Source organism: Rhizobacter sp., from assembly GCF_032229685.1.
Taxonomy (GTDB): domain Bacteria; phylum Pseudomonadota; class Gammaproteobacteria; order Burkholderiales; family Burkholderiaceae_C; genus LMDS01.
This window is the reverse complement of record NZ_JAVTWP010000036.1, coordinates 1-40607: the sequence shown is the minus strand read 5'-3', so window position 1 is coordinate 40607 and position 40607 is coordinate 1. Positions and strand designations below refer to the sequence as shown.

At 68.2% G+C, this 40607-nt stretch carries 42 protein-coding genes and 1 riboswitch; of the genes, 29 read left to right on the top strand and 13 right to left on the bottom strand.

Translation table 11 applies throughout. From position 1 onward, the window contains the following. Window positions 1–1144: UbiD family decarboxylase domain-containing protein (locus tag AC30PD_RS15900; RefSeq protein WP_489536637.1), on the bottom strand; the 1144-nt coding region annotated here is incomplete at its 3' end. Window positions 1145–1303: 159 nt separating this feature from the next. Here AC30PD_RS15900 and AC30PD_RS15895 point away from each other — a divergent pair. The 21 genes from AC30PD_RS15895 to tolA all read left to right on the top strand — a co-directional run bounded on the left by AC30PD_RS15895 (window position 1304) and on the right by tolA (window position 18479). Then, the gene (locus AC30PD_RS15895) at window positions 1304–1441 is read left to right on the top strand and encodes a hypothetical protein (RefSeq protein WP_489536636.1); all 138 of its coding nucleotides are present in this window, start codon (window positions 1304–1306) and stop codon (window positions 1439–1441) included. A 14-nt stretch (window positions 1442–1455) separates the two neighbouring features. Beyond that, window positions 1456–2346, top strand: a complete 891-nt coding sequence (locus tag AC30PD_RS15890; RefSeq protein ID WP_489536639.1) for a transglycosylase SLT domain-containing protein — start codon at window positions 1456–1458, stop codon at window positions 2344–2346. Window positions 2347–2397: 51 nt separating this feature from the next. Continuing rightward, a riboswitch (ZMP/ZTP riboswitch) is annotated at window positions 2398–2527 on the top strand. A gap of 78 nt (window positions 2528–2605) precedes the next feature. Next, window positions 2606–3856 carry a serine hydroxymethyltransferase gene (glyA, locus tag AC30PD_RS15885; protein ID WP_489536635.1) on the top strand — a complete coding sequence of 417 codons (1251 nt, stop codon included), beginning with the start codon at window positions 2606–2608 and terminating at the stop codon, window positions 3854–3856. A 38-nt stretch (window positions 3857–3894) separates the two neighbouring features. Next, window positions 3895–4338 carry a transcriptional regulator NrdR gene (gene nrdR, locus AC30PD_RS15880; RefSeq protein WP_489536634.1) on the top strand — a complete coding sequence of 148 codons (444 nt, stop codon included), beginning with the start codon at window positions 3895–3897 and terminating at the stop codon, window positions 4336–4338. A 210-nt stretch (window positions 4339–4548) separates the two neighbouring features. Continuing rightward, window positions 4549–5094 carry a GspH/FimT family pseudopilin gene (locus AC30PD_RS15875; protein WP_489536633.1) on the top strand — a complete coding sequence of 182 codons (546 nt, stop codon included), beginning with the start codon at window positions 4549–4551 and terminating at the stop codon, window positions 5092–5094. A gap of 17 nt (window positions 5095–5111) precedes the next feature. Then, window positions 5112–5573 carry a type IV pilin protein gene (locus tag AC30PD_RS15870; RefSeq protein ID WP_489536632.1) on the top strand — a complete coding sequence of 154 codons (462 nt, stop codon included), beginning with the start codon at window positions 5112–5114 and terminating at the stop codon, window positions 5571–5573. Continuing rightward, window positions 5573–6253 (top strand): prepilin-type N-terminal cleavage/methylation domain-containing protein, encoded by a 681-nt coding sequence (locus AC30PD_RS15865; RefSeq protein WP_489536631.1) that lies wholly within the window; start codon window positions 5573–5575, stop codon window positions 6251–6253. The genes AC30PD_RS15870 and AC30PD_RS15865 overlap by 1 nt, the downstream gene beginning before the upstream one ends. A gap of 1 nt (window position 6254) precedes the next feature. Continuing rightward, window positions 6255–7535, top strand: a complete 1281-nt coding sequence (locus AC30PD_RS15860; RefSeq protein ID WP_489536630.1) for a PilX N-terminal domain-containing pilus assembly protein — start codon at window positions 6255–6257, stop codon at window positions 7533–7535. A 9-nt stretch (window positions 7536–7544) separates the two neighbouring features. Further along, window positions 7545–8714 (top strand): type IV pilus modification PilV family protein, encoded by a 1170-nt coding sequence (locus AC30PD_RS15855; RefSeq protein WP_489536629.1) that lies wholly within the window; start codon window positions 7545–7547, stop codon window positions 8712–8714. Between the two features lie 28 nt (window positions 8715–8742). Next, a complete protein-coding gene (ribD, locus tag AC30PD_RS15850) occupies window positions 8743–9852 on the top strand; it encodes a bifunctional diaminohydroxyphosphoribosylaminopyrimidine deaminase/5-amino-6-(5-phosphoribosylamino)uracil reductase RibD (RefSeq protein ID WP_489536628.1) in 1110 nt (369 codons plus the stop codon). Beyond that, window positions 9852–10481, top strand: coding sequence for a riboflavin synthase (locus tag AC30PD_RS15845; protein WP_489536627.1), 630 nt, complete (start codon window positions 9852–9854; stop codon window positions 10479–10481). The genes ribD and AC30PD_RS15845 overlap by 1 nt, the downstream gene beginning before the upstream one ends. A gap of 50 nt (window positions 10482–10531) precedes the next feature. Continuing rightward, window positions 10532–11632, top strand: a complete 1101-nt coding sequence (ribBA, locus tag AC30PD_RS15840) for a bifunctional 3,4-dihydroxy-2-butanone-4-phosphate synthase/GTP cyclohydrolase II (protein WP_489536626.1) — start codon at window positions 10532–10534, stop codon at window positions 11630–11632. A gap of 12 nt (window positions 11633–11644) precedes the next feature. Continuing rightward, complete coding sequence (gene ribH, locus AC30PD_RS15835) at window positions 11645–12127, top strand: 6,7-dimethyl-8-ribityllumazine synthase (RefSeq protein WP_489536625.1); 483 nt, start codon at window positions 11645–11647, stop codon at window positions 12125–12127. Continuing rightward, a complete protein-coding gene (gene nusB, locus AC30PD_RS15830) occupies window positions 12124–12645 on the top strand; it encodes a transcription antitermination factor NusB (RefSeq protein ID WP_489536624.1) in 522 nt (173 codons plus the stop codon). Before ribH ends, nusB begins: the two co-directional genes overlap by 4 nt. Window positions 12646–12656: 11 nt before the next feature. Beyond that, window positions 12657–13835: a pyridoxal phosphate-dependent aminotransferase gene (locus tag AC30PD_RS15825; RefSeq protein WP_489536623.1), complete on the top strand. Its 1179-nt coding sequence runs from the start codon at window positions 12657–12659 to the stop codon at window positions 13833–13835. Window positions 13836–13941: 106 nt separating this feature from the next. Beyond that, a complete protein-coding gene (locus AC30PD_RS15820) occupies window positions 13942–15633 on the top strand; it encodes a serine/threonine-protein kinase (protein WP_489536622.1) in 1692 nt (563 codons plus the stop codon). Further along, the gene (locus AC30PD_RS15815) at window positions 15633–16022 is read left to right on the top strand and encodes a TssQ family T6SS-associated lipoprotein (protein ID WP_489536621.1); all 390 of its coding nucleotides are present in this window, start codon (window positions 15633–15635) and stop codon (window positions 16020–16022) included. The genes AC30PD_RS15820 and AC30PD_RS15815 overlap by 1 nt, the downstream gene beginning before the upstream one ends. A 44-nt stretch (window positions 16023–16066) precedes the next feature. Next, window positions 16067–16504, top strand: a complete 438-nt coding sequence (ybgC, locus tag AC30PD_RS15810) for a tol-pal system-associated acyl-CoA thioesterase (RefSeq protein ID WP_489536620.1) — start codon at window positions 16067–16069, stop codon at window positions 16502–16504. After that, window positions 16501–17187, top strand: a complete 687-nt coding sequence (tolQ, locus tag AC30PD_RS15805; protein WP_489536619.1) for a protein TolQ — start codon at window positions 16501–16503, stop codon at window positions 17185–17187. The genes ybgC and tolQ overlap by 4 nt, the downstream gene beginning before the upstream one ends. 1 nt (window position 17188) lies before the next feature. Continuing rightward, complete coding sequence (locus AC30PD_RS15800) at window positions 17189–17623, top strand: ExbD/TolR family protein (protein WP_489536618.1); 435 nt, start codon at window positions 17189–17191, stop codon at window positions 17621–17623. Window positions 17624–17633: 10 nt separating this feature from the next. Further along, window positions 17634–18479, top strand: a complete 846-nt coding sequence (gene tolA / locus AC30PD_RS15795; protein ID WP_489536617.1) for a cell envelope integrity protein TolA — start codon at window positions 17634–17636, stop codon at window positions 18477–18479. Between the two features lie 36 nt (window positions 18480–18515). On the opposite strand, the gene AC30PD_RS15790 is transcribed toward tolA, so the two are convergent. Continuing rightward, window positions 18516–19070, bottom strand: a complete 555-nt coding sequence (locus AC30PD_RS15790; RefSeq protein WP_489536616.1) for a PAS domain-containing protein — start codon at window positions 19068–19070, stop codon at window positions 18516–18518. A 315-nt stretch (window positions 19071–19385) separates the two neighbouring features. Between AC30PD_RS15790 and AC30PD_RS15785 the strand changes: the two genes are divergently transcribed. Continuing rightward, the gene (locus tag AC30PD_RS15785) at window positions 19386–21221 is read left to right on the top strand and encodes an ATP-binding protein (protein WP_489536615.1); all 1836 of its coding nucleotides are present in this window, start codon (window positions 19386–19388) and stop codon (window positions 21219–21221) included. Window positions 21222–21296: 75 nt separating this feature from the next. On the opposite strand, the gene AC30PD_RS15780 is transcribed toward AC30PD_RS15785, so the two are convergent. The 8 genes from AC30PD_RS15780 to AC30PD_RS15745 all read right to left on the bottom strand — a co-directional run bounded on the left by AC30PD_RS15780 (window position 21297) and on the right by AC30PD_RS15745 (window position 29472). Next, window positions 21297–22007 (bottom strand): DUF3047 domain-containing protein, encoded by a 711-nt coding sequence (locus AC30PD_RS15780; protein WP_489536614.1) that lies wholly within the window; start codon window positions 22005–22007, stop codon window positions 21297–21299. A gap of 56 nt (window positions 22008–22063) precedes the next feature. Beyond that, a complete protein-coding gene (locus tag AC30PD_RS15775; RefSeq protein WP_489536613.1) occupies window positions 22064–22576 on the bottom strand; it encodes a DoxX family protein in 513 nt (170 codons plus the stop codon). A 27-nt stretch (window positions 22577–22603) separates the two neighbouring features. Beyond that, a complete protein-coding gene (locus tag AC30PD_RS15770; RefSeq protein WP_489536612.1) occupies window positions 22604–23389 on the bottom strand; it encodes an HvfC/BufC family peptide modification chaperone in 786 nt (261 codons plus the stop codon). After that, window positions 23386–24249 (bottom strand): MNIO family bufferin maturase, encoded by an 864-nt coding sequence (gene bufB / locus AC30PD_RS15765; protein ID WP_489536611.1) that lies wholly within the window; start codon window positions 24247–24249, stop codon window positions 23386–23388. The genes AC30PD_RS15770 and bufB overlap by 4 nt, the downstream gene beginning before the upstream one ends. A gap of 6 nt (window positions 24250–24255) precedes the next feature. Then, a complete protein-coding gene (locus AC30PD_RS15760) occupies window positions 24256–24531 on the bottom strand; it encodes a BufA1 family periplasmic bufferin-type metallophore (protein WP_489536610.1) in 276 nt (91 codons plus the stop codon). A gap of 106 nt (window positions 24532–24637) precedes the next feature. Further along, entirely contained in the window at window positions 24638–28285 is a 3648-nt protein-coding gene (locus AC30PD_RS15755; RefSeq protein WP_489536609.1) for a hydantoinase B/oxoprolinase family protein, read from the bottom strand. 9 nt (window positions 28286–28294) lie between these two features. Further along, window positions 28295–28945, bottom strand: a complete 651-nt coding sequence (locus tag AC30PD_RS15750; protein WP_489536608.1) for an aspartate/glutamate racemase family protein — start codon at window positions 28943–28945, stop codon at window positions 28295–28297. Beyond that, window positions 28942–29472 (bottom strand): winged helix DNA-binding protein, encoded by a 531-nt coding sequence (locus AC30PD_RS15745; RefSeq protein ID WP_489536607.1) that lies wholly within the window; start codon window positions 29470–29472, stop codon window positions 28942–28944. The genes AC30PD_RS15750 and AC30PD_RS15745 overlap by 4 nt, the downstream gene beginning before the upstream one ends. A 161-nt stretch (window positions 29473–29633) precedes the next feature. On the opposite strand from AC30PD_RS15745, the gene AC30PD_RS15740 reads away from it, so the two are divergent. The 7 genes from AC30PD_RS15740 (at window position 29634) to AC30PD_RS15710 (ending at window position 37820) form a co-directional block, all read left to right on the top strand. Continuing rightward, window positions 29634–30617: a TRAP transporter substrate-binding protein gene (locus AC30PD_RS15740; protein WP_489536606.1), complete on the top strand. Its 984-nt coding sequence runs from the start codon at window positions 29634–29636 to the stop codon at window positions 30615–30617. A gap of 26 nt (window positions 30618–30643) precedes the next feature. Further along, the gene (locus AC30PD_RS15735; RefSeq protein ID WP_489536638.1) at window positions 30644–31153 is read left to right on the top strand and encodes a TRAP transporter small permease; all 510 of its coding nucleotides are present in this window, start codon (window positions 30644–30646) and stop codon (window positions 31151–31153) included. A gap of 6 nt (window positions 31154–31159) precedes the next feature. Beyond that, window positions 31160–32461, top strand: a complete 1302-nt coding sequence (locus tag AC30PD_RS15730) for a TRAP transporter large permease (protein WP_489536605.1) — start codon at window positions 31160–31162, stop codon at window positions 32459–32461. A 146-nt stretch (window positions 32462–32607) separates the two neighbouring features. Continuing rightward, window positions 32608–35160 (top strand): GspE/PulE family protein, encoded by a 2553-nt coding sequence (locus AC30PD_RS15725; protein WP_489536604.1) that lies wholly within the window; start codon window positions 32608–32610, stop codon window positions 35158–35160. A gap of 75 nt (window positions 35161–35235) precedes the next feature. After that, window positions 35236–35565 carry a hypothetical protein gene (locus tag AC30PD_RS15720; protein WP_489536603.1) on the top strand — a complete coding sequence of 110 codons (330 nt, stop codon included), beginning with the start codon at window positions 35236–35238 and terminating at the stop codon, window positions 35563–35565. A 70-nt stretch (window positions 35566–35635) separates the two neighbouring features. Beyond that, entirely contained in the window at window positions 35636–36367 is a 732-nt protein-coding gene (msrA, locus tag AC30PD_RS15715) for a peptide-methionine (S)-S-oxide reductase MsrA (protein ID WP_489536602.1), read from the top strand. A gap of 40 nt (window positions 36368–36407) precedes the next feature. Beyond that, window positions 36408–37820: a phospholipase D-like domain-containing protein gene (locus AC30PD_RS15710; protein WP_489536601.1), complete on the top strand. Its 1413-nt coding sequence runs from the start codon at window positions 36408–36410 to the stop codon at window positions 37818–37820. Here AC30PD_RS15710 and AC30PD_RS15705 read toward each other — a convergent pair. From AC30PD_RS15705 to AC30PD_RS15695, 3 genes are all read right to left on the bottom strand, one after another. Further along, on the bottom strand, window positions 37811–38818 hold the full coding sequence (locus AC30PD_RS15705) for an XdhC family protein (RefSeq protein ID WP_489536600.1): 1008 nt from the start codon (window positions 38816–38818) through the stop codon (window positions 37811–37813). The two genes, AC30PD_RS15710 and AC30PD_RS15705, sit on opposite strands and share 10 nt — an antisense overlap. Window positions 38819–38830: 12 nt before the next feature. After that, window positions 38831–39403, bottom strand: coding sequence for an SRPBCC family protein (locus AC30PD_RS15700; RefSeq protein ID WP_489536599.1), 573 nt, complete (start codon window positions 39401–39403; stop codon window positions 38831–38833). Between the two features lie 7 nt (window positions 39404–39410). Then, the coding region (locus AC30PD_RS15695; protein ID WP_489536598.1) for a vWA domain-containing protein at window positions 39411–40607 on the bottom strand (1197 nt) is incomplete at its 5' end.

Below are 40607 nucleotides of genomic sequence, written 5' to 3'. Positions count from 1 at the left end.
GGTAGAAGTCGACGATCTCCGGAAACTGCTTCTGCAGGATCGGCACGAACACTTCGTTCAATGCCACGCCGAGCACCGCCGGCTCGTCGGGCGGCTTGCCGGTGTAGGTGGAGTGGTAGATCGGCTGCTCGCGGCTCGTCAGGCGGTCGATCTCGAACACGGGGAACCAGTCCTGCTCGTTGTAGTAGCCGGTGTGGTCGCCGAACGGGCCTTCGAGCGCGTGCAGGTAGCCGTTGATCTCTTTGGTCTGCACGCCGTGTTCGCTGACGCCGGTGAAGCCTTTGGCAGCCACCGGAATGTGGCCCTCGAGCACGATCTCGGCGCTCGCAGGCACCTGCAGCATCACGCCGGCATCGCCAACGCCGGAGTCGGCCACCTCGGTGCGGCTGCCGCGCAGCAGCCCCGCGAACTGGTATTCCGACAGCGTGTCGGGCACCGGCGTCACCGCGCCCAGGATGGTCGCCGGGTCGGCACCGAGCGCCACCGCCATCGGGAACGGCTGGCCGGGCTTGGCGAGGGCGAAGTCGCGGAAGTCGAGCGCGCCGCCGCGGTGCGCGAGCCAGCGCATGATGACCTGGCGTTTGCCGATCACTTGCTGGCGGTAGATGCCCAGGTTCTGGCGCTGGCGTGCGTTGGCCCCGCCCTGCGGGCCGCGCGTGATGACCAGGCCCCAGGTGATCAGAGGCCCGGCGTCTTCGGGCCAGCAGGTCTGCACGGGCAGCGTGCCGAGATCGACGTCGGCGCCTTCGGCGACCAATTCCTGGCAAGGCGCCCGGCGCACGCTCGCGGGCTTCATGTCCCAGAGCGCCTTCGCCATATGTAACAGCTTGCCGGCGTCTTTCAGGCCTTTCGGCGGCTCGGGTTCCTTCAGGCTGGCGAGCAGGCGGCCCACGTCGCGCAGCTCGCTCACCTCGGTGGCGCCCATGCCCAACGCAACCCGCCGGGGCGTGCCGAAAAGGTTTGTCAACGCCGAAATTTTGTAACCTAGGGGGTTCTGGAACCACAAGGCTGGCCCGGAACCGCGCAGCACGAAGTCACTGACCGCTGTCATCTCCAACCGCACAGACACTGGCTCTGCGACGCGTTTGAGTTCGCCGGCGTGTTCCAACCCCGCCATAAAGTCACGCAAGTCTCGATACTTCATACTCAATAGTTATTAGAGACTTGTTTTATAGGATTGACCAGTTATGAAGGGCTTTGTTAGATTCCGCCCATCTTTGGCTCAGAGGGATAACCCGCAGCCTTTCGCCCCTCGGCACGCTGGCCCGCCAAGCCGCGCCAGCGCCGAGTGACAACCTGGTCGATGTTCGTCGCGCCCGCACTGCAGGCGTCTCGAATGCCGGCCTTTGATTATCGCCGCCGCTTGCTGCGCGGGCCGTTCGTTCAGGCCCGCAAGCACACCACAAGCGACGTGGCGAACGAAGGAGAGACAACGACATGAAGGCATGGCGCCCCATGATCTCGGCGGCCAACTCGGCACGCCACGCAACGGCCCAGTCCGTTTCGGTGTTCTTGCGCGACGTGGGCCACGGCCTGCTCGAAGTCAGCCACAACACGCTGGCCTTGATCGGCCTGATCCTGGCCGCGGTGGTGCTGTTCGTGGCTGGCCAGGCCGACCTGCGCCACGAAGCCGAAACGCGTGTGCTCGGCTGGCTGCAGGCCCGCCAGGAAGCCCGGGCCGAACCGGCCGATGCCTTGGCCGCCGAGCTGAGCGAACCTGACGCGATCGCCCGCGCCACGGCTTCCGATCCGAAAGACCTGAGCCGCCAGCAGGCTGCCGTGGCGCAATGGCTGTCGCGCCGCTACCGCGTGGCGCCCGAACCGGTCAGCCGCCTGGTGCAGGAAGCCTGGCGCGTCGGCGAGAAGGCCAGCCTCGACCCGACGCTGATCCTCGCCATCATGGCCATCGAGTCCAGCTTCAACCCGTTCGCGCAGAGCGCCGTCGGCGCGCAGGGCCTGATGCAGGTCATGACCAAGGTGCACAACGACAAGTACGAAGCCTTCGGCGGCAACCACGCGGCCTTCGACCCGGTCACGAACCTGCGCGTCGGCGTGCAGGTGCTCAAAGAGTGCATCGCGCGCGCCGGCAGCCTGGAAGCCGGGCTGCGGTTCTACGTGGGCGCGGCCAATCTGGCCGACGACGGCGGTTATGCCGGCAAGGTGCTGAACGAACAGCGTTCGCTGCGCCAGGTGGCGAGCGGCAAGGCCGTGCCGCTGCAGCAGCAACCCACGCTGATCTCGGTGGGCGCGCCCGCTCCCGAAGGCGCCCCCCGCAAACCGGAACCGATCGCGCCGGCCAAACCGGCCGACACCGCGAAGCCGGAGCAACTCGCGCTGCTGCGCTGAGCCGCCGAACCGAAACCGCCCGAACTGTCGGCCGGCCCTGCCCTTACACTGGTGGGGCCGCGCGACTGGCGATGCGGCCCGGCAAAGCTGCTCGGGCCTGAGGTGGGTTACCACCGGGAAGCGTGGTCGGTGCCTGTGCTTTTGCAGGCGTGCCGTTCAGCCGTTCGCCTGGGCAGCCTTGGGGTCGTGTGCGCAACGCACACGTTGCGGAACTGGCGTTCCGAAACCCGGGGACTTCATCTGAAGAGGACTGCCGACCATGTTCGACCGCAACCAATCCACCGTCGCCACGATCGACCCCGATCTCTGGTCTGTCATCCAGCGCGAGAACCAGCGCCAGGAAGAGCACATCGAGCTGATCGCTTCTGAGAACTACGCCTCGCCCGCCGTGATGGCCGCGCAAGGAAGCCAGCTCACCAACAAGTATGCCGAGGGCTACCCGGGCAAGCGCTACTACGGCGGCTGCGAGTACGTCGACATGGTCGAGCAGCTCGCCATCGACCGCCTGAAGCAACTCTTCGGCGCCGCGCACGCCAACGTGCAGCCGAACTCCGGCTCGCAGGCCAACCAGGGCGTGTTCTTCGGCCTGCTGCAACCCGGCGACACCATCATGGGCATGAGCCTGGCCGAAGGCGGCCACCTCACGCACGGCATGCCGCTGAACATGAGCGGCAAGTGGTTCAAGGTGGTGAGCTACGGCCTCACCGCCGCCGAAGAAATCGACTACGACGCCATGGAGCGCCTGGCGCACGAACACAAGCCGAAGCTGATCATCGCCGGCGCGTCGGCCTACAGCCTGCGCATCGACTTCGAGCGCTTCGCCAGGGTCGCCAAGGCGATCGGCGCGTATTTCATGGTCGACATGGCGCACTACGCCGGGCTGATCGCCGCCGGCGTCTACCCCAACCCGGTGCCGCATGCCGACGTGGTGACCTCCACCACCCACAAGAGCTTGCGCGGCCCGCGCGGCGGCATCATCCTGATGAACGACGAGGCCATCGCGAAGAAGATCAACAGCGCGATCTTCCCCGGCATCCAGGGCGGCCCGCTGATGCACGTGATCGCCGCCAAGGCGGTGGCCTTCAAGGAAGCGCTGGCGCCGGAGTTCAAGCTGTACCAGCAGCAAGTGGCGAAGAATGCGGTGGTGCTCGCCGACACGCTGATCGAGCGCGGCCTGCGCATCGTGAGCGGCCGCACCGAATCGCACGTGATGCTGGTCGACCTGCGCCCGAAGGGCATCACCGGCAAGGACGCCGAGAACCTGCTCGGCGCGGCCCACATGACCTGCAACAAGAACGGCATTCCGAACGACCCGCAGAAGCCGATGATCACGAGTGGCATCCGCCTCGGCACGCCGGCCATGACGACCCGTGGTTTCAAGGAAGAGCAGGCGCGCCAGACCGCGCACCTGATCGCCGACGTGCTCGACAAGCCGAACGACGAAGCGAACACCGCCGCGGTGCGCGCCAAGGTGGCGGCGCTGACGCGCGATTTCCCCGTCTATCGCTAGACCACGAGACGGGGCCGCGCGAGCGGCCCCTTCGCCCCATGCGTTGTCCTTTCTGCAGCTTTGAAGACACCCAGGTCGTCGAGACCCGCGACTCCGACGAAGGTGACGTCGTGCGCCGGCGGCGCCGCTGCCAGAGCTGCGACAAACGCTTCACGACCTACGAACGCGCCGAGATCGCGCTGCCCTCGGTCGTCAAGAAAGACGGCACGCGGGCCGAATTCAACCCGGCGAAGATCCACGCCTCGATGACGCTCGCGCTGCGCAAGCGGCCGGTCAGCGTCGAGCAGATCGACGCCGCGATGGAGCGCATCCAGGACAAGCTGCTCAACAGCGGCGCGAAGGAAGTGCCTTCCACCAAGCTCGGCGAGCTGGTGATGCGCGAGCTCAAGCGCATCGACAAGGTGGCCTACGTGCGCTTCGCGTCGGTCTACCGCAGCTTCGAAGACGTGGACGAGTTCCGGCAGCTGATCCGGGATATTTGAGGCGGGACTTGTTCTCAGTGCCTGCGCACTGAGAACCCGCCTCAAAGCCAGTTCGCTTGCAAGCGAACTGGCCGGTTGAGGCCAGTTCCCCCGATCGGGGGTATGCCCCGGGCGCACTCGCGAGAGGGGCGCCTCGTTCCCGCCACGTGGGGGCGCGCCGGGCGGCGTGAATTTCTAAAGTCTGTGCATCGTTTCAACCACGAGGCACCGATGAAAAACCACCCGCCACGAACCCGCTGCCAGCACGGCGTCACGCTGGTCGAAGCCTGCACCGTCGTCGCCGTGCTGGCCATCCTGGCCTCGACCGCCGCACCCCGGCTGCAAGGCCTGATCGACAGCCGCCGGCTCGAAGGCGCGGCCACCCAGCTCGCCACCGACATCCAGTTCGTGCGCAGCGAGGCCGTCGCCCGCAACCTGCCGGTGCGCCTGAGCTTCCACGCGAACGCCGCCGGCAGCTGCTACGTCGCCCACACCGGCAACGCCGACCAGTGCCAGTGCGACGCGCCCGGCCCGGCCATTTGCAGCGGTGACGCGCAGCAGATCAAGACCGTGACGCTCACGGCCGCCGACCGCGTGAGCCTGCAGAGCAACGTGGCCTCGGTGCTGTTCGACCCGCAGCACGGCACCAGCACACCGACCGGAACGCTGCGTCTGGTCGGCCAGCAAGGCCGTGCGGTGCACCACATCGTCAACGTCATGGGGCGCGTGCGCTCCTGCTCGCCACTGGGCGCCATGCCCGGCTACCGCGCCTGCTGAACCGAGGACAACACATCATGCAAACCCGCAACACCCACCCGAACACCCGCCACGCCCACCGTGGCTTCACGATGGTCGAGGTGCTCGTCACCTTGTCGATGGCCGGCGTGCTGTCGAGCGTGGCCCTGCCCACGTTCCAGGGCCACCTGCAGAAGGCGCGCCGCGCCGACGTGGTCGTCTCGATGATGCAGGTGCAGCTGGCGCAGTCACGCTGGCGCGCCAACGGCACGACCTACGGCACGCTGGCGCAGATCGGAGTCAGCAGCGTCTCGGCGGGCGGCCACTACACGCTCACGCTCGGCAACGCCGCAGACGACCGCTACGAGGTGCTCGCCTCGGCCACCGGCGCGCAGGCGGGTGACGCGGCCTGTCGCCACATGCTGCTGCGCATCGTCGGCGCCAACGTGGTGCAGGCCTCGGGGCCCGACAGCAGCGTCGCGAACCCTGCCGCCACCAACCGCAAGTGCTGGAACCAGTGATGGCCACGCCCGCCCGCACCCAGCGCGGCCTGTCGCTGATCGAGCTGATGGTCGGTTTGGCGATCGGCCTGTTCATCACGGCCATCGGCGGCACCCTGCTCGCGAGCCACGTGCGCGAGAACCGCAGCCTGCTGCTCGAAGCGCGCCTGATGCAAGACCTGCGCACCGCCGCCGACGTGATCACGCGCGACCTGCGGCGCGCCGGCTACTGGGCTGGCGCCACCTCGGGCGTGTGGTCGGCCGGCACGACCAGCGTGATCGCCAACCCGTACACCGCGCTCATGCCCGACAACGCGGCGTCCGACGCCGTGAGCTTTCGCTACTCGCGCGACGTGGCCGAAAACAACGTCGTCGACAGCAACGAGCAGTTCGGCTTCCGGCTGCGCAACGGCGCCATCGAGATGCTGCTCGGCGGCAGCGGCTGGCAGGCGCTGACCGACACCGGCACGCTCAGCGTCACCGCCTTCAGCGTGACCCCGAGCGTCGAGCGCATCGACTTGCAGGCCAGCTGCAGCAAAGCCTGCCCGGCCGGCAGCACGAACTGCCCGCCACGCCAGGAAGTGCGCAGCCTCGCACTGTTGATCAGCGGCCGCTCGGCCACCGACGCCGGCGTCACGCGCAGCGTGCGCAGCCAGGTGCGCCTTCGCAACGACTCCTTCACCGGCACGTGCCCTGTCTGACATGAAACACCTCCACGCCCTTTCGACCGGCGCTCGCCAGCAACGTGGCGCCGCGGCGCTCGTCGTCACGACCTTGTTGTTCTTCGTGATGGTGCTGGTCACGCTGTTCGTGAACCGCAACCTCGTGTTCGAACAGCGCGCCTCGGCCAACCAGTACCGAGCCACGCAAGCCTTCGAAGCTGCAGAAGCCGGCGCCGAGTGGGCACTGGCGCAGCTCGAGCAGCCGCAGCGCATCGGCGCGGACTGCCTGCCGTCGGCCGACGGCGCAGCCACGTCGTTCCGCAGCCGGGTGCTGACGCAGAGCGGCACGACCTTCGTGCCACGCACCTGGAACAACGGCGGTGTTGCCACGCCGCTGCAGCCCACGTGTGTGCGCTCCGGCGCGGGCTGGGCTTGCAGTTGCCCGGCGAGCGGCGCGCCGGTGCTGGGCGCGCCCGAAGGTGACGGCCCCCTCCCCGCTTTCAGCGTGCAATTCATCGCCGGCGACCAGCCCGGCACGCTGCGGGTGCTGGCCACCGGTTGCACCAGCCTGGCCGGGGCGTGCCTGCCAGGCTCGGCCTCGAATGCAGACGCCACGGCCCGCGTCGACGTGACCGTCGGCCTGCTCGCTGGCCTGCGCACTCCGCCGGCAGCGGCGCTCACCACGCGAGGCGCTGTCGACGCCGACGGTGCGGCCTTCGGCGCGCACAACGCCGACCCCGCCACCGGGCTCGCCCTGCATGCCGGCGCCGGCATCGCAGCCAGCAGCGCACGCCTGAACGCACCCGCCGGCGCGCCGCTGGCCGGCACATCGGTGAGCCAGGACACGAGCCTGTCGGCTCAGAGCGAAGACCGCTTCTTCGCGTCGTACTTCGGGCTCGACAAGCAGCGCTGGAAGGCGCGGCCTGCGGTCACCCGCATCGCCTGCAGCAGCGACTGCGCCGCGGCGATCAGCGCTGCCACGGCCAGCACCGAAGGCAGCGCCCTGATCTGGGTCGACGGTGACCTGGCGTTCGACGGGCCGGTCACCGTCGGCTCGGAAGAACACCCGGTCGTGCTCGTCGTTGAGGGGGCGGCGCGCCTGCGTGGTGCGGTCAACTTTCACGGCCTGCTCTACGCCAACGCGCTGAGCTGGAACGACACGGCGGCACCGGGTGCCGTGTTGCGCGGCGCAGCGCTGTCTGAAACCCACTACACGGGCAACGGCGCACCCGACTTCGTCTACGACAGCGGCGTGCTCGCCACGCTCAAGAGCCGATCGGGCGGCTTCGCCCGCATCAACGGCGGCTGGCGCGATTTCTGAGGACACACCATGAACAAGCTCACCCCTTCCACCCGCCGCCAACACGGCATCAGCCTGATCGAAGCGCTGATCGCGCTGCTGGTGCTGTCGCTCGGCGTGTTGACCGTGTCGCGGCTGCAAGGCCATTTGCGGCTGGGCTCCGACATCGCGCGCCAACGTGCCGAAGCGGTACGCCTCGGCCAGGAAGACATCGAGGCGCTGCGTGCGTTTTCGATGCTCGCGGCCTCGGGCGCGGCCAGTTCCTGGGCCGGCATCACGAGCGCGTCGCACAGCGTCGACGCCAGCACCGGCTACGCGACCCACACCCGCTACACGGTGGCGCGCGAAGTCGTGGCCACGAACGCGCTCGCCGCCAAGACCGCCGCCGTGACCGTGCACTGGAACGACCGTGACGGCGAAGCGCAGCAGGTCGTGCTGACGACCGTGATCGCCGCCACCGACCCGGCCCACGGCGGCCTGCTCGCGCTGGCGCCAAGCAGCATCGATGCCAAGGGCGTGTCTTCGCGCTCGGCCCGCGTGCCGCTGCTCGCCAAGGACCTGGGCGACGGCCGCAGCGTGATGAAACCCACCAGCACCGGCACGACCGCGCTCATCTTCGACAACACCTCGGGCCAGCTGACGGCGCGGTGCACCGGCATCAACCCCGCCACCGCCACCCGTGACCTGGCCCTCGCCGACCTGAGCGCGTGCGGCGCCATTAACGCGCAGTTGCTCGGCGGCACCGTGCGCTTCTCGCAAGCCGCGCCCCCCGACGCGGCCCGCGGCAGCGACGCACCACCGGCCTTCACCATCGCGCTCGCACTGACCGGCGGCTCCTACGCCACCCCGCCCGAGTGCAGCAGCGAAACGGTGCAGACCGAAGCCGGCGACCGCTACGTGAGTTACCAGTGCGTCGTGACACCGCTCGCCAACGGCCGCTGGTCGGGCCGCAGCACGATCGCACCGATCGGCTGGAACATCGGCACCACCGCCGCCGACCGCCGGGTGTGCCGCTACTCGGCCGACCTCGACGGCAGCGGCGCGGTCGACAGCAACGAAGAACACCCGGCGGCCTACAGCGCCGTCGACCATTCGCTCGCGAACCAGAACTTTCTGGTGATCCAGGGCAACCAGACCTGCCCGGCCGGCGCGCCCGCCGGGGCCGTGGTCAACCTCGCCACGGCCGCGCACCAACCCTGACGCGATAATTCCGCCCACCGTGTCCACGATGAACCCGCACTCCCATTTTTCCTCGCCGATGCACGAAGCGCTCGCGCTGGCGCAGCACGCCATCGGCCTGAGCGAGCCGAACCCGCGTGTCGGCTGTGTGATCACGGCCGCCGACGGCCGGGTGATCGGCCGCGGCCACACGCAGCAGGCCGGCGGCGCGCACGCCGAGGTGATGGCGCTGCGCGACGTGCTCGCGCGCGGCGAAAGCGCGCGCGGCGCCACGGCCCATGTCACGCTCGAACCCTGCTCGCACCACGGCCGCACGCCGCCCTGCTGCGACGCTCTGATCGAAGCCGGCATCGCACGCGTGGTGATGGCGGTGCAAGACCCGAACCCGCTCGTCGCCGGCCAGGGTGCGGCCCGCCTGCGCGCCGCCGGCATCAGCGTCGACGAAGGCTTGCTGGCCGAAGAGTCACGCGAACTCAACATCGGCTTCTTCTCGCGCATGCAGCGCGGCCGGCCCTGGGTGCGCTTGAAGGCCGCGGTCACGCTCGACGGCCGCACCGCGCTCGACAACGGCGTGAGCCAGTGGATCACAGGCGTGGCCGCCCGCACCGATGGCCATGCCTTCCGCAAACGCGCCGGCGCGGTGTTGACCGGTGTGGGCACGGTGCTCGAAGACAACCCGCGCCTCGACGTGCGGCTGGTCGAAACCGCGCTCCAGCCGCTGCGCGTGATCGTCGATTCGCGGCTCGACACACCGCCCACCGCGCGCATCCTCGATGCACCGGGCACGGTGCTGATCTACGCCGCCCAGCCCGCCGACGATCGCCACGCGCCGTTGCTGGCCAGCGGCGCGCAGACCGTGCTGGCCGCCGGCCCGAACGGCAAGGTCGATCTGGCGGCGATGCTGCTCGACCTGGGCCGGCGTGGAGTGAACGAACTGCACGTCGAAGCCGGCCACAAGCTCAACGGCTCTTTCGTGCGTGAAGGGCTGGTCGACGAGTTCCTGATCTACATCGCACCGAAGCTGATCGGCAGCGGGCGCGAGCTGGCCGCCTTCGGCCCGTTGACGCGGCTGGAAGACGGCCTGGCGCTGCGTTTCGTCAGCGTTGCGCCGGTGGGCGACGACCTGCGCGTCATCGCGCGGCCTGCGACAATTCGCTGATGTTCACCGGCATCATCACGGGCCTCGGCCACATCACGAACGTCAAGCCGCTCGGCGCCGACGCCAGCCACGGCAAACAGCTCACGATCGGCACGCCGGCCGGCTACCTCGACGACGTGCAACTCGGCGACAGCGTCGCGTTGAACGGCGCGTGCATGACCGTGACCACGTTCGACATCGCGGCGAACAGCTTCACGATCGACATCTCGGCCGAAAGCCTCGACAAGACCGCCGGCCTGGCCGAACCGGGCCCGGTCAACCTCGAAAAGGCACTGCGCGCGCACGACCGGCTCGGCGGCCACATCGTCAGCGGCCACGTCGACGGGATCGGCCGGGTGAGTCACTTCGAACGCGTCGGCGAATCGTGGGAATTGCGCATCGAAACACCGGCCGAGTTGGCGCGTTTCATCGCCTACAAGGGCTCGATCACCGTCAACGGCGTGAGCCTCACGGTCAATCGGGTGAGCGACCACGCTGCCGGCTGCGAACTCAGCATCAACCTGATCCCGCACACGCTCGAAAACACCACGCTGGGTGGTCTTTCGGCGGGCAGCCGGGTCAACCTCGAAATCGACCTCATCGCACGTTACGTCGAACGCATGCTGAGCGCGACCGCGCTGCGCCCCTGACGCGCCCGGCGTGCCCCGGGTCGTGAGGCCCGGACACCTACAATCCGACGATGTCCATTTCCCCCATTCCCGAGCTCGTGGCCGAACTGGCCGCCGGCCGCATGATCATCCTCGTCGACGAAGAAGACCGCGAGAACGAAGGTGACCTCGTGATCGCCGCCGACCACGTCACGCCCGAGGCCATCAACTTCATGGCGCGCTTCGGCCGAGGCCTGATCTGCCTCACGCTCACGCCCGAGCGCTGCGACCGGCTGCAGCTGCCCTCGATGACGCAGCGCAACGGCACCCGCCACGGCACGGCGTTCACGGTATCGATCGAAGCCGCCACCGGCGTCGAGACCGGCATCTCGGCGGCCGACCGCGCGCGCACCGTGCAGGCCGCCGTGGCGCGCGACGCCAAGGCGAGCGACCTGGTGCAACCCGGCCACATCTTCCCGCTGCGTGCGCAAGAAGGCGGCGTGCTGATGCGCGGCGGCCACACCGAGGCCGGCTGCGATCTGGCCGGCATGGCCGGCCTGTCGCCCGCGTCGGTGATCTGCGAAGTGATGAAAGACGACGGCACGATGGCGCGCCTGCCCGACCTGATCGTCTTCGCCAAAGAACACGGCCTGAAGATCGGCACCATTGCCGACCTGATCGAACACCGCAGCCGCCACGAAAGCCTGATCGAACGGGCCGGCGGCCGCAAGCTCACCACGGCGCAGGGCGAGTTCGACTGCAGCGCCTTCCGCGACCGCAACGGCGGTCTGCATTTGGCCCTCACCCGTGGCACATGGACCGCTGCCGACGAGGTGCTGGTGCGTGTTCACGAGCCGCTCTCGGTGATGGACCTGCTCGACGTGGGCGCCGATTGCGACCACTCGTGGCCGCTGCCCAAGGCGCTGTCGGTGCTGCACGCCCATGGCCGCAGCGCCGCCGTGCTGCTGAACTGCGGCGAAGACGTGGCCGCGCTGGTGCCGCACGTGCTGCCCGCAAGAGCCGGTGCCGCAAAGCAACCGCGCCAGATGGACCTGCGCACCTACGGCATCGGCGCGCAGATCCTGCGCGAGCTCGGCATCACGAAGATGAAGCTGCTCGGCAGCCCGCGCCGCATGCCCAGCCTGACCGGCTACGGCCTCGAAGTCACCGGCTTCATGGCGGCAGAACAGTGAAAGAGGTTCTTCATGCAAGACGCTGATCAGGGCGCGTCGAAAAGCGGCGGCCAACAAGCTCACCTCGACGGCCGTGACCTGCGCATCGGCATCGTGCAGGCGCGCTTCAACGCCGCCATCACCGACAAGCTGGCCGTGTCGTGCCTGGCCGAGTTGCACGCGCTCGGCGTCGACACGAAGCACGTCAAGCACGTCACCGTGCCCGGCGCGCTCGAAGTGGCGCTGGCGTTGTCGGCACTGGCCGAGAGCGACGACTTCGACGCGCTGATCGCGCTCGGCTGCATCATCCGCGGCGAGACCTACCACTTCGAACTGGTCGCCAACGAAAGTGGCGCCGCGGTCACGCGCATCTCGCTCGACCGCGAAGTGCCGATCGCCAACGCGATCCTGACGGTCGAGAACGAAGCGCAGGCCTGGGCCCGGGCCGAAGACAAAGGCCGCGACGCCGCCCGTGTGGCCGTCGAGATGGCGAACCTGATGGAAGACCTTTCGTGACCGACACCCCCGAGCCCGGCGCGGCCGCCGCTGCCAAGCCTGCGCCCAAGACCAAACCCGCGCCCAAACACCCGAAGCCGAAGTCTGCGCGCCGCCGCTCGCGCGAGGTGGCGCTGCAGGGCCTGTACGAGTGGCTCGTCTCGGGCAGCGACGCCGGCCTGATCGACGCCCACATGCGCGAGCAGGAAGACTTTGCCAAGTGCGACGCCGCGCACTTCGACGCGCTGCTGCACGGCTGCATCAGCGAAGCGGTTGACATCGACGCGCTGCTGTCGAAACACGTCGACCGCAAGACCACGCAGCTTTCGCCAATCGAACACGGCGTGTTGATGATCGGCGTGTACGAGCTCAAGCATTGCATCGCGATCCCGTACAAGGTGGCGATCAACGAAGCGGTCGAGCTCGCCAAGGGTTTTGGTGGCACCGACGGGCACAAGTACGTGAACGGCGTGCTCGACAAGGCCGCCGCCGAGTTGCGCAGCGTCGAAGTCGACGCGGCGCGCGCGGCGCGGCGCTGAAGCCCGCTCGCATGAAGCTCGCAGGGCGCCTCGACCACATCGAGCCCTTCTACGTGATGGAGTGCGCCAAGGCCGCGGCCGAGCTGGCGCGCAGCTCCGAGTGCCGCGACTCGCCGATGATCTTTCTGAACATCGGCGAACCCGACTTCACCGCACCGCCGCTCGTGCAGCAAGCCGCCGAGCGTGCGCTGCGTGGCGGCCGCACGCAGTACACCGACGCCACCGGCCTGCCGGCGCTGCGTGAGCGCATCAGCCAGTGGTATGCCGAGCGCTTCGGCCTGAACATCGCACCGCGCCGCATCGTCGTCACCGCCGGTGCCTCGGCGGCCCTGCAGCTCGCCTGCCTGGCCCTGGTCGACCGCGACGACGAAGTGCTGCTGCCCGACCCGAGCTACCCCTGCAACCGGCACTTCGTGGCCGCGGCCGAAGGCAAGGCGGTGCTGCTGCCGGCGTCCGCGCAAGAGCGCTACCAGCTCAGTGCGGCTGGCGTCAGCGCGGCCTGGTCGGAGCGCACCCGCGGCGTGCTGCTGGCTTCGCCGTCGAACCCGACCGGCACCTCGATCGAGCCCGACGAGATGGGCCGCATCGTTGCGGCCGTGCGCGCGCACGGCGGCTTCACCCTGGTCGACGAGATCTACCTCGGCCTGAGCTTCGACGAACGCTTCGGCCACAGCGCGCTGGCCCATGGTGACGACGTGGTTTCGATCAACAGCTTCTCCAAGTACTTCAGCATGACCGGCTGGCGCCTCGGCTGGCTCGTCGTGCCCGACGATCTGGTGGCGCCGGTCGAGAAGCTCGCGCAGAACCTCTACATCTGCCCGTCGACCGTGGCGCAGCACGCAGCGCTGGCGTGTTTCGAGCCCGAGTCGATCGCCGAATACGAACGCCGCCGCACCGAGTTTCGCGCCCGCCGCGACTTTCTGGTGCCGGCCCTGAACCGGCTCGGCCTCACGGTGCCGGTGATGCCCGACGGCGCGTTCTACGCCTGGGCCGATTGTTCGGCGCACAACCCGAGCAGCTGGGACTTCTGCTTCGACATGATGCGCCGCGCGCACGTCGCCATCACGCCGGGGCGCGACTTCGGCCAGCACGGTGCCGAGCGCTTCGTGCGCCTGTCTTACGCCAGCTCGATGGCCCAGTTGCAAGAGGCGGTCGCGCGGCTCGGCAAGGTGTTGCTTCAAGCGGCCTGAAATCGGTGCACCCACCCCCACAGAATGGTGTGCGGATGTGACGAAGGCATCGATCCGGTGCCATTTTGGTGCTTCAACGCAGTGTCACTCGGCTAAGCTGCCGGGCGTGACCGATGCCAACACCCCGCCCGAGCCTGCACCGAAAGACTCGGAACCCGCGCCCTTGCCCAGCATGCCCGCCGAACTGGCCTTGTGGGGCGACTCCGACATCACCGCGATGCAGGGCCCGGCGGCCGCGTTCCAGACCAACGCACCGAACGCACAGGACGAGCAGATTCCCACCATCGGCCACATCGGCCGTTATGCGCTGAAGTACAAGCTCGGCGAAGGTGGCCTGGGCACGGTGTTCGCGGCACACGACCCGCTGCTGTCGCGGCTGATCGCGGTGAAGACGCTCAACGTCGAGCTCGAAGTGAGCGAGCGTGATTCCTTCAACGCGCTGTTCCTGAACGAAGCGCGTGCCGCCGGCGGCCTGAGCCACCCGCACATCGTGACGGTGTTCGACGCCGGCATCAGCGACAACCGCGTGTACATCGCGATGGAGTTGCTGAAGGGGCGCGACCTGCGCCAGCTGCGCCAGGAAGGCTGGCGCGCCACGCCGGCCCAGGCCGCCTTGATCGTGCGCCGTGTGGCCGACGCGCTCGCGTATGCGCACAGCAAGGGCGTGGTGCACCGCGACATCAAGCCCGCCAACATCTTCATGGTCGGCCGCACCCAGCCACGCGTGCTCGACTTCGGCATCGCCCGGGTGGCGCACCAGCACGAGGCCGCCGCGAGTGGCGACATCGCGGCTGGTTCGCCTTACTACATGGCCCCCGAACAGGCGCGCTTCGAAACGGTCGACCGGCGCGCCGACGTGTTCTCGCTCGGCGTCGTGCTCTACGAGTTGCTCACCGACCTCAAGCCTTTCCGCGGTGCCACCCTGAGCGAGATCACCAACGCGGTGCTCAAGCACGACCCGCCGCTGGCGAACAAGATCGACCCGAACATCCCCGAAGCGCTGGCCCAGATCACCGCCCGCGCGATGGAGAAGAACCCCGACGCCCGCTACCGGTCGGCGCGCTCTTTCTCGCGCGAGCTGCGCCACTGGCTCGACGAAAACACCATCACCTCCGAAGGCGAGGTGCCTGCCGAACCGCCGCGCCGTGCACGCCCGCTGTGGCTGCTGGCGGCCGGCGCCGGCGTGCTGGTGGCTGCCGGCCTGGCCTGGATGCGCTGGGCCCCCGGGCACACCGAGACACCGGCACCCGCAGCGGCGGTGGCGCCGGCGCCCGCCCCGCCGGTGGCCGCGACGCCGGCGCCGGTGGCCGCCGCGGCGGCACCGGCGGTAGAGACCCCGGCGACTGCCGCAGACACCGCGGCACAACTGCCCGCGGCGGCGGCCGCGACAGAAGCACCGGCTCCGGCCTTGCAGGCCGCCGCGCCGGCCAGCCCGCCGGCCACGGTGGCTGCAGCGCCCACGGCGGCCGGTCCAGCCACGCCCGCCAAGGCCGTGGCCGCCACACCCAAGGAAACACCCCGCGAGAAGCGCCAGCGCGAAGCCCGCGAGCGTGAAGTGAAACCTGCCACCACCACGGCGGCCGCACCGCTGCCGACCGGCCTCGTGCGCATCGCAGTGAGCCCGTGGGGCGAGGTCGAAGTCGATGGCCGCCCGGTCGGCACCTCACCGCCGATCAACGAGCTGTCGCTGCCCGAAGGCCGGCACCAGATCGTGATCCGCAACACCGACTTCCCCGCGCTGACGACCACCGTGATCGTCACACCCGGCCAACCCTTCTCGCTCAAGCACAAGTTCTGATGGCTACCCTGCGACCTTTCGTACCCCTCGCCCTCGCGCTGGCCCTGGCCGGTTGCGCCGTGCCGCCGCCAGTGCCGACCGGCCTGATGGAAGTGATCGAGCGGCCGGCAGAAAAGGCCCTGCTCGGCGGCTGGCGCGCGTATGAAGACGCCCAGTATCCGCAGGCCGAGAAGCAGCTCGGCCAGGCCTTGCAGATCGGCCTGGTCTCGGCGAGAGACCGGGCAACCGCCCACAAGCTGCTGGCCTTCATCTTCTGCACCAGCGACCGCGCCGCGGCCTGCGAGGTCGAGTTCCGGCGCGCCCGCGCCGCCGACCCCGACTTCGCACTCAGCAAGTCCGAAGCCGGCCACCCGCAGTGGGGGCCGGTGTACAGGCGCGTGCAGCCATAATTCGCGCGCTGCCGCGGCTTGCGGCGCCGCCCTTGTCGCTGCCGATGCCTGAGACCGGACCCAAGCCCTTCAGTTTTTCGCTGCGCGTGTACTGGGAAGACACCGATGCCGGCGGCATCGTCTTCTACGCCAACTACCTGAAGTACTTCGAGCGTGCACGCACCGAGTGGCTGCGTTCGCTCGGCCACGGCCAGGAGCGCTTGCGCGTTGAAACAGGCGTGATGTTCGTCGTGACCGATACTGCGGTCAGTTACCGCAGCCCGGCGCGCCTCGACGACCTGCTCGACGTGACGGTCCAGGTGAAGCACGCCGGGCTGGCGCAGATGACGATCGCGCAGCAGGCCTGGCGCTCGGACGCGCAAGGCAAGAAAACGCTGCTCGCCGAAGGCACGATCCGCATCGCCTGCGTCAACGCCGGAACCTTTCGACCCCAGCGGGTTCCGAATTCCATCATCAGCTCGCTCGACAAGAACAACGAATGACCCAAGACCTCTCGATCATCTCGCTCGTGCTGCATGCGAGCTTCGTCGTGCAGCTCGTGATGGCGGGGCTGCTGATTGGCTCGCTGGCCAGCTGGACCGTGATCTTCGGCAAGCTCTTCGGCCTGAAGCGCACCCGCGCCGCGAACGAAGAATTCGAGCGCGAGTTCTGGGTCGGCAAGAACCTCAACGAGTTGTATGCCGACGCTGCCAAGCGCCCCGACGGCGCGCCGATGGAGCGCATCTTCGCCTCGGGCATGCGCGAATTCATGAAGTTGCGCGAACGCAAGGTCACCGATGCCGGGGCGTTGCTCGACGGCGCACGGCGTGCGATGCGCGCGAGCTTCCAGCGTGAGCTCGACACGATCGAAGCCAACCTGTCGTTCCTGGCGACCGTGGGTTCGGTCTCGCCTTACGTCGGCCTGTTCGGCACCGTGTGGGGCATCATGCATGCGTTCATCGGCCTGTCGAACATGACGCAGGTCACGCTCGCGACCGTGGCGCCCGGCATCGCCGAAGCGCTGGTGGCCACCGCGATCGGCCTGTTCGCTGCGATACCCGCGGTGATCGCCTACAACCGCTTCGCGCGCGACATCGACCGCATCGCGATCCAGCTCGAGACCTTCATCGAGGAGTTCTCCAACATCCTGCAGCGCAACGTCGGCGTGCCGGCGGCAGCGCACTGACATGCCTGCCGTCGTCAGTCACCGAGGCAGCGGCTCGCGCCGCCGCACCATCAACGAGATCAACATGGTGCCCTTCATCGACGTGATGCTGGTGCTGCTGATCATCTTCATGGTGACGGCGCCGCTCATCACCACCGGCGTGGTCGATCTGCCGAGCGTGGGCAAGAGCAAACAGCGGCCCGAGCACGTGGTCGAGGTCGTGGTCGGCACCGACGAGACGGTGCGCCTGCGCGTCGACGGCAAAGACGGCGGTGCGATCCCGTTGCGCAACATCGCTGCCACGGTGCGCGAAAAGCAGGGCGGCGATGCGAACACGCCGGTCGTGATCTCGGCCGACCGCAACGTGAAATACGAAGCCGTCGTGAAGCTGATGGACAGCCTACAGCGCGCCGGTGTGCAGCGTGTCGGCCTGTCGGTGAAGAACGGCGGCAACTGAAGCCGGCACCATGAGCGCCGTCCTGCAACGCGATCCTTTCATGCCACGCCAACCACGTGGCATGGGCGCGGGCCTGGCCCTCGCGCTGCTCGCCCACGCCTTGCTGATCGTGGCCCTGGCTTTCGGCGTGAACTGGCGCAGCAGCGAACCCGAAGGGGTGGAAGCCGAACTCTGGTCGGCCGTGCCGCAGTTCGAGGCACCCCGCGCCGTGACACCACCGCCGGCACCGGCACCGCCCGAGCCGAAACGCCCCGAGCCCGTCGCCAAGGCACCGCCCGTGCGCGAGCCCGCGCCCGACCCGCAGATTGCCATCGAGCAGGCCAAACGCGAGAAAGCGAAACAAGAGCAGGCCGAGCGCGACAAGGCCGAGCGTGAAAAAGCCAAGCGCGACAAGGCCGCGCGCGAAGAAGACGAACGCGCCCAGCAGCGCGCCGAGCAGGCAAAGAAAAAGCAGCAGGCCGACAAGGAGCGCGCCGAAGCCGAAAGGCTCGCAGAAGCGCGCGAAGCCAACCTGCAGCGCATGCTCGGCCAGGCCGGTGCGACCGGCGGCGCCACGGCCACCGGCACGGCTGCACGCAGCAGCGGCCCGTCGGCGAGTTATGCCGGCCGCATCATGGCGCGCATCAAGCCCAACATCGTGTTCACCGACGTGATCGACGGCAACCCCGTCGCCACCGTCGAAGTGCGGCTCGCGCCCGACGGCACCATCGTCGCCAAGCGCCTGGTGAAAAGCAGCGGCGTGAAGTCGTGGGACGATGCGGTGTTGCGTGCGATCGAACGCACCGAGGTGCTGCCGCGCGACACCGACGGGCGTGTACCCGGCCCGTTCGAGATCGACTTCAAGCGGCGAGACTGAGCGCGAGGGCGCTGCCCGCGACGGCGATGCGGGCTGTTAGGGCGCGGCGTTGGCATCGCGCAAGGCGACGTCGAGCAAGTCGTCGATCAGCTCGACCAGCCGAGGGCTCTCGGGCGCCCCGCCGAGCTCGGCGTGAAAGGGCAAACGAGGCAACACGTGCGCCTGCACCGCCAGTTCGGTGGCCAGGCCGTAGTTCGCCGCCGACGAGGCCCGGCCCGTCAGATCGACCATGGTGCCGATCATCCGCGTGGCGTTGCCCAGCGGGTCACGCGCGACGACGCGCCCGCGTGACAGCATGCACCGATAACCCGAGCCGTTGCTGCGCAGACGGAACCGCATTTCGTAGGTCGGCGTGCAGCCGTCGAGGTGCGAGCGCAGAGAGCCGAGCATCGGGTCGAAGTCGTCGGGATGCACTCTGCAGCGCCAGAAGGCGCTGCTGTCCGGCGCGTCGATCCGCGGGAAGCCGAGGCGCGCCTTCCACTGCGGCGAGTAGTGCACGATCTCGAGGCGCGGATCCAGATCCCAGACACCGAACGTGGCGTTTTCAATCGAGGTCGCCCAACGGCGTATTTCAGGAGTTCGGTCTGACATGGTTCCCAGGGGCTTGCTTGGCCAAGGCGCGAGTGTGCCCGCCCACTCTGTTCATCGGCAGCGCGGCGGGCGGGCTTGAGGACTCTTGCACGAGTGGCTCGACGCACAGATTTCCGTGCTTTGGCAACAGTTGGGGCGCTTTGCTTCGGTCGGCATGGCACCGGGTCGCTCATTTCTCACCGTAAATGTCCGATAAATGAGGTCGAGAGACAGCTTGCTGCCAACAGGGCGGCCCTGCAAAGAGCGGATATGCACCGTCAGATACGAGATGAATGATCCCCACACGCCTGTTTGCGTCGCGCGCGCACTTTGACCGTGACGCTTGAACCGTCCCCGAGCGCGCAGTCGTCTGCGGCCATCGAGAACCAGATCGATTTCGAACGCGTCAGTTCGATCTACCGGTTGGCCCCGATGCCGCAAGTCGGCGCGGTCGCCTTCTCGATGGTGATCGGCTACGCCATGTGGGGCCTGGTGACGGCGGCCTGGGTGATCGGATGGGTGGCGTATCGCGTGGTCATCGCTGTCGTCCGTACCCTGGAAACACGCCGCTTCGCAGTCGATCCGCGCCGCACCTTGCGGGTGTCTTACTGGCGTGCGCGATTCGAGGTGTTCATTGTTCTGGACGATCTGGGATGGGGCGTGATTTCTCTGGTCTTCATTCCCGTGACGCAGTCCAGCAGCCTGGGTGCGTTGCTCTTTGCCGGCGTGTCGTGCATCACGGCGATCGGCGTGTTCATTCTGGTCAGCAGCTTTCGCACTGCAGTCATCAATCTAATGATCATGCTGCTGCCCCTCATGGGGTCGGCGGTCTGGCACGAATACGCCGACGCCTGGGTGGTCGTGTGCAGCCTGGCCATCTACGGCGTGGTGCTGGCGCAGGAAAGCTGGCGCAGCAACGAACGCTGGACCGAGATGACCCGATTGCGACTTGAAAGCGACTCGGTGGCCGCCGAGCGGGAGCAGGCCCGGCTGCTGGCGGTTGACGCCAACCTGGCCAAGACGCGCTTTCTGGCCAACATGAGCCACGAGATCCGGACGCCACTGAACGGGGTTCTGGGCATGTCGGAATTGCTGCAGGGTACCCGGCTCGATGAAGATCAGTCGCGCTTCGTCGGCGGAATCGCATCGGCCGCGCGTTCCTTGCACAACCTGCTTGGCGACATACTGGATCTGGCCAAGATCGAGGAAGGCAAGGTCGACATCGAACGGATCGACTTCGAACCAGGGCAGGTGCTGGACGACATTGTCGAGGTTTACCGTGAACTCGCGGCGGCACGCGGAACAGTCCTCGTCACACAGTTCGATGCGCACATGGTCCCGCTGGTTCGCGGCGATCCGATGCGGTTTCGGCAGGTGGTGACCAACCTGCTGGGAAACGCGATCAAGTTCACCGACCAGGGCCGCATCACGCTGAGCAGCCAGGGCATCGATGGGCCCACGGACGATCCGCGCGTCTGGTGGCGGGTGCAGGTGCGCGACAGCGGCGTGGGCATAGCGCCCGAGATCCTGCCGCAGTTGTTCCAGCGTTTCACACAGGCGGATGCATCGACCACCCGCAAGTTCGGCGGCAGCGGCTTGGGCCTGGTGATCTGCAAGAACCTCGTGGAACTCATGGGCGGGAGCATCCACGTCGAGAGTCGGCCCGGCAGCGGCAGCACGTTCTGGTTCGACCTTCCGTTCGACACCGCCGCCGGTCCGTCGGCGGTGCCCGAACCCGGGGCCAGACCCGTCGGCCGGTCGGTGCGCGAGGCCAAGGTGCTCGTGGCGGAAGACAACCCGGTCAACCAGCTGGTGGTGCGCGCCATGCTCGAGCGGCAGGGCATGAAGGTCACACTGGTCGAAGACGGCGCGCGCGCGCTGGCAGCCATTCAGGAAGGCGCGTTCGATCTGGTGTTGATGGATTGCCAGATGCCGGTGATGGACGGCTACGAGGCGACTCGGCTCATCCGGGCCGCGCGGCAAAGTGGCCCACGCATTCCCATCGTCGCGTTGACCGCCAACGCGATGGCAGAAGATCGCCAGCGTTGCGCCGATGCCGGCATGGACGGCTATCTGACCAAGCCCATCACCGCGGCGGCCCTGTACGAGGTGCTGATTCGGCATCTGGGGCACACGCCGCAGCCTGGCGAAGCGCCGGCGCGCACCGCATAGACGCCGCTGCGCGGCCGCGGGGCGTCGACGCCAAGGGTGTCGAAGTAGAAACCACCCGCGCGGCGCAGCTGGTGGTCAAGGCTCGAGCACCACGTCGGCCACGTGGGCCAGGCTGTGGCCGTGGGTGTTGTCGGCATCGGCGCCCACCGCCACGCCGGTCACCAGCGGCACCTCGTTGCTTTCGTCGCCGAACAGTTCAAGAAAGTCGGCCGCGAGGTTGCGCTTCTCGGCCGTCCACTGGTGCAGGCGTGCCGGGCCGCTTTCGAGCACCTTGTAGCGCACCCGTTTGGTGAAGGCGTTGGGAATGGCGGTGCCCACCGGCAGGTGCGCGTCCCACACATAACAGACGGTCGCGGCCGGGAGGGGTTCGCTCGACTGCGAGCGCACCGCACGCAGCAACTGGCGCTCGACGAACGGCACCTTCTCGAGCGGCAGGTCGAAGAACACGCAGACCTTCAGCGCGGTGTCGTCGCCGGCCTTGGTGCGCAGGTCGTCGTCGTCGATCAGGTCGTCGGCGCGCCACTGCCAGCTCATGCGCGCCACGGCGCGCGCCGGGTTCAGCGGGTAGACCAGGTTGCCGTAGGAGTTGTCGGCTTCGATGCGCACAGCGCGGCGGCCGTCGACGTCGACGATGGCGAAGCTCGTGAACGGCTTCTTCTGCCTCGGCAGCCCCACCACGTGCCAGGGCGCGATCGGGGCAGCGCCGGCCGCGCCGAAAGGCAGCGGCGTGTCGGCGTGCGCGGTGGTGCAGGCACAGGCCAGGCACAGGCTGGAGAACCACTTCATCGAGCGATTCTGCTTCAGGCTGCGGCGGCGTGTGCGGCGCGGTGCGCCGGGCCGCGTCAACTCCGGCCGGGTGGCCCCGACACGAGACGCGGCGCCGCGTGCCCGCAGACCCGCTCACGCAGGCGCGGCATCAGGTAGTGGTCGAGCGACCAGCGGCCGGGCCCCCAGAGCAGCAGCCCGAGCAGCAGGCTGCCCCAGAACACGTGGCCCATCAGGGCGGCGTCGGGAACGTCCATCAGGCTCAGCACGGCCACCACGTTCATGACCGTCAGGCCGAGCGCCGCGAAGCGCCCGAACAAGCCGAACAACAGCAGCACCGGCAGCACCAGTTCGCCACCGGTGCCGAGCCAGGCGGCCACCGTCGGGCTGAGCAAGGGCACGTGGTACTCGTCGTTGAACAACGCGAGGGTGGTGTCCCAGTCGCGCAGCTTCGTGAGGCCGGAGGCGAAGAACACCGAAGCGACATAACAGCGCGCCGCCAGCTGCGCCGCCGGCTGCAGCCAGCCGAGCGAAGCGGCACGGCCTTCGATGAACAACCACAGGCGGGCGAGCGTAGAGGGGTGGGTCATGCCGGTTCCTTGTCGAGAAGCTGCATCTCAGTCGTGCCGCACCGCCACACCTTTCAGCCACTGCCCGCGAAGCGCATCGCCCAGCCACGCGGCGAAGTCGAAGCCTTCGCCGGCGCGTTCGAGCGCGGCCGACAGGTTGGCACCGCCGAGCAGGCTGTCGTTCCAGTCGGCTTGCGCGGGTGACAGGCTCTGCACGTGCGCCCGCCAGCCCTGGCGCACCACGAGCACCTGCTCGCCGCGCTCGGCGTCGAGTGCGGTGCGCACGTTGGCGAATGCGGCTTCGCTGCCCGCCGCGTCGACCTGGTGCGCGGCGTGGATCGTGGCGACGGGCCAGCGCGAGCGCAGCACCGCGCTGCCGGGCATCAGCTGCATCAGCAGCAGCGCCGGATCGGTCGATTCGAGCAGCGCGAGCGACGCCGCGTCGAACACCGCGTCGGCGGCACGCTCGTTGTGGTGCAGCGCGAGGTCGAGCCGCGCGCAGTCGGCCAGCCAGGGCCAGCGCGCCATGGCGGCGTGCGCCTCCAGCCAGGCCGGGAAAGCGTCGCCCCACTCGCCCACATCACCGCGCAGCGGCGGGTGGGCGTGCCAGAACTCGTGGGCCAGGTGCTGAAAGTTCTCTTCGCCGAGCATCGCTTGCACAGTGCCGAACACCGCAGCCAGCGCACGCTCGGCCAGCGCTTCGGCGTTGGCGCGGTAGGCCGACAAGCCGCGCGCGGCGCGCGCCTGCGGCTCGCGGATCGATGCCGGCAGCGCCTGCCCGGCGATCGCACCGACCAGCGCCCGCTGGCGTCGGCTTTCGTGCGATTCGTTCATGCGGCGGCCCGCTGCGCCAGCAGCGCGCTGGCCTGCCCGGCTTCACCCAGCAGCACCTCGAAGGCCGGAAGATCGGTGTCCCATTCGACCAGCGTGGGCAGCGCGCCGAAGCGCTGCAACGCATGGTCATAGACCCGCCACACGTCGGGCCGCACACGGCTGCCGTGGTCGTCGATGACGATGTCTTCGGTCTGCTGGTAGCCGGCCAGGTGGACCTCGCCGACGATGCCCGGCGGCAACGCGTCGATGAACCCGCAGCAGGCGGCCACCGGGTCGTTCGCGCCGGCGTTGAGCGCGTTGACCATGAGGTTGTTGACGTCGAGCAGCATGCCGCAGCCGGTGCGCCGGCAGAGCTGCGCAAAGAACTCGGGCTCGCTCATCGAGTCGTCGGCGAACGACAGGTAGGACGAGAGGTTCTCGACCAGCATCGGCCGACGCAGGCGCTCCTGCACCTGCATCACGTTGCCGGCCATGATGGCCAGCGCTTCGTCGGTGAACGCGACCGGCAGCAGGTCGCTGGCGTGAACGACCGGCCCGCCGGGCAGCAGGGCCGCGCGCGCAAAACAGGCGTGGTCGGAAACGCGCACCGGCTCGATGCGCTCGGTCAGCCGGGCGAGCCGGTCGAGGTGCCACGGGTCGAGCCCCGCGGCCGAACCGAGCGCCAGGCCCACGCCGTGCAGGCTGACCGGGTAGAGCTCGCGAGCCCGGTGCAGCACCGCCAACGCAGCGCCGCCGTCGGCGAAGAAGTTCTCGGAGTGAACTTCGACAAAACCGAGCGGCGGCGGGGCGCCGAAGAATTCGGCGTAGTGGGGCTGGCGCAGGCCGATGCCGGCCGCGGCCTGCGCAGGCTGGCCGGACAAGTCAGCTCACTTCTTCATCGCGGCCTTGGCTTCGTCGGCGCTCTTGCCGCCCATCTTGGCGCAGGTGCCCTTGGCGACGTAGTTCCACTCGTCGGGAGCCATCGCGGTCTTGGCCTGGCCGGCGCACGAATGCGAGCCCGACAGGTTGGCGCAGTCGTTGGCGCCGGCCTTGGCGATGCCGTAGCACTTTTCCTTGCCGCTGTCTTGCGCTTGCGCGGTGCCCAGCACGCCCATGGCGAGCACGGAAGCAAGGGCGCTGGAGAGGATGAGGCGTTGGTTCATGGGTATATCTCCTGGGGTGAATGGTGGACACGTTGAACGGGTGCTTGTCGACCGGAATCAGCACGTCGATCGGCGACCTGCTTGTGTCGGAGCACGGGCGCCATTCTTACAGCCCCGCGGCGGCCTTCCCGGCATCAGGGGCGCTCCCGTAACCTCCGCCCCCCGGTGTTTCAATCACGAACACGTCACCGGGCTGCATCTCGACCGAGCCGATGTGGCCGAGCGCCTCGCGCCGACCGTCGGCACGCTCGACCCGGTTGATGCCCGGCTGGCCAGCCGATCCGCCGGCCAGACCGAAGGCGCCGGCCTGGCGCCCGTTGGACAAGATGGAGGCCGTCATCGGCTCGAGAAAGCGCACCCGGCGCACGCCACCGTCTCCGCCTCGGTGCAAGCCCGCCCCGCCCGAGCCGGCACGGATCGCGTAACTGTCGAGCCGCACCGGAAAGCGGAACTCCAGCACCTCGGGGTCGGTGAGGCGCGAGTTGGTCATGTGGGTCTGCACGACGCTCGTGCCGTCGAAGCCCGGGCCGGCGCCGCTGCCGCCGGAGATCGTCTCGTAGTATTGGTGGCGCTCGTTGCCGAAGGTGAAGTTGTTCATCGTGCACTGCCCGGCCGCCATGGCCCCGAGCGCGCCGTAGAGCGCGTTGGTGATGCAGGTCGAGGTTTCCACGTTGCCCGCCACCACCGAGGCCGGCGGCAGCGGGTTCAGCATCGAGCCTTGCGGAATGATCACCTCGAGCGGCTTCAGGCAACCGGCGTTGAGCGGGATGTCGTCGTTCACCAGCGTGCGGAAGACGTAGAGCACGGCGGCCATGCACACCGCCGTCGGTGCGTTGAAGTTGTTGACGAGTTGTGCCGAGGTGCCGGTGAAGTCGATCTGCGCCGTGCGTGCGGCCGCGTTCACGCGGATCGCCACGCTGATCTGCGCGCCGTTGTCGAGCGGCAGCGTGAAGGCGCCGTCTTTCAGCTTCGTGATCACGCGCCGCACCGACTCTTCGGCGTTGTCTTGCACATGGCGCATGTAGGCCTGCACCACGTCGAGGCCGAACTGCTCGACCATCTTGCCGAGCTCCTGCACGCCCTTCTGGTTGGCGGCGATCTGCGCTTTCAGGTCGGCCAGATTCTGCTGCGGGTTGCGCGACGGCCAAGTGCCGCTGGCGAGCAGCGCCAGCATTTCCTTCTCGCGCAACACACCGCGATCGACCAGTTTCACGTTGTCGATCTGTACGCCCTCTTCTTCGATGCGCGTGGAAAAGGGCGGCATCGACCCCGGCGTCACACCGCCGATGTCGGCATGGTGGCCGCGCGAGCCCACATAGAACAGCACCGTGTCGTTCGCTTCGTTCCACACCGGCGTCACCACCGTCACGTCGGGCAAATGCGTGCCGCCGTGGTAGGGGTCGTTGAGCACGTACACGTCACCGGGCTGCATGCTGCCGGCGTTGCGTGCGACCACGGTTTTGATCGACTCGCTCATCGAGCCCAGGTGCACCGGCATGTGCGGCGCGTTGGCGATCAGGTTGCCACTGGCATCGAACAGCGCGCACGAGAAGTCGAGCCGCTCCTTGATGTTGACCGAGTAGGCGGTGTTCTGCAATTGCAGCCCCATCTGCTCGGCGATGTTCATGAAGAGGTTGTTGAAGACCTCGAGCATCACCGGGTCGACCGTGGTGCCGATGGCTCGGCGCGCCTCCCGCGGCTGCACGCGGTCGAGCACCAGGTGGTCGAGCGCGGTCACGCGCGCCTGCCAGCCGGGTTCGACGACGGTGGTGGCGTTCTTCTCGGCAATGATCGCCGGGCCGGCGATCACGTGGCCGGGCCGCGTGTCTTCACGCACCACGAGAGCGGCGCTCCACCAGCGGCCGCCGCTGAAGAGGCGCACGGTGTCGGCGGCCGGCGCGGCTTCAGCGGCGCCGAGTGCGTGCCGCGTTTCCGTCGGCGCATCACCTTCGGCCACCGCTTCGACCGAGACGGCCTCGACGATCAGCCGCCGCTCGCTCATCAGGAAAGCGAAGCGCTGGCGGTAGGCCGCTTCGAACGCCGCCTGGATCTCGGCCGCGCTGCCGAAGGGCACGACGAGCGCCGAGTCGGTGCCTTCGTAGCGCACGTGCACACGCCGGTGCACGTGCACTCGGCCACCGCTCACACCCTGTCGCGTGAGTTCTTCACCGGCTTCGGTGGCGAGCGCGTCCACACGCTGCGTGACCGCTTCCAGCGCCGTCGCCAGCGGTTGTTCGATCGCCGCTTCGCGCATCACGCTCTGGTCGGCCAGGCCCATGCCGTAGGCCGAGAGCACACCGCCGAGCGGATGCGCGAACACGCGGTTCATGCCGAGCGCATCCGCCACGCGGCACGCATGCTGGCCACCGGCGCCGCCGAAGCACTGCAGCGTGTAGCGTGTCACGTCGTAACCGCGCGCGACCGAGATCTTCTTGATCGCGTTGGCCATCGCGCCGACGGCGATGTCGATGAAACCTTCGGCCACTTCTTCGGGCGCGCGTTTGGCGCCGGTCGCGCGCTCGATGTCGGCCGCCATCGCAGTGAATTTCTCGACGACCACATCGCGGTCGAGCAGCTCGTTCGCCTGCGGGCCGAACACCTTCGGAAAATGCGCCGGCTGGATCTTGCCGACCATCACGTTCGCATCGGTCACGGCCAGCGGGCCGCCGCGCCGGTAGCACGCCGGCCCGGGGTTCGCACCCGCGCTCTGCGGCCCGGCGCGAAAACGCGAGCCGTCGAAGCCGAGCACCGAGCCGCCACCGGCCGCGACGGTGTGGATGCTCATCATCGGCGCGCGCATGCGCACGCCAGCCACCTGCGTTTCGAAGGCGCGCTCGAACTCGCCCGCGAAGTGGCTCACGTCGGTGGAGGTGCCGCCCATGTCGAAGCCGATGACCTTGTCGGTGCCGAGATCGTCTGTCGCGAGCTGTGCCGTGCGCACCATGCCGACGATGCCACCGGCCGGGCCCGACAGAATCGCGTCTTTTCCCTGGAACGCGTGCGCGTCGGCCAGCCCGCCCGACGACTGCATGAAGAAGATCTTCACGCCCGGCATCTCGCCGGCCACCTGTTCGACGTAACGCCGCAGGATCGGCGACAGGTAGGCATCGACGACCGTGGTGTCGCCGCGCCCCACCAGCTTCATCAGCGGGCTCACCTGGTGCGAGACGCTGATCTGCGTGAAGCCGGCTTCTTTCGCAAGCCTTTGCGCGGCGAGCTCGTGCGCGGGGTAGCGGTAACCATGCATGAAGACGATGGCCACGCTGCGCAGGCCAGCGTCGAACGCGGCCCACAGGCGCTCGCGCAGATGCAGTTCGTCGAGCGGTTGCACCACGTCGCCGTGCGCACCGACCCGCTCCACCGCTTCGATCACGCGGCTGTAGAGCAACTCGGGCAACACGATGTGGCGATCAAAGATGCGCGGCCGTTCCTGGTAGCCGATGCGCAGTGCGTCACGAAAGCCTTGCGTGGTGACCAGCAGCGTCGGCTCGCCCTTGCGTTCGAGCAGCGCGTTGGTGGCGACGGTGGTGCCCATCTTCACGCACTCGACTTGCGCCGGCGTGATCGGCTCACCGGCGTTCAGGCCGAGCAGGTGGCGGATGCCGGCCACCGCGGCGTCGCGGTACTGTTCGGGGTTTTCGCTCAGCAGCTTGTGCGTGACCAGCGTGCCGTCGGGCCGCTTGCCGACCAGGTCGGTGAAGGTGCCACCGCGGTCGATCCAGAACTGCCAGCGTTTGTCTTGGGTCGGGTTCATCTCGGGCTTTCAATGAGGCAGCGCGTGGAAGCGTTCGCCGATGAGTGTGGTGATGTCGTGGACCCGCAGGCCGGTGGCTCGGCGCACCGCGTCGGCATAGGGTGGCATGTTGGTGCATTCGAGCACGATGTCGGTCAGCGCGGGGTGGCGGGCAAGCAGCCGTTGCGAGGCGCCGACGACCTGCAGCATCGCGTCTGCCTTGTCGAGCGTGGCCAGGTCGCGCAGCAAGGTTTGCTGGAAAGCGCTGCCGGCAGCGATGCCTTCGACCGGCGTCTCGGCGCCGGCACCGGCGGCGCGCAGGTGATCGGCACCCAGCGACGCCGCGTCGACGGTCACCACACCGGCGCGTTCGAGCGCCGGCAGGAGCAGCAGGCTCGAGGTCCACACCGGCACCGGCAGCGCGGCCTGCAAGGCCTGCTGGAACAACACGAGAAAGCCGCAGCTCGTGGTGATGGCGCTCGCGCCTTCGGCAGCCAGCGCGCGGCCGGCGTCGATGAAGGGTTGCAGCAAGGTCGGGTCACGCTCGCGCACCACACGCAGCGGCGACGCACCGTGCACGGTCTTGTAGCGCACAGGGAAGCCGAAGGTCGCCGGGTTGCCGATGTCGCCCGCGACGCGCGGAAAGCGCGTGTCGAGCATCAGCACACCCAGTGTGTTCACAACGATGTCGCCGCACGGGCCGCCTGGTCGTACAGGCCCGACATGGTGCGCAGCAACCGCGCCATCTCGCCGATGTCGGTGTTGCGGTCGGCGTCGAGGTTGTCGATCAGGCAGGTCTCGCGCACCTCGCGGTACTTCTGCACCGCCGCTTCGCCGGCCGGCGTGGGGCTGTAGAAGACCTCCTTGCCGGCTTTGTCGCCTTGCGCCAGCCCGGCGGCGAGCAGCTTCTTCAGCGAGTAGGCCACCACGTGCGTGTCTTCGTAGTTGAGCACGAAGCAGATGTCGGCCAGCTTCTTGTTGCGCGCGCGGTGGTTGATGTGGTGCAGCACCAGCACGTCGGTGATCGTCAGGTCGGGGCAGCCGGCGGCGGCCATGCAGCGCATGGCCCAGCGCGAGAACGCGTTCCACGCGACGATGAGGCCGAACTCGAATTCCGACAGCTCCACGCTGCGCGGCGAGACCAGGTGCGACGACGACACGATGCCTCGCGCCGGGGCCTTCTTCTTCGCCTTGGGTGTGCTCGCCACTTTGTGCCCGCGCCCTTCGCTTTGTCAAAACGTTGAAAACTTATTGACAATTTACAGACATATTTTCTAGACTGCAAGCCCCGTGGAACAACCGATGCCCGGTTGCGCGGCACGCTCTATGCTTTTGCCGACCCTTCACACACGCTGACTCCGGAGAGCCCATGAACCTGAATCGTCGCCTCGTTTCCACCGCCGCCGCGCTCGCCCTCGCGGGCCTGGCGGCCACCGCTTCGGCCCAGACCAAATGGGACCTGCCGGCCGCCTACCCGGCCACCAACTTCCACACCGAGAACCTGATGCAGTTCGCGGCCGACGTCGACAAGGCCACGGCCGGCAAGCTCAAGATCACGGTGCACGCCAACGCCTCGCTGTTCAAGGCGCCCGAGATCAAGCGCGCGGTGCAGGGCGGGCAGGCGCAGATGGGCGAGATCTTGCTGGCCAACTTCCAGAACGAATGGCAGATCTTCGGTGCCGACGGCCTGCCCTTCCTGGCCGACAGCTACGACGAGTCGATGAAGCTGTACAAGGCGCAGAAGCCGCTGCTCGACAAGAAGCTCGGCGAGCAGGGCATGATGCTGCTGTACGCCGTGGCCTGGCCGCCGCAAGGCATCTACGTGAAGAAGCCGATCGCCTCGGCCGCCGACCTGAAGGGCGTGAAGTGGCGCGCCTACAGCCCGGCCACCGCACGCATCGCCGAACTGGTGGGCGCGCAGCCGGTCACGGTGCAGGCCGCCGAACTCTCGCAGGCCATGGCCACCGGCGTGATCGAGTCGTACATGTCGTCGGGCTCCACCGGCTACGACACCAAGACCTACGAACACATCAAGTACTGGTACGACACCCAGGCCTGGCTGCCGAAGAACGGCGTGCTCGTCAACAAGGCCGCGTTCGACGCGCTCGACAAGCCGACGCAGGCCGCCGTGCTGAAAGCCGGCGCCGACGCCGAGGTGCGTGGCTTCGCGTTGTCGAAGGCCAAGAACACCGAGTACATCGAGCTGCTGAAGAAGAACGGCATGAACATCGTGGCGCCGTCGCCGGCGCTCACCAGCGACATGAAGAAGGTCGGCGACACGATGCTGAAAGAGTGGCTTGAAAAAGCCGGCCCCGAAGGCCAGGCGGTCGTCGACGCCTACAAGAAGTTGTGATGACACCGGCGCCCGCTCCTTCCGGCGTGCGCCGGTTTCTCGACACGCTCTACAACGGCGCCGCCGCGCTCGCGGCGCTGTTCATGGTCTTGTTGCTGGTGATGGTGATGCTGTCGATCCTCGGACGCCAGCTGCACTTCAACATCCCCGGCGTCGACGCGTATGCCGGCTACATGATGGCCGCCGCCGGTTTCCTGGCGCTGGCGCATACGCTGAAGAAAGGCGAGCACATCCGCGTGACGTTGCTGATCGGCTCGCTCAAAGGCGGCTGGAAGCGAGGCTTCGAGCTCTGGTCGCTGCTCGCAGCCACCGCGCTGGCCACGCTCTCGGCGTTTTACAGCGCCAAGCTGGCCTGGCAGTCGTACACATTCCACGACATCTCCACCAGCAACGACGCCACGCCGCTCTGGCTGCCGCAACTCTCGATGGCCGTGGGCACGCTGATCCTCGCCATCGCCTTCGTCGACGAACTGGTGCTCGAACTGCGCGGCGAGCGGGTCGTGGCCACGTCCGAAGAGGCTTCGCACAATGAGTGACCAAAGATGAGTGACTTCGCGATCACCGCGCTGTTGATCGGCTCGATGTTCCTGATCCTCGGCAGCGGGGTGTGGATCGGCCTCACGCTCTCGGGCGTGGCCTGGATCGGCATGCAGCTCTTCAGCTCGCGCCCGGCCGGCGACGCGATGGCCGTCACGATCTGGGGCTCGTCGTCGAGCTGGACGCTCACCGCCCTGCCACTCTTCATCTGGATGGGCGAGATCCTGTTCCGCACCCGCCTGTCGCAAGACATGTTCAAGGGCCTGGCGCCGTGGATGCAGGCGCTGCCCGGGCGCCTGCTGCACGTGAACGTGGTCGGCTGCGCGATCTTCGCGGCGGTGTCGGGCTCGAGCGCCGCCACCTGCGCCACCATCGGCAAGATGAGCCTGCCCGAGCTCACGCGGCGCGGTTACCCCGAGATCATGTCGATCGGCTCGCTGGCCGGTGCCGGCACGCTGGGGCTGCTGATCCCGCCCAGCATCATCATGATCGTCTACGGCGTCACCGCCGACGTGTCGATCTCGCAGCTCTTCATCGGCGGCGTGATCCCCGGCATCCTGCTGGCGCTGATCTTCTCGCTCTACATCGCCGGCTGGTCGCTCTTCAACCCCGGCAAGATCCCGCCGCGCGACGCGCTGATGAGCTTCACCGAAAAGCTCTACGAGTCGCGCAACCTGATTCCGGTGGTGCTGCTGATCGCCGCGGTGCTGGGCTCGATCTACTCGGGCATCGCCACCGCCACCGAAGCCGCTGCGCTGGGGGTGGTGGGTTCGCTGATCCTCTCGGCGCTGCAGGGCTCGCTGAACTGGGCCACGTTCAAGGAATCGCTGCTCGGCGGCACGCGCCTGTACTGCATGATCGCGCTGATCCTGGCCGGGGCCGCGTTCCTCACGCTGAGCATGGGCTACATCGGCCTGCCGCGCCACCTGGCCGAATGGATCGCCTCGCTCGGCCTGAGCCAGTTCCAGCTGATCATGGCGCTCACTGTGTTCTACGTCGTGCTGGGCTGTTTTCTCGACGGCATCTCGATGGTGGTGCTGACCATGGGCGTGATCATGCCCACGGTGCAGAAGGCCGGCATCGACCCGCTGTGGTTCGGCATCTTCATCGTCATCGTGGTCGAGATGGCGCAGGTCACGCCGCCGGTCGGCTTCAACCTGTTCGTGATGCAGGGCATGACCCAGCGCAGCATCGTCTACATCGCCCGCGCCGCGTTGCCGTTCTTCCTGCTCATGGTCATGATGGTGGTGCTGCTCTACGTGTTCCCGCAGATCGTGACCTTTCTGCCCACGCACATGAAGGGCTGAGGCCCCGCGCAGGAACTGGGCGGTCGCCACCCCGCTTTTCCGCGCATCGTGCCGGCCCCGGCGGCGGCACCATGCCAGCGTGAAAATGGGGCTGGCTGACGGGCGTCTTCCGACGGGTCGCGCGGCCCCGCGGAAGGAATTCTGCGATGGCAGACATGTTGAGCCCGCTCGAATGGAACCTGGCGCCTGAACCAGCAGCCCTGGTCGCCACACCCCGCGCTGACCTGCCCGAAAAGGCCAGCCGCGAAGCCTTCTGCTGGCCGGTGCCGCCCTACGCGAGCTACCCCGCAGCCACGCCGCAGACCGACCCGCTGCCCTGCGAGATCGTCGGCCTGAACAACACCCGCACCAAGGGCCGGCTCACCTTCTTCGTGCCCGACGAGCAGGTGGTGCACGTGCAGGTGCCGCCGGCGCGCACCACGCTGCCGCTGCGCTTCGAGCAGTTCCGCGCCATCGTGCTGACGACACCGATCAAGCCGGGCACGCCCCGCGCCGACGACCCGCACGCCGGCCTGCTGGCGCACCGCGCGCATTCGAGCTTTCGCGTGGTGTTGTCGGCCGGCGGCGAGCTGAGTGGCGACACCATGGGCCACGTCGAAACCAGCGCAGGCCTGTTCCTGTTCCCGCCCACCGCGGCGGCCGACGGCAGCGTCACGCGCCAGTTCATTCCGCGCAGCGCGTTCAGCAGCTTCGAGGTGGGGGCACGCATCGGCGAGTTGCTGGTGGCGCAGCACAGCGCCACCGAACAGCAGATCGCGCAGGCGGTCGACGCACAGCAAGGCTTGCGGCAGCAGAAGCTCGGCGACATCCTGGTCGCGCAGCAGATCGTGTCGCCCGAGCAGCTCATCGACGCCATCGAGCGCCAGAGCCGCATGCCGATGGTCCGCATCGGCGAAGCGCTGCTCTCGCTCGGCCTCATCACCGACGCGCAGCTGCAGGAAGCGCTGGCGCAGCAGAAGACCGACCGCAGCGTACCGCTCGGCGAACTGCTGGTGCGCATGCGCGTGGTCTCGCGTGAAGACCTGCAGGTGGCGCTGGCCCGCAAGATGGGCTACCCGCTGGTCGACATCGACACCTTCCCGGTCGAGCCCGACGCGCTGCGCGCCCTGCCCTACGCCACCGCGCTGCGCCTGGCCGTGGTGCCGCTGCTCGTGCGCGACGGGCGGTTGATCATCGCGCTCGACGACCCGGTGCGCCGCCGCAGCATCACCGAAGAGATCGAGTTCAGCGCGCAGATGAAGGTGGTGCCGGTGCTCGCGCACGGCCAGTCGCTCGAAACGGTGCTGTACGGCGCCTACGAGAAGATCGGCGCCATCACGCCCGAGGCGCGGCCGTTCGAAGACGCTTCGGTGCCGATCAACTTCGACCTGCACGACACCGACAAGCTGGTCGAGTCGCTCGAAAAAGAAGGCCTGGAGCGCAGCAACCTCGACGCCGACAAGCCGATCGAGCAGTCGGACAACTCGCTGGTGCGGCTGCTCAACAACATGATCATCGAGGCGCACACCGACGGTGTGTCAGACATCCACATCGAGAGCTACCCCGGCCGGGAAAAGATCCGCGTGCGCTTCCGCAAGGACGGGCAGATGCGCACCTACCTCGAGCTGCCCTCGAACTACCGCAGCGCCCTGATCGCCCGCGTGAAGATCATGTGCGACCTCGACATCGCCGAGCGCCGCAAGCCGCAAGACGGCAAGATCAACTTCGCCAAGTTCTCGGCCCAGCACAAGCTCGAACTGCGCGTGGCCACGATCCCCACCAACAACGGGCTCGAAGACGTGGTGATGCGGATACTGGCGTCAGCCAAGCCGCTGCCGCTCGACCGACTCGGCTTGTCAGCCAACAACCTGGCGTGGCTGAAGCAGGCGATCGAGCGGCCCTACGGCCTGGTGCTGTGCGTGGGCCCCACCGGCTCGGGCAAGACCACCACGCTGCACTCGGCGCTGAGCCACATCAACGTGCCCGAGCGCAAGATCTGGACCGCCGAAGACCCGGTCGAAATCACCCAGCCCGGCCTGCGCCAGGTGCAGGTGAACCCGAAGATCGAGTGGACGTTTGCAAAAGCGCTGCGCGCCTTTTTGCGCGCCGACCCCGACGTGATCATGGTCGGCGAGATCCGCGACGCCGAAACCGCCGGCATGGCGGTCGAAGCCTCGCTCACCGGCCACCTGGTGATGAGCACGCTGCACACCAACAGCGCGCCCGAGACCGTGACGCGCCTGCTCGACATGGGCCTGGACCCGTTCAACTTCGGCGACTCGCTGCTCGCCGTGCTGGCGCAGCGCCTGGTGCGCCGCCTGTGCAGCGAGTGCCGCACCAGCCGGCCCGCCAGCAGCGAAGAAGTCGACGAACTGCTGAACGACTACATGCACGCCTTCGGCGCTGAAGCACCGCTGAGCCGCGACGCGGTGCTGCAGGGCTGGGTGAAGAACAACGCCCGCGACGGCCGGCTGATGTGGCATTCGAGCCCCGGCTGCGCCACCTGCAGCGACACCGGCTTCAAGGGCCGCGCCGGCCTGCACGAGATGATGGTCGTCTCGCGCGAGCTGCGCCACCTGATCCAGACCGGCGCACGCGCCGAAGCCTTGCAGCAGAGCGCGGTCGCGAGCGGCATGCGCACGCTGCGCCACGACGGCATCGCCAAGGTTCTGGCGGGGGTGACGACGATCGAGGAAGTGCGGGCGACGAGCAACGCGTGACGGGGCGCGGCCGCTGGCCGTGCCTCCTTAGAATCGCTCTCCGACGACGCCGCTCCGTGCGTCGAGGAGCCCGCCGTGGACCTGAAGCTGCCCATCATCATTCACGACGAACTCACCGAGTCCGTCATCCAGTCCACCGGCATGCTCGACCTGGCCAGCGGCGAGATCCGCAACGTGGTCCACGAGAACTACGACAAGGAAACGCTGGGCCTGCCGGCCGAAGACGAGAGTTATGAATTCACCTCGGGCACGCTGAGCAATGGCAGCAAGGAAGTGGAATTCCGGGTCGAGGTCGACATCATGTCGGGCACTTACTCGGTCACGCCGAGCGAGCTGCTCGAACTGAAAGGCCGCGCGGCCAAGCTCTTCACGGCCCCGCCGCCGGGTGCCAACCACAAGCCTTAGGGTCATCGCGCGTAAGAAAGCGGCGGGTCGATTCGACAGGCATGCTGAGCCCACCGTTTGGAGCCCGACGATGAAACAAACCCTCCCCGCCCAGCCCACACGCCGCGTTTTCGCCCTGGCCGGCGCAGCGGTGCTCGCAGCCTTCGCGGTCGCGAAGTTCGGCCCCAGCGTCGCCGCCGAAACGGCGGTCGTGATCCCGGCGCCCACGGCCGACCTGGTCACCGAAAGCACGGGCGCGCAAGAGGTCGCCGTGTTCGCGGGTGGTTGTTTCTGGGGCGTGCAGGCCGTGTTCCAGCACACCAAGGGCGTGATCCAGGCTGTGTCTGGTTACGCCGGCGGCGCGAAGCAGACCGCCATGTACACGCTGATCGGCTCGGGCATGACCGGCCACGCCGAGGTGGTGCAGGTCACCTTCGACCCGAAGCAGGTGTCTTACGCACAACTGCTGCAGATCTACTTCTCGGTCGTTCACGACCCGACCCAGCTCAACCGCCAGGGCCCGGACTCGGGCACCCAGTACCGCTCGGCGATCTTCACGACCAGCGCTTCGCAGAAGGCGGTGAGCGAGAAGTACATCGCGCAGCTCGAAGCGGCCAAGGTCTACCGCGGCAGAATCGTCACCCAGGTCGGCCCGCTCGAGGCCTTCTACACCGCCGAGGCCTACCACCAGGACTACGCCACGCTGCACCCCGAGTCGGGCTACATCGCGCGCTTCGACAGGCCGAAGATCGCGAACCTGAAAGCGGTGTTCCCGCAGTGGTACCGCGAGCAGCCGGTCTTGGTGATGGCCAAGAAGGGCTGAAGCTCTCGCAGGCCGCCGGCATGCGTTAAGGTCGGGGCCGATGTTCCCCGGCCTGACCCTCGCCTACTGGCTGACGCTGCACGGCCTGGTCACCTTGCTCGCGGTGCTGTTCTACGTGATCGCCGCGCACGTGCTGCACCAGCGCCGCCACCCGAGTGCGGCGATCGCGTGGGTGCTCTTCATCCTGCTGATGCCCTACGTGGCGCTGCCGGCCTTTCTGGCTTTCGGCTCGCGCAAGCAGGCACGCCCGCGCAACCGCGCGGCGCTCGTGGCGCCCGACCCGGCCGCCCCGGCTGATCAGGCTTCTTGGGCGGTGCAGACCGCCGCCGCGCTCGGCCAGCCTCCGCCCGCCGCGTACCACGCGCTGCACCTGCACGTCGATGGCGCGGCCGCGCTCGCCGCGCTGTGGGAGGTGGTCGACGGCGCCGAACACTCGATCGACGTGTGCACCTTCATTGTGGGTGACGACGCCCTCGGCGCGCAGTTCATCGAGCGCCTGTGCGAGAGATCGCGTGCCGGCGTGAAGGTGCGTTTGATGCTCGACGGGCTGGGCCGGCTGATGGGCGGCCGCCCCGACCTGAAACCGCTGCGCGACTGCGGCGGCGTGGTCACGCTGTTCGTGCCGCCACTGCATTCGCCGCTGAAGGGCCGCACCAACCTGCGTGACCACCGCAAGCTGCTGATCGCCGACGCCGCCTTCGAGACCCGCCGCGTCTGGAGCGGCGGGCGCAACCTGGCGGCCGAGTACTTCGAAGGCGCGCCCGGCAAGACGCCCTGGCACGACCTGAGCTTTGACCTGCAAGGCCCGCTGGTGCTGCAAGCCAGCAGCCTGTTCGAACACGACTGGGCTTTTGCGAACGGGCGCAAGGCGGCGGCCGAAGACAGCGCTGCGCAGCAGCCCGCCACGGCGCCGCCGGCCGTGTGCGCGCAGCTCGTGGCCTCGGGCCCCGACCAGGTCGACGACACGGTGCACGCGTTGCTCGTCACCGCGGCCTACCGCGCGCGCCGGCACATCCGGCTCGTCACGCCCTACTTCGTGCCCGACGCCTCGTTGCTGATGGCGCTGTGCCTGGCCGCGCGGCGCGGCGTGGTGGTCGACCTGCTGTTGCCGGCGCGCTCGAACCACCGCATGTCGGACGTGGCGCGGCGCCGCGCCCTGCGCGCGCTGAACGCGGCCGGCGCGCGGCTCTGGCTCACGCCGCACATGCAGCACGCCAAGCTCGCCGTGGTCGACGACGTGGTCGCGCTCTGCGGTTCGGCCAACCTCGACAGCCGCAGCCTGTTCCTGAACTACGAACTGATGTTCGCCTTCCACGACGCCGGGGCGATCACGTCATGCGCAGCCTGGTTCGAGCGTGAGCGTTCGCTCGCCACGCAGCACCTGCCGTCGAAGGCCGGCCTGTTGACCGACTTGGCCGAAGGCCTGGTGTTGTGGGTCGGGTTTCAGCTCTGAGCTTCGGCGCCGATGGCGCGCACGGCCGGCACCGACGAGCCTTCTTTCTTCTGCATCAGCGCGATGCCGTTCTTCACCGCGATGATCTCGGCCACGATCGACACGGCGATCTCGGCCGGTGTCTTCGACCCGATGTCGAGCCCGATCGGCCCGTGCAGCCGGTCGATCTCGGCGGGTGACAGGTCGAACAGCTTGAGCCGCTCGCGCCGGCTCGCGGTGTTGCCGCGGGAGCCGAGTGCGCCGATGTAGAAGGCGGGCGACTTGAGCGCTTCGAGCAGCACCAGGTCGTCGAGCTTCGGGTCGTGCGTGACGGCCACCACCGCGCAGTGCGGGTCGAGCTGCAGCTCGAGCACCAAGTCGTCGGGCATGGCCTTGCTGAAGGTGGTGTTCGGCACGTCCCAGGTGAGGTTGTATTCCTCGCGCGGGTCGCAGCAGATGACCTCGAAGTCGAGCGCCACCGCCATCTGCGCCACCACGCGCGAGAGCTGGCCGGCGCCGATGATCAAGAGCCGCCAGCGCGGGCCGAAGAGCGCGGTGAGGCTTCCGCCATCGAACTGGAACACGTCGCCGCGCGAAGCGGCGCTCACGGTCACTTCGCCTGTCGCGAGTTGCATGCGCCGCGCCACCAGTTCGTGGCGTGCCGTGCGGGCCAGCACTTCGTCGATCCAGGCCACGCTTTGCAGCGGCTCCTGCACGAGGCGCAGGTTGCCGCCGCAGGGCAGGCCGAAACGCGCCGCTTCTTCCTTGGTCACGCCGTAAGTGATGAGCGAGGGCGTGGCCACGCGCTCACCGTGGCGCAGCCGGTCGATCAGGTCGTCTTCGACACAACCACCCGAGACCGAGCCGGCCACCAGACCGTCGCCTCGCAGGCACAGCAGCGCGCCGGGCGGGCGCGGCGCCGAGCCCCAGGTTTCGATCACGGTCACGAGCCACACTTTGTGGCCTTCGTTGAACCAGTCGCGGGCCTGGCCCAGCACCTGAAGGTCGAGACTGTCCATGAGCTTGTCTCCTTACTTGCGGATCACGAAGTAGACCACCGCGAGCACCACCACGGCGCCGATCAGCCACCAGACCTTGCCGATGCCAGTGTCTGCGGGCGCTGCCACCGCCGGCACGGCAGCGGCTTCTTCGGCCGGCGCCTCGCTGGCCTGCAGGTTCGCCTCGAAGGCCTTGAAAAAATCCTCGGTGATCTTGCCGGCCGCCGCGTCGATCAGGCGCGAGCCGATCTGCGCCATCTTGCCGCCGACCTGGGCGCGCGCGTTGTACTTCAGGCGCGTCTGCGAGCCTTCGGGCGTGAGCGCCACGTCGGCCGAACCCTTGCCGAAGCCAGCCACGCCGCCCTGCCCGTCGAAGTTGATCGTGTAGCTGTTCGGCGCCTGCACGTTCGTCATCTGCAGGTTGCCCTTGAAGCGTGCGCTGACCGGGCCGACCTTGAGCGCTACGACGGCGGTGTAGGCATCGTCGCCGGTGCGTTCGAGCGATTCGCAGCCGGCGATGCAGGCCTTGAGTGCTTCGGGGTCGTTGAGCGCGGCCCAGGTCTTGTCGACCGATGCGGGGATAAGTCTTTCGCCTTGCAGTTCCATGGAGCGTTCAGTTCAGAAGTGAGGATGGGTTGACAGCTGGTGCCCGCAGCGCGCGGCCGAGATCGGCCAGGCTGGCGAGGTTGTGCACCGGCAGGAATCGGTCGACGTTGGGCAGCAGCGCGCGCACACCGGCGGCACGCGGCTCGAAGCCGTCGAATCGCAGCAGCGGGTTGAGCCACACGATCGTGTGGGCGGTGCGGCGCAGTTGCGCAGCGGCTTTCGCGAGATCACCTTGATCGTCGCGGTCGAGGCCGTCGGTCATCAGCAGCACCGCCGCGTTCGAGCCGAGCAGGCGCCGGCCCCAGTCGTGGTTGAACTCTTCCAGGCACGACGCGATGCGCGTGCCGCCCTTCCAGTCTTGCACCACGCGGTCGGCGTGCAGCAGGGCCACGTCGGGGTCGCGGTGGCGCAGGCTGCGGGTGATGTTCGACAAACGCGTGCCGAAGGTGAAGGTGTGCACCTTGAGGTAGCGCCGCGTCAGGCCATGCACGTAGTGCAGCAGCAGGCGGGCGTAGCGCTCCATCGAGCCCGAGATGTCGAGCAGCACGACGAGCGTGGGCAGTTCCTTGCGCGGGCGCGTGAACATCGGCGTGAGCGTGTGCGGCTGGCGCGCCATGCGCTGCATCGTGGCGCGCAGGTCGAGCCGGCCTTGCGAGGCACGCTCGTGGCGGCGGCGGCGCACCGGGTCGACCGGCAAGGGCAACTGCTCGGCGAGCTTCTTGGCGAGTTCGAACTCGGCCGCGCTCATGCTTTCGAAGTCGGCCCGCTGCAGGCGCTCGCGTTCCGAGAAGGTGAAGGTGGTGTCGAACTTCAGCTCTTCAGGCGCGGTGTTGTTGGCCGGGTTCGGCGGCTCTTTCTTGCGCGGTGGCGCGAGCGCTTCGGCCAGGCGGTTGGCGCGCGGCGTGTTGTGCTTCTCGCCGCGGCCGCTGATCTTCGGCAACAGCAGGTACATCAGCTGTTCGAGCAGCTTCGGGTCGCGCCAGAACGCGGCGAACGCGGCATCGAACAGCACCTGCTGCTCGTGGCGGTCGATCATCACGGCGCTGAGCGCGGCGTGCACGTCGTCGCGCCGGTTCAGGCCGACGTGCTCGATCGCAGCCATGGCAGCGAGCACACGGTCGGGGCCGATGGGCATGCCGGCGGTGCGCAGGATGCGGGCGAAGTGGACGATGTTTTCGGCGATCACGTTGTCTGTCCTGCCGCT

What these genes read in the sequence shown, in the direction of transcription:
- AC30PD_RS15895 (WP_489536636.1), top strand. Translation starts at nt 1,304, where the DNA reads ATGTTCGTCGCGCCCGCACTGCAGGCGTCTCGAATGCCGGCCTTTGAT.
- AC30PD_RS15890 (WP_489536639.1), top strand. Translation starts at nt 1,456, where the DNA reads ATGATCTCGGCGGCCAACTCGGCACGCCACGCAACGGCCCAGTCCGTT.
- glyA (WP_489536635.1), top strand. Translation starts at nt 2,606, where the DNA reads ATGTTCGACCGCAACCAATCCACCGTCGCCACGATCGACCCCGATCTC.
- nrdR (WP_489536634.1), top strand. Translation starts at nt 3,895, where the DNA reads ATGCGTTGTCCTTTCTGCAGCTTTGAAGACACCCAGGTCGTCGAGACC.
- AC30PD_RS15875 (WP_489536633.1), top strand. Translation starts at nt 4,549, where the DNA reads ATGAAAAACCACCCGCCACGAACCCGCTGCCAGCACGGCGTCACGCTG.
- AC30PD_RS15870 (WP_489536632.1), top strand. Translation starts at nt 5,112, where the DNA reads ATGCAAACCCGCAACACCCACCCGAACACCCGCCACGCCCACCGTGGC.
- AC30PD_RS15865 (WP_489536631.1), top strand. Translation starts at nt 5,573, where the DNA reads ATGGCCACGCCCGCCCGCACCCAGCGCGGCCTGTCGCTGATCGAGCTG.
- AC30PD_RS15860 (WP_489536630.1), top strand. Translation starts at nt 6,255, where the DNA reads ATGAAACACCTCCACGCCCTTTCGACCGGCGCTCGCCAGCAACGTGGC.
- AC30PD_RS15855 (WP_489536629.1), top strand. Translation starts at nt 7,545, where the DNA reads ATGAACAAGCTCACCCCTTCCACCCGCCGCCAACACGGCATCAGCCTG.
- ribD (WP_489536628.1), top strand. Translation starts at nt 8,743, where the DNA reads ATGAACCCGCACTCCCATTTTTCCTCGCCGATGCACGAAGCGCTCGCG.
- AC30PD_RS15845 (WP_489536627.1), top strand. Translation starts at nt 9,852, where the DNA reads ATGTTCACCGGCATCATCACGGGCCTCGGCCACATCACGAACGTCAAG.
- ribBA (WP_489536626.1), top strand. Translation starts at nt 10,532, where the DNA reads ATGTCCATTTCCCCCATTCCCGAGCTCGTGGCCGAACTGGCCGCCGGC.
- ribH (WP_489536625.1), top strand. Translation starts at nt 11,645, where the DNA reads ATGCAAGACGCTGATCAGGGCGCGTCGAAAAGCGGCGGCCAACAAGCT.
- AC30PD_RS15825 (WP_489536623.1), top strand. Translation starts at nt 12,657, where the DNA reads ATGAAGCTCGCAGGGCGCCTCGACCACATCGAGCCCTTCTACGTGATG.
- AC30PD_RS15815 (WP_489536621.1), top strand. Translation starts at nt 15,633, where the DNA reads ATGGCTACCCTGCGACCTTTCGTACCCCTCGCCCTCGCGCTGGCCCTG.
- ybgC (WP_489536620.1), top strand. Translation starts at nt 16,067, where the DNA reads ATGCCTGAGACCGGACCCAAGCCCTTCAGTTTTTCGCTGCGCGTGTAC.
- tolQ (WP_489536619.1), top strand. Translation starts at nt 16,501, where the DNA reads ATGACCCAAGACCTCTCGATCATCTCGCTCGTGCTGCATGCGAGCTTC.
- AC30PD_RS15800 (WP_489536618.1), top strand. Translation starts at nt 17,189, where the DNA reads ATGCCTGCCGTCGTCAGTCACCGAGGCAGCGGCTCGCGCCGCCGCACC.
- tolA (WP_489536617.1), top strand. Translation starts at nt 17,634, where the DNA reads ATGAGCGCCGTCCTGCAACGCGATCCTTTCATGCCACGCCAACCACGT.
- AC30PD_RS15790 (WP_489536616.1), bottom strand. Translation starts at nt 19,070, where the DNA reads ATGTCAGACCGAACTCCTGAAATACGCCGTTGGGCGACCTCGATTGAA.
- AC30PD_RS15780 (WP_489536614.1), bottom strand. Translation starts at nt 22,007, where the DNA reads ATGAAGTGGTTCTCCAGCCTGTGCCTGGCCTGTGCCTGCACCACCGCG.
- AC30PD_RS15775 (WP_489536613.1), bottom strand. Translation starts at nt 22,576, where the DNA reads ATGACCCACCCCTCTACGCTCGCCCGCCTGTGGTTGTTCATCGAAGGC.
- AC30PD_RS15770 (WP_489536612.1), bottom strand. Translation starts at nt 23,389, where the DNA reads ATGAACGAATCGCACGAAAGCCGACGCCAGCGGGCGCTGGTCGGTGCG.
- AC30PD_RS15760 (WP_489536610.1), bottom strand. Translation starts at nt 24,531, where the DNA reads ATGAACCAACGCCTCATCCTCTCCAGCGCCCTTGCTTCCGTGCTCGCC.
- AC30PD_RS15755 (WP_489536609.1), bottom strand. Translation starts at nt 28,285, where the DNA reads ATGAACCCGACCCAAGACAAACGCTGGCAGTTCTGGATCGACCGCGGT.
- AC30PD_RS15740 (WP_489536606.1), top strand. Translation starts at nt 29,634, where the DNA reads ATGAACCTGAATCGTCGCCTCGTTTCCACCGCCGCCGCGCTCGCCCTC.
- AC30PD_RS15730 (WP_489536605.1), top strand. Translation starts at nt 31,160, where the DNA reads ATGAGTGACTTCGCGATCACCGCGCTGTTGATCGGCTCGATGTTCCTG.
- AC30PD_RS15725 (WP_489536604.1), top strand. Translation starts at nt 32,608, where the DNA reads ATGGCAGACATGTTGAGCCCGCTCGAATGGAACCTGGCGCCTGAACCA.
- msrA (WP_489536602.1), top strand. Translation starts at nt 35,636, where the DNA reads ATGAAACAAACCCTCCCCGCCCAGCCCACACGCCGCGTTTTCGCCCTG.
- AC30PD_RS15710 (WP_489536601.1), top strand. Translation starts at nt 36,408, where the DNA reads ATGTTCCCCGGCCTGACCCTCGCCTACTGGCTGACGCTGCACGGCCTG.
- AC30PD_RS15705 (WP_489536600.1), bottom strand. Translation starts at nt 38,818, where the DNA reads ATGGACAGTCTCGACCTTCAGGTGCTGGGCCAGGCCCGCGACTGGTTC.
- AC30PD_RS15700 (WP_489536599.1), bottom strand. Translation starts at nt 39,403, where the DNA reads ATGGAACTGCAAGGCGAAAGACTTATCCCCGCATCGGTCGACAAGACC.